This window comes from Deinococcus sp., assembly GCF_018260555.1.
GTDB lineage: Bacteria > Deinococcota > Deinococci > Deinococcales > Deinococcaceae > Deinococcus.
This window is the reverse complement of the sequence record NZ_JAGLBB010000016.1, coordinates 1-47,611: the sequence shown is the minus strand read 5'-3', so window position 1 is coordinate 47,611 and position 47,611 is coordinate 1. Positions and strand designations below refer to the sequence as shown.

Here is a 47,611-nt window from a genome sequence, read left to right as displayed (position 1 = left end):
CTTTTGACACGTCCGGGGATAGGCCCCGGACGCTCCCATTTCAGTGGTGTCGGGCATAGTTCCAGCCAACTACCCGCTCATCCAGGCCTTAGCATTCCTGACCTCAGCTGCCCGGCACCTGGCGTCCGGGCACCTGGCGTTCCGGGCAACTGGCGTTCCGGTCCTAACTGCCCGGAAATCAGCGCCGCGCGGTCTTGCAGCCGGTCAGCAGCGTTTTGGTGTTCGTGGTGCTGTTGCCGGTAAAGGCACTCAGGGTCGCCTCGCCGTGATGCTCCCACCACTCCAGACCCCCGCGTGCGCTCGCCGGGCCGCTCAGGCCAGCGTAGCGCGAGCCGCTCGCGCTGATCGCCTCGGCCAGCCCGAAGCGCTGCCCGTTCCAGTCGAGCATGGCGAACATGGGATCCTGACCGAACTGCACGTAGTACACGTTGATTTTCTTGCCAGCGTCACAGGTGTACCGGAACACGCGGTATTTCACCTGCACGGGCGACGCATCGGCCGCCGCCACCGACCCCAGCATGACGCTTCCTGCTACCAAACCAGCCCACCACGAACGAAGATTCATGCCCATACCCTAGAAGCCCGGTATGAAAAGAGCCTGAGCGGCGCGTCAGACGGATTCTGCGATATGGAGCCGTAGGCGGCGCTTTTCCGACTGTGGCGGAATGGAGCGGAGTCTCCCACCGTATGATCGCAGCATGTCACGTGAACGCAGGCCGCGCCCACATGCCGCCGGTCGGCTCCTGATCGGCCTTGGCGCCGCCCTGATCGCCGCCCTGCTCACCCCGCGCGAGTGGCTACCGGAAGCCCGAACGCTGAGCGCCTGGGTCACCTTCTGCGTGACGGTGATGGCGCAGCTGTGGCCCGTCATGATGACGGCCGGACCCGAACGCACCCGCCAGCTCGCCACGCGCGAGGACGACACGCGCGCTGTCGCGGCGACCATCACCCTCTTCACCGCCGTCATCAGCCTGGTCGGCGTGATCTTCCTGCTGTCGGCCGCGCACGATCAGCCCCGCCTCCAGGAAATCCTTCTCACGGGCCTCGCGGTCCTGACCGTCGCCGCCTCGTGGCTGCTCGTGCAGACCGAGTACACCCTTCATTACGCCCGGAACTACTACCGGAACGGCCGCGGCGTCCAGTTCCTGCAAGACGACACCACCCTTCAGGAGCCCACCTACTGGGACTTCGCGTACCTCAGTGTCACCATCGGCATGACGTACCAGGTCAGCGACACCAACCTCAACACCCGCAGCATGCGCCGCCTTCTACTTGGGCACGCCCTGCTCTCTTTTGTGTTCGGCACCGTCATCATTGCCATCACGATCAACGGCGTGGCCGGACTGACCCAGTAATACGGACTTCGCTCCACTGCGCCACAGTCGGAAAAGCACCGCCTGCGGCTCCATACCACGAAACCCGTGTCCTGTTCCTACTCGCATCCGCTCGGATTGATTCAGAACGGCACCGATTCAATCGGAATAATACGGACTCGGGTTGACTGGTTGTCGCAAACCGCTCAACCCGAGCGGGATTTTGGGGGCGGCGTTGGCGACCCGGGGCTGGTCCTGATTGTGAACGAATAGACCGGGGAGGGGGGCAGGGCGCCGGCCACCGCCCGCCCCGCCTGGGCGGGCGCGGCCTTGCACCCCCCTTCAGCCCAGGCGAGCCAGGGCGCGGGCGGCGAGGATGTCCACGAGGTGCGCGCGGTACTCGGCGCTGGCGAAACGGTCGCCGAGCAGGTCGCCCGACTCGACGAGGCCGGTGGGGGCCGGGGCGCCCCGCTTCACGGCGTCTTCTAGCGCGGGGAGGCGGTGGGCGCGTTCGGCCGCGCCGGTGTACGCGGCGCGGACCTCGCCGCTGGCGTGGCGGGCGACGGCCAGACCGACGATGGCGTAGTGGCTGGCGGGGTGCCGGAACTTCTCGTACGCCGAGGCCTGGATGGTGGCGGGCACGCGGATGTGCGTCAGGAGTTCACCGGCCCTGACGGCACTTTCGAACATCCCGACGAACATGTCGTCGGCGTGGACGGTGCGCTCGCCGCTGGGCCCACGGATGACGAATTCCACGCCCAGGGCCAGCGCAGCGGCGGGGTAGTCGGCGCTGGGGTCAGCGTGCGCCAGACTGCCGCCGATGGTGCCCCGGTTCCGGACCATCGGGTCCCCGACCCACCCGGCCACCTCGGGGAACAGGGGCAGGTCGCTGCGCAGCACCTCGGCGTGCGTGGTCATGGCGCCCACCACGTACCAGTCGCCTTCGCGGGTGATGCCTTTCATTTCCTGAACGCCCCAGATGTCCAGCAGGGCGGGCGGCTGCGCCAGCCGGAGTTTCATGGCGGGCAGCAGGCTGTGCCCCCCGGCAATGAGTTTCAGGTCGGGGTTCGCGGCGAGCGCGGCGATGGCCTGATCGACGCTGTCGGCTTTCTGGTACTCGAAACTGGCTGGATACATGAATCCCTCCGGGGTGGGGGTTGATGGGTATGGGGTAAGGCTTGCTGGTTGATGGAGAATGGACGGTCTGTTCTACCGACCATCAACCTTCACCCAGCAGCGGTTCAGTCGTCGGCGGCCTGCGGCTGGCTGCGGGCGTCGCGGATGACTTTCCAGACTTTCTCGGCGGTGTAGGGCATGTCGAGGTGTGAGACGCCGCACTCGTGCCACAGGGCGTCCATGACGGCGTTGGCGACGGCGGCGGTGCTGGCGATGGTGCCGGCCTCGCCGATACCCTTGACGCCCAGGGGGTTGTGGGGGCTGGGGGTGACGGTGTGCCCGAGCTGGAAGGTGGGTACGTCGTCGGCGCGGGGCATGGCGTACTCCATGTACGTGCCGGCCAGCAGGTTTCCGTCCTCGTCGTACGCGGCGTCTTCCAGCAGCGCCTGACCCATGCCCTGCGTGATGCCGCCGTGCACCTGTCCCTCGACGATCAGGGGGTTGATCAGGGGGCCGCAGTCGTCGATGCAGCCGTAGTTGCGAAGTTTCACGTGGCCGGTCTCCGTGTCGATCTCGACGACGGCGATGTGCGTGCCGAAGGGGTACACGAAGTTCTTGGGGTCGTAGAAGGCGGTGGCTTCCAGGCCGGGTTCGAGGTCCTCGGGGTAGTTGTGGGCCAGGTGGGCCATCAGGGAGATGTCGGAGAAGGACCGGCTCTTCTCGGGCGCGCCCTTGATGCGGAACACGCCGCTTTCATGCTCGACGTCGTCCACGCTGGCTTCCAGGAGGTGCGCGGCGATCTTCTTCATCTTGGTGGTGATCTTTTGCAGGGCGACTTTCAGGGCGCTGCCGCCCACCGCCGCGCTGCGGCTGCCGTAGGTGCCCCAGCCGTAGGGCATGCGGCCAGTGTCACCGTGAATCAGTTCGATGTCCTCGATGGGAATCTGGAGTTCGTCGGCGGCGATCTGCGGGAACGCGGTCTCGTGGCCCTGCCCGTGGCTGTGGCTGCCGGTGAACAGCTCGACCTTCCCGGTGGGGTGCACGCGCACGAGGCTCGATTCCCACTGTCCGGCCTGCGCGCCGAGCTGCCCGACGAGGGCGCTGGGGGCCAGTCCGCACGCTTCCAGGAACGAGATCAGGCCGACGCCCAGGATCTTGCCCTGGCCTTTCATGCGGGCCTGTTCCTCGCGCAGGGCCGGGTAGTTCATCATGGTCATGGCCCGGTCGAGGGCCGGTTCGTAGTTGCCACTGTCGTACACCAGCGCGACGGGCGTCTGGTACGGGAACTCGTCGGGCCCTATGAAGTTCTTGCGGCGCAGTTCGGCGGGGTCCATGTTCAGTTCGTGCGCGGCGATGTCCACGATCCGCTCGACGAGGTACGTGGCCTCGGGGCGGCCCGCGCCACGGTAGGCGTCGACGGGCACGGTGTTCGTCATGACGCCCGTGACCCTGGCGTGAATGGCGGGCATCTTGTACACGCCGTTCAGCAGCGTGGCGTACAGGTAGGTGGGCACGGCGGGCGCGAACAGCGTCTGGTACGCGCCGAGGTTCGCCAGGGTGTTCACACGGAAGCCCAGGATCAGGCCGTCGTCGCTCAGGGCGAGTTCCGCCTCGGTTTCGTGGTCGCGGCCCTGCACGTCACTTACGAAAGCCTCGCTGCGCCGGGCGGTCCATTTGACGGGGCGGCCCAGTAACCGCGTGGCGAGCAGCACGATGACCTCTTCCTGGTACTGGAAGATCTTCGTGCCAAAACCGCCGCCCACGTCGGGACTGATCACGCGCAGCTTGTGTTCGGGGATGCTCATCACGAACGCCGCGAGAATCAGGCGGTGAATGTGGGGGTTCTGGCTGGTGGTGTACAGCAGGTACTCGCCGCTGGCGGGCGTGAACTGCGCGAGACTGCTGCGCGGCTCGATGGGGTTGGCGATCAATCGGTGGTTCTTGAGTTTCACGCCCACCCGGCGGGGCGCGGCCTTGAAGGCCTCGTTGGTGGCGGCCTCGTCTCCGATCTCGAAGTTGAAGGCCACGTTGCCCGGCACGTCGTCATGCACCAGGGGCGCGCCCTCCTCTAGAGCGGCGCTGGCGGTCGAGACGGCGGGCAGCGCCTCGTAGTCGACTTCCAGGGCGGCGGCAGCGTCCTCGGCCTGCGCGCGCGTCTCGGCGATCACGACGGCCACGATGTCGCCCACGTGATTGGCTTCAGCGAGCGCGATGGCGGGGTGCGCGGGGGTTTTCAGGTCCGGCAGCAGCCACCCGACCGGGATGCTGCCCAGCCCGGCGTCCTTGACGTCCTGTCCGCTCAGCACGTGCACCACGCCGGGCAGGCCCGTCACGGATTCCTTGTTGACGCCGCTGATCTTCGCGTGCGCGTAGGGACTGCGGACCATCGCGGCGTGCAGCGCGCCGGGAATCACGATGTCGTCGGTGTACCGGCCGGTGCCCGTGATGAAACGCGGGTCTTCCTTGCGCTTGAGGGCCTGCCCGAAGTACTTCTCGGTCTTGGTGTCCGTCTTGGTGTCGGTCATGGGGTGGGACCTCCCTGGAGGGGGTGATGCGCTGATGGGTAGGGCGGGAGCGGGTCTCAGGGTTCAGGAGGCCGGGGGGTGCGGCGTTCCGGGTGTTCGGCGGGGGGGGCAGGGACGGACCGCCGTGACCGCCTGAACGCCGCTCAATCGTCGGCGGCCTGAGTTGCGCCGCCCTGCATGGCGCTGGCGGCGTGCTGCACGGCACGGACGATGTTGTGGTAGCCGGTGCAGCGGCAGTAGTTGCCTTCGAGGTGGTGACGGATCTGGTCCTCGGTGGGGTTGGGGGTGTGCTTGAGTAGTTCGGCGGAGCTCATGATCATGCCGGGCGTGCAGAACCCGCATTGCAGGCCGTGCTCTTCCCAGAAGCCGGTCTGGAGGGGGTGCAGGTCGGCGACGGTGCCGATGCCCTCGATGGTGGTGACGTTCATCCCGTCGGCCTGCACGGCCAGCAGGGTGCAGCTTTTCACGGCGTCGCCGTTCAGGTGCACGGTGCACGCGCCGCACTGGCTGGTGTCGCAGCCCACGTGCGTGCCGGTCAGGGCGAGTTCCTCGCGGATGAAGTGGACGAGGAGCGTTCGGGGTTCCACGTCGCGGGTGTAGGACTTGCCGTTCACGTTCACGGTGACGTTCATGCGTGCCTCCCTCGGGGACCTGGGGTCCGGTCGAGCTGGTGCGTTACGGCGGGGTGCCTGCCGGTACCTGCCGCGCGCCCGGCGAACGCCGGGACAGACGCCGGCAGGGCCCGGGGAGCCGACGCCGGAACTGAGTTGTGTGACCGGTCTTATTCAAACACACCCAAGGTTGGAAAAGGGTGTCGGCCCGGCAGTGCCAGCCACGGGCGCCAGCGGGAGCGGGGGGCGGGCGGCGCGTGGTACGTTGGCAGGGTCAAGCAAGTAAGTATCACCGGGGGCGGCGCGGGCCGCCGGGGCCGGGTGACGGGATTCCTTTCCGGAGGGTTCCGGTCTGCCGGGTCGGCTGCGCGCGCTGTCCCTGAAAGCCGGGGGCCTGGGCGGTGCGTGTTCTGCCGCTTCCCGTAGGCGCCGGGTGATTGTGTGCAGGGTGAGTGGGCGCAGGTGCAGAACGGGAGGGTATCGGGGCGGCATGAACGAGCGACTCGTACTGGAAAGGCAGCGGCGCGTCATGGCCTGGAACCGTTTCGTGGGGCGCGGCGGTGGCGCGGGCGTGAGCCGCGCAGAAGGGGACGTGCCGGCGGGCGTGCTGGCCTCCTGGGGCCGGTCGGCGCTGACGGTCTCGCCGGACCGCGTGACGGCCCCCATGTCCGATCAGGGCCCGGCGTGGACGGGATCGCCGCTGGAATTCGCCACTCGGTCCCTGCGGTCCGAACTGGGCATCCTGGCGCAGGACGGGGACCTGATGGTCGCGCTGGCCGACACGCGCGGGCAACTGCTCTGGACGGCCGGGGGTTCGCGCATGCAGCGGCTGGGCCGCGCGCTGAACTTCGTGCCCGGCGGTCACTGGGACGAGAGCAGCGTGGGCACCAACGCACTGGCGCTGGCGCTGCGGGAACGCCGGGCGGTGCGGGTGTTCGCCGCCGAACATTACGTGCAGGCCGTGCATGACTGGGTGTGTTACTGCGCGCCGCTGAGGGACGCGCGCGGGTCGTTGCTGGGTGTGCTGAACCTGAGTACCGTGTGGCACCAGAGTACGCCGCTGGGCCTGGCGAGCGCGCAGCACTACGCGCAGCGGATTGAGGAGCAACTGGCGCACCAGGACGCACCGCCGGGTGTGCAGGTGCGGCTGTGCGGGGTGCCCAGCGTGCACCTGGCGGGCCGTAGCCTGCACCTGACGCCCCGGCAACTGGAACTGCTGACCGTGCTGGCGCTGCACCCGGACGGCCTGACGCTGGACGCCCTGCACGCGCACATGTACGGGGACGCGCCGATCAGTTCCAGCACCCTTAAGTCCGAGGTCAGTACCCTGCGGGGCCTGCTGGGCGGGCAGATCGCGTCGCGGCCGTACCGGCTGAGCGTGGCGGTGGATCTGGACCTGCTGCGCCTGGAGCGCCGGCTGCTGCGCGGTGACGTGAACGGCGCCCTGGACCTGTTCGACGCGCCGCCGCTGCCGGTCAGCGAGTCGCCGCTGCTGTCGTACTGGCGCTCGTACCTGGACGGGGCGCTGCGCCGGGCGGTGTGCGGCGGGCGCGACCCGGCCCTGCTGTGGCGCTACGCCGCCCGCTTCGATGATCTGGAGGTCCTGGCACTGCTGGAGTCGCTGCTGGACCCGCGAGATCCCCGGCGGGAGGTGGTGCGGGCGCGGCACGCGGCGCTGCTGCGCGAAGAGTGACGCGCGCCTGCCAGGCCGGGGGCCATCTTCGGGTAGAGTGGCGCGGCACAGAGTTGGTTCTGGAGGTCCTGGTGGACGCGCTGGCCGCACGGCGCGGACGGCATCCCTTCACGCAGTGATGAGGGTATGGGTCATGACTGTCTGCGTTCGTGTAGGATGTACACTGTTGCCGATTCGGAAGCGAGTGATTCCGATGGCGATTGCGGGGGAGTCGGCTGACCGCCCACGGAACTCGTGAATTCGTTCACAGGAGATAGACATGAAGACCCTCATCCTCGGTGCTGGTTACTCCGGCCTTGCTGTCGCCACCAAAATGAAGCCCGCGCCCGGACTCGAAGCGCTGATGGTCGAGCAAAACGCCTACCACACCTTCGAAACTCGCCTTCACGAGGCCGCCGCGCACAACACCCGCGTCACCCTGCCCCTGGCCCCCCTGCTGCGCGGCACCGGCGTGAACCTTGAACAGGCCCAGGTCGAAAGCGTGAACCTCGACGACCGTGAAGTCACCCTCAAGGACGGCCGCGTCCTCACCTACGACACCCTGGTCGTCGGCCTGGGCAGCGTTACCAACTTCTACCGCATTCCCGGCCTGGCCGAGAACGCCGCCGAACTCAAGCAGCTCAGCGACGCCGACGAGATCTACAACTTCGTCAACCGCGCCTACACCACCGAGTACCAGGGCAACCGCGACATTGTCGTGGGCGGCGCGGGCCTGACCGGCGTGGAACTCGTCACGGAACTCGCGCAGCGCGCCCAGCTGCTCAGCAAGGAACGCGGCCTGCCCCCCGTCAACATCTACCTCGTCGAGGCCGGGCCCAAGATCCTCCCGATCCTGGACGACGCCCTGCGCGCCAAAGCCCAGAACACCCTCGAGGAGTACGGCATTCACATCCTCGTCGGGCACCGCCTGATGCAGGCCACCGCCGACAGCGTCACCGTGCAGACCGCCGAGGGCGAGCAGAAAGTCATCGGGGCGGGCAAGATCATCTGGACCGGCGGCATCCAGGCCCGCGACATCGTCAAGGGCGAGAAACTGGAAAAAGGCCCCGGCGGCCGCATCGCCGTGGACGACAAACTGCGCGCCAAGGGCTACGACGACGTGTTCATCATCGGTGACATGGGCCTCGCCCTGAACCAGGAAGGCAAACCCGTTCCCACCACTGCCCAGCACGCCGGGCAGCAGGGACGCCTGACCGGCAAGAACATCATGCGACTGGTGCGCGGCGAGGAACTCGAATCGTATGAGCCCACCACCCTGGGTGAATTCGTCAGCCTGGGCGGCCTGATGGCTGTCGGCTGGATGAAACTCCCCTGGAACCAGAAGCTCGCCATCACCGGCGGCATCGCCCACGTCATGAAACGCGCCAGTGAATGGCGCTGGCGCGCCAGCATCGACTGATACGGATTCCGATTGATTCGGAAGTACACCGAATCAATCCGAGCCGATGCGAGTAGAAACAGCATACGGATTGGGCGACATGGAGCCGCAGGCGGCGCTTTTCCGACTGTGGTGGAATGGAGCGCAATGCGTATGAGTACCACCCACCCCCCTGTCCCCCGAACCCGCGTGGTTTCGGGGGCTTTTCATGGTGTGTCCAGCCAGGGAAACCCCCACGGATCGGCCGCGCAACATGCGCCGACCGTGGCGCATCCGGGGCATTCGAGGTTGAAGGTCATCACCAGGCCGGGCCGCGCCCAGGCGGTGAACGGGGGGAGGGGATCGCCGTGGACGAAGTCGGTGGGGTCGGGCCATTCCATGCAGGCAGGGGACGGCGCGGCGCGCGGGGTTCTATGCTGGGCGCATGAAACGTTTCGTGATGATGGCGGCGGTCCTCGGTTCGGCCCTGGTGGGCGCGGCGCACGCGGCGACGGTGGCCGAGGTGAAGAAGAAAGGCGTACTGGTGCTGGGCACGGACCCCACATTCGCGCCGTTCGAGTTCAAGGGTCCGGACGGTCAGATTCAGGGATTCGAGATCGATCTGGCGCGGGCCGTGGCGAAGGATCTGGGTGTGCGGCTGGAGATTCGCGCGGTGGGGTTCGGGGCGCTGATGCCGCAGGCGGTCACGTCGGGCCGGGTGGACATGGCCATCAGTGCGATCACGATCACGCCCGAGCGGGCGAAGGTCGTGTCGTTCAGCCAGCCGTACTACCGGTCGGCGCAAGTGTTTATCGTGCGGGGCGGAAATCCCGGCAAGTTCGCGTGGCCCGCAAGCGTGAAGGGGAAGGTGATCGGCGTGCAGGCGAACACGACCGGGCAGTTCGTGGCGACCGACCTGCTGAAACCCAAGGGCGCGACCCTGAAGGTCTACGACGATTTCGCAGCGGGACTGGCCGACGTGCGCGCCGGGCGCATCGCGGCGCTGGTGGGGGACGCGCCAACCGTGGACGACCTGAACAGGCGTCTGCCGGGGCAGTTCGGCCGCGCCGGGAAGGACCTGGCCGCCGAGGATTACGGCATGGTGTTCAGGAAGGGCAGTGATCTGGCCGCCGCTGCCAACACGACCCTGGCCCGCCTGAAAGCCAGCGGAGAGTACCAGAAGCTGCTGAACACGTGGATCGTGCAGAAGTAGAAGTAACCGTGCAGAAGTATCAGGGGCTGCGGGTCAGTGGCTGCTGCTGAGAACGGCGACACTGCCGAGGATCAGGGCGACGCCGGCCCAGCCGGTAGGAGTCAGGCGCACCCCTTCAATGCGGCGGCTGAGCAGCGCAGTCGTGACGATGCCCAGGCCGCCCCACGCGGCGTAGGCGACCGCGACGGGCATGTGCCGCACGGCTGCGCCCAGCAGCGTGAAGGCCAGCAGGATCAGGGAAATGGCAGCCAGTCCCGGCAGTTTGTGCCGGAATCCGTCGGATTTTTTAAGCAGAATGTTCGCGAGCACGTCGAGCGTGACCGCGCCCAGGATCAGAAGGGTGGCGGCCAGGTTCATGCGCTGACCTGCGGGGCGTGGCTGGCGCTGGAACTGACCCTGGCAACGGGCCTGGGGCGGGTGACAGGGCTGCTGTCAGGGCTGCTGACAGGGCGGGAATCTGGGCGTGTGCCGCGGTGCAGCAGGGCCGCGCCGACACCCAGGGCGAGCATGGCGACCAACTGGGCGGGGCGCAGGTGCTCGCCGAGGATCAGGGCGCCCAGACCGGTGATCAGGATCAGTCCGGCGGCCTCCCAGACGGCGAAGGCCACAGCGACCGGAATCTGCCGGAACGCACGGGATAGCAGCACGTACGAGGCGGCCAGCAGGCCGTACGTGAGTATCAGTTCCAGGCCGGGGCTGGCGGCGCTGGTGAAGACCTTAAGGCTAAGAGTGCCCGTGACTTCCAGGGCAATGGCGGAGAGAAGCGCAGTCCAGGCGCGCATGGGGTTACACCGTTCCTTCCCCGCGTGGGCGGGGTGAGCTGAAGGCAGCAGGCCGGGCCGCGCGGGTGGCAGCCGGGAGAGCAGGGAGAACACGCCGCCTCGTGTGGGGCGGTGCGTGTTAGTCGGCCTTCGGGGCTCCGGGGGGCGGGCGGTCCAGACGGACATTGAGTTGTGCGGCGGAGCTCGTATTCGTCCAGGTGATGGACATGGTGTTTCACTCTTCCTGAGGCACCCGCCGGGGCGGGTGGGGCCTCGTCCGCCGCGGTGGTACGCGGCAGGGGCCCGGTTGAAGAGCAGGTCACGTTGACCCGCTGGTAGGCAGTATACCCGTCTGGTGTCAGGCGACCGTCTGCTCCGGCACGGTGCGTGGTTGCGGAGCACCCGGGAGGTATGGAGGCGGGGCGGCCGGGGAGGCATGGATGGTGGGGCGGCCGTGTGCGTGTAACTGGTCGCGGCGGGGCTATTCTCGGGGGCGTGAAGGTGTTCAGGGTGGTGTTCCGTCGCGGAACTGGTCGCCTGTCCCGTGCGGGGCGGGGTGGGTATTGAACGAGTTGCTGACGGGGTTCCGGACGGTGCTGTCCGGGGAGTATCCGCGCCTGCTGCTGTCCGGGCTGGGCCTGACCCTGGCCGTCAGCGTGTGCGCGCTGCTGGTCTCGGTGGTGGTAGGGACGCTGCTGGGGACGGTGAGGGTGCTGCGCGTGCCCGTGCTGGGCGCGCTGGGGAACGCGTACGTGGAGGTCGTGCGCGGCATTCCTCTGATCGTGCTGCTGTCGGTGGTGTACTACGGCCTTCCGGCGCTGGGCGTGACGCTGGAGGGGTTCCCGGCGGCGGTACTGGCGCTGGGGCTGTACTCGGCGGCGTACACCAGTGAGATCGTGCGCGGTGGGCTGGGCAGCGTGCCGGAAGGGCAGTCGCAGGCGGCACGCAGTCTGGGCCTGACGCGCGTGCAGGCGCTGCGCTTCGTGGTGTTGCCGCAGGCGTGGCGGGTGGCGCTGCCTGCGCTGGGGAACGAGTTCATCAGCCTGATTCTGGGCAGCAGCCTGGCGAGCGTCGTGACCCTGCAGGAACTGTTCAGTCAGGGTCGGTACATCACGAACGCCACGTACCGGCAGTTCGAGGTGTACGCCGTGCTGGCGCTGGTGTACTTCCTGCTGACCTTTGCCCTGACGCGGCTGGTGCGCCTGATGGAACGCCGCCTGAGCCGGGGCGTGACCCTGCCGGACCGCCGCGTCCTCTGAGCGGCCCCATGGTCAGGCCGGGCGGTCCTGCGCGTCAGCCCAGGCGGTCACGGCGCGGCCCTGGTAGTTGGCCAGTCCGGGGCGGGCGCGGTCAATGCTGCGCCTGAAGCGGTCGTCGGCCACCCACATCTGCGCCAGTCCGCGCATCATGGTGGGCGAGGCGTCGTAGTACGCGCCGCTGATGTGCGCCCGGTGCCGCGCCGCGACGGCGCTCGCCCGCGCGTTGGTGGGGGGCACGCCCGCGTCCATCAGGGCCACGTAGTCGGCGGTGATGGCGTCCATCTCGGCCCGGATGCGTTGCCAGTCGGCCTGCGTGTAAGGGGCGGTGCGGGCGGCGCTCTGGCGGTAGGCTTCGGTGTCGCCCCAGCGTTCCTTCACCTCGGTCTCGTACGGCGCGGGGTCGAACCCGTCGAAGGCGGCTTTGATGTCCTCGTTGTTCATGATGGTCTCCTCTGCCCTGCCGTTCAGGGCGTCCAGGCGGGCCTGTACCTGCCGCAGCGTGTGCTGGGTGCGGCGCAGATCCGCCCGCAGCTGCGTGGCCTGTGCGTGCAGGGCCCCGCGTTCCTGTTCCGGCGGGGCGTCCAGTACGTCTGCCACCCGTGACAGGGGCAGGCCCAGCGCCCGCCACGTCAGGACCCGCCGCAGCCGCGTCAGGTCGCCTGGCGTGTACAGGCGGTAATTTCCGTCGCTACGCCCGGCGGGGCGCAGCAGCCCGATCTGATCGTAGTGGTGCAGGGTGCGCACGCTGACGCCGGTCAGGGCGCTGACCTCGCCCACCGTCCAGCGCGGGCCGGTCTGGTCGGTGGGTGTGGGGTGCGTGGGGCCGTTCAGGTGGATCACCTCCCTTCTGCTGTGGGCAGCGTACGGCCTGCCGCTGCGTGAGGGTCAAGGGGGTGCGTGCGGGGTGGGGGCGCGCCGTGGCAGACTGCGCGGCGATGACTGCCTCTGCCCCCCGGTCTGCATTCTGGCCGCCGTTCTGGCGGGGCTTCCGGGCGCTGCTGCCGCTGTGGCCGGGCATGGTGCCGTTCGCGGTGGCGTACGCCGTGACCGCGCGGGCCGGGGGCCTGAGCGTCTGGGAGACGCAACTGATGAGCGCCACGGTATTCGCGGGGGCCAGTCAGTTCGCGGCGGCCGGGCAGTTCGTGGGGGGCGGCCTGCCGACCGTGGCGGGCGCGCTGGGCCTGGTGGCGACCACGTTCCTGCTGAACGCACGGCACGTGCTGTACGGCCTGAGCCTGTCGCGCTCGCTGCCGCTGCCGTGGGGCCAGCGTCTCGTGGCGGCGCAGTTCCTGACGGACGAGGCGTACGGCGTGACGGTCGTGGCGGGGCCGCGTGATCCGGGCGGCCTGAGTGCCGCGTTCCTGCTGGGCGCGGAACTCAGTCTGTATGCCGTGTGGAACGTCTCGACGCTGCTGGGGGCGCTGGCGGGCGCCGCGCTGCCGGAGCCGCAGGCGCTGGGGGTGGGCGTGATCTTCCCACTGGCGTTCCTGGGGCTACTGGTGCCGCTGTTGGTAGACCGCGTGACGCTGCTGGTGGCGGTGGTGTCGGGCGTGGGGGCGTGGCTGCTGGGGCGGGCGCTGCCGGGCGGACTGGTGATCGGGCTGGCCGGGGTGGGCGGCGCGGCGCTGGGCGCCTGGATCACCACGCGCCGTGCCAGGAGCCGGGCGTGAGCGGCTGGCTGGTGATCGGGCTGATGTGGGCGGTCACGTACCCGGCGCGGCTGCTGGGCCTGAGCCTGGGCCGCCTGAACCTGCCGCCGTTCTGGCTGGCCTTCCTGCGCTTCGTGCCGGTCAGCGTGTTCGCGGCGCTGGTCGTGCCGGACGTGCTGGGTAGCCCCGAGTGGCCCCGGCGGATCGTGGCGGCGCTCTCGGGCGGCCTGCTGATGTGGCGCAGCCGCAACCTCGCGCTGGGCATTCTGGGGGGCTTCGCGGCGTACTGGGCGGCCCGGCTGGCGGGCCTGTGAGGGCCTTCAGCCGGTTCGGGCACGCGTTGGCGCGTCGGCGCGCTATGCTGGGCAACGCATGACGGGTCAGGTGGGCAGGGTCAAGGTCATTGATGGCAAGTACGAGGTTCTCCGGGAACTCTCGACCCAGGGCATGGTGACCCTCTCCGAGGTGCGCGCCGCCGAGGGCGTCACCCGGCACGTCGCATGGTTCGCCGTGACGACTCCCGCCGACCGGCAGGTGTTCCACGCGTACCGCACCGCGCTGCGCGCCCTGGAACCCGCCGGACTGACGGACGTGGTCGCCCGCCCCGGCGCGTACTACGCAGTCTGGAAGCCCGTCGCCGGGCAGCCGCTCGCGGCGCTGCTGGAACAGAAGGTTCGCCCCCAGGAGACCGTGGACGCCCTGAACGCGACGGCCGACAGGCTGGCCGCGCAGGGCTACGCGCTGGACGACGCCGACCTGGTCACCGACAACCATCAGGTGAGCGTGGCGTACCTGCGACCCCTCACGCTGCCGCGCACCCCCGAGGATATCGCCGCGCGCAACGCCCAGACGCTCGCCCCGCTGAAGGCCGGACGGGTGCGCCGCCGCCGCGAACCCGGCGCGTGGCTGAGTTTCGTTCCGGGACTGCTGCTGCTGGGCGGCGCGGCGTACCTGGGCGCGCAGGCCGTACAGATCTACCTGAACCCCCCTTTGCGCGAGGTCGTGTCCGTCACCGGCCAGGAAGCCAAGGTGGCCGCCAGGAGCCTCACGGGCGCCGGGTTCCGGGTGGAGTACACGCAGGGACAGGCGGGTGGGCGCGCCATCGGCAGCATCATCCGGCAGGACCCGGCGGGCGGCACCACCCTGCCGCGCGGGCGTCTGGTAATCCTGACCGTCAACAATCCCCCCGCCATCGAGATTCCGGCGCTGGAGGAAATGAACCTCGGACAGGCCCGCGACGCCCTGAAAGACCGCGCCATGCTGGTCGGGAAGGTCATGAAGATCGACGGCACACTCTCGAACACCCCGAAAGGCCGCGTGATCGCGCAGTTGCCCGAAGCCGGTTCCAGCGCCCAGCGCGGCCAGTCGGTGCAGCTGCTGATCAGCACCGGGATCAGCGCCAAGGAAACGTGGCTGCCAAACCTGACGGGCCTGACCTTCGAACAGGCGCGGGCGCACGCGCGGGCCGCCGGACTGGTCGTGACCTCCGTGGAACGCCAGCCCAGCGAGCAACCCGAGAACACCGTGCTGGAGCAGACGCCCGCTCCGTACGTGCGGGTGGACGTGGGCAGCCCCGTGACACTGGCGGTGGCCTCGGCGCGGTACAGCGCCCCCAGCCGCCCGGCCGGGAACCTCCCGCTCCCGCCCGCGTACGTGCCGCCCCCGCCCGAGCAGCCCGAAGCACCGCAGAATACGGCTCCCGTCACGCCGGACGCGGTGCCTGACACGCCCAACACAGGCACTGGCACGGAAACTGGTACGGGCACGGAAACTGGTATAGGCACAGAAACTGGTAGTGGCACAGAAACTGGTACTGGCACGCCGACACCGGAGCCGGTCCAGCCGACCACGCCCGACACGCCGCAGATCGTGCCGACCGAACCTCAGACCCGTTCGGTGAACTTCGAGTACGTGTTCCCCGGCGACCTGCCCCCCGGGACGTACACGGTGGTCGTGCGTGACGATGATGGGGAGCGGCAGATCATGCCGCCCACGGCCGCCGCGAACCTCGCCAACCGCCGCGCGAACAGTTCCGAGGCAGCCGTGGTGCGCGGCAACGCCGTGTTCGTCATCCGCCGCGACGGCGTGGATTACGCCACGGTCGCGCCCTGAACCACGTGACACGCTGACCATTGATGATCTACCTCGACTACGCCGCCACGCACCCCATGACGCCCGAAGCGCTCGCTGCGTACGCGCAGGCGGCGGCGCTGCCCGGCAACCCGGCCAGCGTGCACGCCGCCGGTCAGGCCGCCCGCGAACGCCTGGAAGAAGGGCGTGCCCGCGTGGCGGCCGCCCTGCGCACCGATCCGCGCACCCTGATCGCTAACAGCGGCGGCACCGAGGGTGACAACCACGTGCTGCTAAGCGTCACCCGCGCGTGGCAGGACGCGCACGGCCGCCCCGGGCACCTGATCACCACGCCCACCGAACACTCGGCGGTTCTGGCCCCGGCACGCGCCCTGGCCGCGCAGGGCTGGCAGGTCACGTTCCTGACGCCCGACCGGTACGGGCAGTACGACCCGGCCGAATTGGCGGACGCGCTGCGGGATGACACGGCGCTGGTGTCCATTCACCACGCCAACAACGAACTGGGGTGCGTGCAGGACACGCCGGCTCTGTGCGCGCTGGCCGCCGCGCGGGGCGTGCCCTCCCACACGGACGCCGTGCAGGCACCGGGCGTCCTGCCGGTCGACCTGGGCGCCTGGGGGGTCACGTTCGCCACGTTCAGCGCGCACAAGTGGGGCGGGCCACGCGGCGTGGGCTTCCTGTACGTGCAGCGCGGCACGCACCTGAACGCTGTCACCCTCGGCGGCGGTCAGGAAGGCGGCACCCGCCCCGGCACGCAGGACACCGCCGGGGTGTACGCGGCCGGCGTGGCCCTCACGCACGCCGAGCAGACCAGAGAGGCCACGCACGCCCACCTGAGTACCCTGCGCGCCCGGTTCGAGGCGGGCGTGCAGAGCATCCCGGACCTGCGACTGAACCACCCCCCGCACGGCAGCCCCAAGGTCGCCAGCGTCACCCTGCCCGGCACGGACGGCGAGGCCCTACTGATGAACCTCGACATGCTGGGCGTGGCCGCCAGCGCCGGCAGTGCGTGCAGCGCCGGGACCATGCAACCCAGCCACGTCCTGAGCGCCGTGGGCCTGAACGAACCCGACGCCCGCTCCACCCTGCGCTTCTCCTTCGGGGCCGCCACCACCGAGCAGGACGTGGACGCCGCCGTGCACGCGCTGGCACAAGCCGCCGCCTGGAGCCGCGCCTAGAGCGGGAACAGCGCACGCCGACTCCCGGCAAGCAGGAAGGCCAGACCCCACTTCAGGGTCTGGCCTTCTCTCATGGGGTTACTCGAACTGTGCCAGCACAGCTTCCAGACGCTCCTTCTGCGCGCCGAAGTCGGTCACGCGGCGCTTCTCCTCTTCAATCACCTCGGCGGGGGCACGGGCGACGAAGCCGACGTTTCCGAGTTTGTTCTGCGCCTGAGTGATCTGTTTGTCCAGTTCGGTCAGGCGTTTTTTCTGCTTGCCCAGCCAGTCGGCGATGTCCACGGTGCCTTCCAGGGGCGCGCGGAGGGTGACGCCCTGCTCCACGGCGCTCAGGGTGCGGCCTTCCAGGGTGGTGAGGGTCACGCGGGCGATGCTCTCGACTACGCGGGCGTTCTCCAGCACGGTGCGGGCAAGGTCACCCTCGACGGCCATGTTCAGGCGTTCCTGGGGGGCCATGCCGAGTTCGTTCTTGAGGTTGCGCGCGGCGGCGACGGCGGCGCGCAGGGCGTCGAAGGCGCGGGTGGCCTCGGCGTCGTGCAGGGCGGCGTCGGGTTCCGGCCAGGTGTGCACGGCCAGCTGTCGGCGGTGGCCGAGCGCGGCGTAGAGCTCGCTGGTGATGAACGGCATGATCGGGTGCAGCATCTTCAGGATGTGCTCCAGCGTGGCTTTCAGCGTGACCAGGGTGGTCAGTTTGCCTTCGGCGAGGGCGGGTTTGGCGGCCTCGATGTACCAGTCGCAGAATTCATCCCAGGTGAACGAGTACAGCGTGCGGGTGGCCGCGCCGATATCAAAGGCGTCCAGTTGCGTGCTCACCTCGGCCGTCACGGCGTTCAGGCGCGACAGGATCCAGCGGTCCGCGAGACTCAGGTCCGCGCGCGCGCGCAGCATGCCCAGGGCGTCGCGGCTGCGGACGGGTTCGCCTACTGTTTCGTCCAGGGCGCTCTGCACGTAGCGGATCAGGTCGGTGTCGCCTTCCGCGCCGCTGGTTTCCAGGTTGGGGAGGGCTTCACCGAGGCGCAGCAGGGCGAAGCGGGCGGCGTTCCAGAGTTTGTTCGCGAAGTGGCGGCCCTGCTCGAAACGGCGCGGGTCGTGGCGGATGTCCTGCCCGCCGGTCGAGAGGTAAGCGAACGCGAAGCGGCTGGCGTCCACGCCGTACTGGTCGAACAGGTTGAGCGGGTCGATACCGTTGCCTTTGCTTTTGGACATCTTCTGGCCCGCCGCGTCCAGATACAGGCCGTGCAGCATGACCGTGCTGAACGGGGCCTGCCCGGTCAGGCCATAGGCGGCCATCTGCATGCGGGCCACCCAGAAGAACAGAATGTCGTAGCCGGTCACGAGAACCTGGGTCGGGTAGAACCGGCGGAAGTCCTCGCTGTCCGTGTCGGGCCAGCCGAGGGTGGAGAACGGCCAGAGGTTGCTGGAAAACCACGTGTCGAACACGTCGGGGTCGCGCCGCAGGTTCAGGTGCGCGTAGCGGGGGTCCTGGTCGCAGTCCAGGTCGGGATTGGCGGGGTCCGGCACGTAGATGTTGCCCTGCTCGTCGTACCACGCGGGAATCTGGTGGCCCCACCACAGCTGGCGGCTGATGTTCCAGTCGCGGATGTTCTCCAGCCAGTCGCGGTTGACCTTGCCGTAGCGCTCGGGCACCAGCGTCATGTCACCGTGTTCCAGGCCGGTCAGGACCTGCTCGGCAAAGGGCTTGGTCTTCACGTACCATTGCTCGCTGATGATCGGTTCGACCGGGACCTTGGTGCGTTCGCTCAGGCCGATGGCGGTCTCGTGATCCTTCTGTTCGATCAGGTCGCCGCTCTCGGTCAGGGCCTTGACGACGGCCTTGCGCGCCGCGAAGCGTTCCAGGCCCCGGAAGGCTCCCGGAACAAGGTCGTCGGAGGTCAGGTTGCCGTGCAGGTCAATCACGCTGGGCCGCGCCAGACCGTGGCGTTCCCCGACCTCGAAGTCGGTGGGGTCGTGCGCGGGCGTGATCTTCAGGGCGCCCACCCCGAACTCCATCTCGACCGCCTCATCGGCAATGATCGGCACCCAGCGGTCGGTCAGGGGAATGCGGGCCTCCTGCCCGATCAGATGCGCGAAGCGGGGGTCGGCGGGGTGAACGGCAATCGCCTGATCCGCGAAGATCGTCTCGGGCCGCACGGTGGCGATGCGAATCTCGCCGGGCTCGCCGTTGCTGGCCGCCGCCCGCGAGTCACGCAGCTTGTACGACAGGGTGGTCATCTTGCCCTTGCGGACCTCGCGGTCGATTTCGAGTTCCGAGAGGGTGGTCTGCGCCGCCACGTCCCAGTTCACGATCCGCTCGCCCCGGTACGCCAGGCCGTCGTGGTACAGCCGCACGAACTGATGGCGCACGGCGCGGCTCAGGCCGCCGTCCATGGTGAAGCGCTCACGGGTCCAGTCGGCGCTGACGCCCAGCCGCGCGAGCTGGTTCAGGATCATCCCGCCGGACTCGGCCTTCCAGTCCCAGACGCGCCTCAGGAACTCCTCGCGGCCCAGGTCGTGGCGGCTCACGCCCTGATCGCGCAGTTGCCGCTCCACGACCACCTGCGTGCTGATGCCCGCGTGATCCATGCCCGGCAGATACAGCGCCTCGAACCCCGCCATGCGCTTGTAACGGATCAGCGTGTCGATCAGGGTGTTATCCAGCGCGTGCCCCAGGTGCAGGTTTCCCGTCACGTTGGGCGGCGGGATCACGATGGTGAACGGCGGTTTGCCGCTCGTCGCGTCCGCGCGGAACGGCTCGCTGCGCCACTTGGCGGCCCAGGCGGGCTCGATGGCCTGCGGATCAAAGGCGCGGGCCAGCGTACCCGCGTCGTTCTCGGGCGTCTGATCCGGGGCGGCGTTCAGATCAGGGGTGGTGTCGGGTGTGTGGTCAGTCATGCGCGGATCTCCTTGAAACGGGGGCAATCAGAACGGGGCAGTGGGGCAGCGGGGCGGCGGGCCAGGGGCGAGTCGGCAGTCAATTCGGTAGGATGACAGATTACGGACCATCCGCGTGGGCAGACGATGGGGCGGGGTGCAGGGCCGCGCACACCCACGGCAGGGCGGCGTCCATCTCCCAGTCCAGCGCAGGCGCGTGCAGCAGGGCCCAGCGGAACGCGAACCGCTCGCCGTCCGCGTCGCACTCCCAGGTGTGGGGCAGGTCGTGAGGGGCGCGGAACAGGAACGCGTGGCAGACCTGCCGCGTAAACCGCTGCGGCAGTTGTGCCTCCCACAGGTATGAGGTCAGGTACTCCGGGCCAGTGAGATTCAGGCCGGATTCCTCGCGCAGTTCACGCAGGGCGGCCTGCTCTGGCATCTCGCCGGGTTCCACGCCGCCCGCCGGGAGTTGCACGCCGCTGTCGTCCGGCACGTGATCGAACACCAGCAATTCCGGGCTGGCCTCGCCGCGCACCACGAAGCACACGACCTTCTCGCGCAGGCCGCGCGCGGCGGCGTCGGCGCGGGCAACTGGCTGGGTTGGGTAGAACGTGACCATACGAACGAGCACCTCCGGTGGGAACGAGGCGGCGGGAATCAAGAAAACGTCCCGTCCGCCGGGCCTCTGCTGAACAGGCCTCCTGCGGACGAGACGTCACGTGACCGTCCCGCGGTACCACCGCTCTTCCCCGCTGTGGGCGGGGCGCTCGTCGCGCTGTGTCGGGCGCACCCGGGCGGATCTACTCTCTCCCGGCGCGGGGGATTTCTGCCGACCTGCTCGCGGGCGACGTTCGCCGGGTGCCTCCCGCACCGCCCTCTCAGTCTCGGGGCGGGCTTCCTGTGGGTGCGTTCCGCGGGTACTCTTCCCGGTCACTGCCCCCGCAGTATAGGGCGGGCGGGGGGGGATCAGCGCATCTGCCAGAGGGCGCACGTCCCGCACGGCCCAGGTGGGCCGCATGATGGGCCGATGCCGGAATCGAGTGACCCTGCGGCCCTGCGCCCGTTCACGCTGTACCCCCGGGCGGTGCGGGACGTGCGCGGCGATCACCTGCTGCCCCTGAATGTCCTGCGGGAGCTTCACCCGGACGTGTATGCCCGTGAGGCCGCCAAGTACGTGGGCCGCGAGGCCTTGATGCAGGAGCGCGTGGGGCGGCTGGACTGCCTGTGGAACGACGTGCTGTTCTTCTCCCCCGTGCATCCGGGGCCACTGCTGGACGCCGTGCGCGCCACTGGACGCGAGGTGCCGCCTGTCCGGTTCTGGACGTTGAGCGCGGCTGATCTGGACCCGGCGCAGGCCTGCGTGCATCTGCCCCGGCCCTGGCCGGGTGGGGTGAAGCCGGAACATGACCCGGCCGACGAGCGGCCCCTGGACGCCCGGACGCTGCGGGCCGTCAGCGTGCCCCCGGCCGGGACGCTGGCGCGCCTGCATGCCCTTCCAGCCGGCGCGCCGCTGATCCTGGATGGACGTGCCGCACGTGCTGTACCGGGGGTCCGTGCCACTGGCGTCGCTCGGTGAACTGCGCGCCTGACGCTCAGGTGCCAGTGGGCAGCGGGGTGTCCTCGGGGCCTGGTTCCACGACTTCGTAGCGGTACAGCAGGGGTTTTTTCAGCAGGCCGCGCGGGACGCTGACGGTCGCGTGGCGGTATGGGACGCCCGTGACGACCGTGCCGGGCGCAAATTCCTGCGTGTGCGTGCCGACCTGCGCGGCCCGGTCGCCCAGGTTCAGGTGGCCGACCGCGCGTTCCAGCACGTCGTAGGGGTGTTCGATCAGCACCGTCAGTTTCACGGGTTGTCCGGCGAGGCTGCGCAGGGGGTTGGCGGCGCTGCTGAAGGTGGTGCGGACCGGTTCGGCCACGCGTTCGCGGGTGACTTTCAGGCTCAGGGCGTACTCGCCGACCGGAAAGATCACCTCGCGGATCAGGGTGACGCCGTCACCTTCGGCCTCGCGGAAGGCGGCCAGGAGGGACTCGCGGCGGTTGCGCAGCAGCGTGACAGGGGTGGCGTTGCCGCGCCCCATGGGGAAGTCGCCGCGCGTGATGAACCGTTCGGCGTGCAGCAGGGTTTCTTCACGGGTGCGGAAGGTGCGCTGCATGACGCTCTGGTGCGGCTGCCAGTGTCCGGCCGAGTTGCGTTCGAGCCAGTCGGCCCACAGTTCAAAGTAATCCTGGAAGCGCCAGCTGGGGTGGGCGGGTAGCGCCGGGCTCTGCTCGGCGCGGCCGTATTCGGTGCGGGCGTCACGGCCGGCGCCTTCTCGGTCCGGGGTGTCGCCTCTGCTGTTCGTTCGCGTAATCGCGCTCATTCGTCCTCCGCTGCGCCCATCATGCCTGACGGGAGGTCACTTTTGTTCAGCGCGTGACCCGCTCGGCAACAGCCGCCCGGGCCGGTCGGTCGGTCGGGGCCGCCGCGCGGCGGCACATGTGGCGTCCCTGTCGGCGCGCACCGGTTTCCTGACGGCCGATCAGGTCAGTGAGCCAGCAGGAAGGGCCGCAGGGTGTCCCGGGGGCGCGCGGGGATGCGGGGCGCGTTCCAGATCAGTGGGTGCGGGCGGGCGTAGGGCACAGCTCCGGCAGGTGTGGGGGGCCGGGACGTGCGACCATCGGGCCATGAGTGATGCTGCCCGGATGAATGACGCGTTCGAAACGCTGCTGTCGTTGTGTGCCGCCGACGCCCTGGGCGCGGCGACGGAATTCAAGTCTCCGGCGTCCATTCGCGCGCAGTACGGCGAGCGGATCCGGGGCTACCAGCCGGGCAGCGTGTTCGGGTTCGCGCCGGGCGAGGCGACCGATGACAGTCAGATGGTGGCCGCGACCCTGCTGGGGTACCGCGCAGCCGGGGCGGGCGCGCCGGGGGGAGTGGCGCACCCGGCGGTGCTGTCGGCGCTGCGGGACTGGCTGGCGGCCGCGCCGCCGGACGTGGGCGGCCTGACGCGCCGGGCGCTACAGATCACCCTGCGTCAGCCGGAGCGGCTGGACGGCGGGGCGCTGGCGTGGCAGGAGAGCGGGCTGAACGGCGCGGGGAACGGCGGCCTGATGAGAATCGCGGCCCCGTTCCTGGCCGGGTTCCGCGGAGAGGCGCTGGCGCGCGAGTCGGCGGTGGTGACGGCCCTCACGCACGCCGATCCGCGCTGCGTGCACGCCTCGGTGTTCCTGACAGCTTTCATGGAGGCCCTGGCAGGCAGTGACTACGAGGCGGCGGCGGACACGGCCCTGCGCGTCACAGAGGGGTTCGATGCACGCCTGGCGCTGGTGGAGGCTGGGGTGCTGGGGGTGGATTCGCAGGCGGCCCACGCGGCGTTCCGCGAGCGGGACCGGGCCGCGCGGGGCGAGGTGCGCTCGCGGGTGCGCGCGGGACTGACCGGGCACGTGACCTCGCAGAGCGGCTTCGTTCTGGACACCCTGGAAGCGGCCGTGGCGCACGCACGCGGCGCGGACTGGCTGGAGTGCGTGGAACCGGCCGCGCTGCTGGGCGACGACAGCGACACGGTCGCGTGCGTGGTGGGCGCCCTGATCGGCGCGCGGGGCCTGCGCGTTCCGCCGCAGCTGCGCCCCGCGCTGCGGCTGGGGCACTCCTGGCCCGGCTGGGAGCGGGACTGGCCATGCGTGGACCACCTGGGCGCGCTGCTCCCCTGACCTTCCGCCTCGCCCGCCCCCCTGGTCAGAAGTGGGGCGGGTGGTGTACACTGGCAGGGTTGCCCGCTACGCACACCCACCGGTCGGTGGTGACAGACGTGGCGGCGGAGGCACCCATGCAGAAAGAAATTCACCCGAAAGCCGTTCCTTGCAAAATCATCTACCAGGGTAAGGTCATCATGGAAACCCTGAGCACCAAACCCGAGATCCACGTGGATGTCTGGAGCGGCGTGCACCCCTTCTGGACCGGCGAGGAGCGCTTCCTGGACACCGAAGGCCGCGTTGACAAGTTCAACAAGCGCTTCGGCGACAGCTACCGCACCAAGCGGAAGTAAGCCCCCCCGCTCAGTCTGCGCCCCCGACCCCCGTGTCCGGGGGCGTTCTGCTGCCCTACAGGCCGCCTTAGCCGCTGTCCAGGCAGGATTCACAGCAATGCTCTATGCTCGCGGGCGTGTTGAAGTCCCCCTATCACGGCGGTCACCTGGAAGTCATCGTCGGACCGATGTTCAGTGGCAAGAGCGAGGAATTGATCCGCCGCCTGACCCGCTCGGTGATCGCGCGGCAGAACGTGCAGGTGTTCAAACCCGCCCTGGACGACCGGTACCACGATTCCGCCGTGGCCAGTCACGCGGGGCGCAGCGTCCGCGCGGTGGCGGTGCGCGGCGCAGCCGAGATCCGCGCGCACCTGAGCGGCGAGGGCACGCTGCTTTCGTCGGGCAGCGCGGACCTGCCGGACGTGATCGGGATTGACGAGGTGCAGTTCATGGACCCGGCGCTGGTACCGCTGGTGCTGGAACTGGCGGATGCGGGCGTGCGCGTGATCCTGGCGGGCCTGGACCTGGATTTCCGGGCCGAGCCCTTCGGTTTCATACCCGAACTGCTGGCCCGCGCCGAGAGCGTCGAGAAACTCACGGCCATCTGCACCGTGTGCGGCGCGCCCGCTACCCGCTCGCAACGCCTGATCGGCGGGCAGCCTGCCCGGTTCGACGATCCGGTCGTGCTGGTGGGTGCGCAGGAAAGTTACGAGGCGCGCTGCCGGGTGCATCACGTGGTCCGGCCGCCGTCCGGAACCGCCTGATACGGACGCCGGTGGACACGTCTGCAACAGCCAATACGGACTCCGCTCCATACCGCGAAGGGGCGTCTGCTGTTCCCACCCGCTTCCGCTCCGATGGATTCAGAACTGTCCCGGATCAATCGGAATCTGTAGGACCTTACAAATGGTATCCGCTTATCACAGACGTTCGGGTAAGCTGAACGGGACGGGTTCACGTCAGGTCTCCCGAGCAGGTCTGTCCAGCCAGATCACGGTCACGCGGCCCCTGCTGTCTGGGTCCGATACGGACTGCCGTCTGTTGCGTTCACACCCCGCCAACACACCGGGTGGTGAGCTCCACGCCTCAGATCCTCCGCACTCCTGTTTGCTGGGTTCCTGTTCGTTGGGGGCCGCCAGTCTCCGAATCCGTCCGGGCTTGAAAGCTTACCCGCAGCATTCAACCAGAGTCCGTACGATTTCCGTGGTCCACTTTCCTCCTTCTCTGTCCGGGCTGTTGTGCGCCTGAACCCGCTCACAAGCCGACCGCCTGGGGTTTTCCTTGTTCAAGTTCTTGCGCCGCTCCGCTCCCACCGTGCCCGAACCGGTCTCCTGGCACGCCGGGCAGGGCCGCATGTTCATGACCCTGGTCTGGCTGGCCTGCCTGGCCTGCGGGGCCGCGCTGATCTCGCAGGCTCCCCACTTCGATCCGCTGGACGTGTGGGCACTCCCGCTGCTGTCTCTGATCATGCTGAGCCTGCAACTGCTGCTGAGTGCCGGGCAACTCACCCTTCAGACCGCCGTGACGGGCGCTTTTGCCGGAACGGCCGCGTACGTGCTACTGGCCCTGAATCACCAGTTCAACGTGATGCCCCGCACGTCCTGGACGCTGATGGAGAACACCTACTGGTTCGCGGTGCTGTACGCGGCCGCGTTCCTGGTGTTTCCACCCCGTCAGGCAACCCGACTGGCCGCCGCGATCCTGATCCTGTCGGTGCTGATCTGCACCTACCACCTGCTGTTCACGGTTTCCCCGCTGACGCGCACGCACCTGACGGGCGCCTCCGTGCAGTTCCTGCTGGTAGGCGGGGTCATGACAGTCATACAGGCGACGCTGGGCGTGCAGCGCATGCGGCTGCTGGAGTCGCACACCGCCGCCTACACGGACACCCTGACCGGACTGGCCAACCGCCGCGCGGCCGAGGAGCGCCTGAGTGCCCTGACCCGCCAGGGTGAGACGTACACGCTGGTGCTGTTCGACCTGGATCACTTCAAACGTGTCAACGACATGCACGGGCATGCCACGGGCGATCTGGTGCTGCGCGGCGTGGCGCAGGTGGCGCTGGGTCACCTGCCACAGGGCGGGGCGGCGGCCCGCTGGGGCGGCGAGGAGTTCCTGCTGATCCTGCCCGAGCAGCGTGACCGGCACGTGCGGTCGCTGCTGGACGCCATGCGCCTGGAGCTGCGGCACCAGCGGCACGGGAACGTGAGTGGCGTGACCGCCTGCTTCGGCGTGGCGACCGCGCATGCGGGCGAGGACCCGGAGCGGGTGCTGGAGCGCGCCGACGCGGCCATGTACACCGCGAAACAGAAGGGACGCAACGACGTGCACCTGGCCGATCTGCGCCGCACGCAGATGGGCTGAGCGGGGGTCACGGAGCAGCGGCCGGGCAGCGGCGCTTGATGTGGAATTTTTTCATGCGCGCTGCACTATCATGATCCGCATGGCGTATACCATTCTCGTCGCAGACGACGAACCGGCCATCCGGACCATGCTGGAGGTCATTCTGTCGGCGGACGGGCACGATATCGTGGCTGTTTCTGATGGCAAGACGGCCCTGGATTATCTGCGTGAACACACCCCGGACGCGATGCTGCTCGACGTGAAGATGCCGCACATGGACGGTTTCGAGATCTGCTCGCGCGTCAAGCGCATCAAGCGGCTGCGCGATACGCCCGTGCTGCTCCTGACAGGCTTCGACGACGATCAGACGCGTGACCACGCCAAACTGGTCGGTGCGGACGACATCGTGTACAAGCCCCTGTCGGGTAAGAACCTGCGCGGCCGCGTGAATCAGCTGATCGAGGCCCGGCGCCGTTGAGCCCCTTTTCTTCCGGCCGGGTCCGGCTGTCGGCCGGGCCTTCACTCATGGCCGACGCCGATCCTCACGCCCCTCAGGGCCGCGCCCTGACGTTCTCCCGGTGACCTCATGATCTTTCTCGGACGTTTCCTTAAATTCCTGACTTCGTTCGTGCTGGCGGCCCTGGTCGCTGGTGTGGGCGTCGCGGCCACCTACGGCCTGAAATGGACCCGTGAACTGCCGGACTACCGCGAGCTGGACAACCTGACCCGCTCGCTGGGAGCCGAAACGAAGGTGTTCGCGCGGGACAACACGCCGCTGGGCAGCCTGATTCCGCGTGTGGGCGATCAGGCGATCAGCCGCACCATCGTCACCCTGAACGAGATCAGTCCGTTCATGATGGCGGCGCTCATCAGTAACGAGGACCGCCGTTTCTTCGAGCACTACGGCCTGGACCCCTACGGTCTGGGGCGGCAGTTCCAGCGTGCCGCGCGCGGCGACAGCGTGCAGGGCGGCAGCACCCTGACCAACCAGCTCATCAAGAACACCCTGCTGCTCGACGAGTACCAGCAGGCGCGCACGGCGGACCGCAAATTCAAGGAATGGATGCTGAGCGTGCAGGTCGAGCGGTTCTTTACCAAGGAAGAGATTCTTCAGAATTACCTGAACGCCATCTACTGGGGGGACGGGGGGCCGGTCGAACTGTACGGCATCTACTCGGCTGCCCAGGCGTACTTCCGGACCACGCCGAAGAACCTGACCCTGGCGCAGAGCGCGTACCTGACCGTGCTGGTCCCCAGGGCCGGACGGTACTTCGATTACAAGGCGACCCGCCCGCTGATGCGCGTCCTGCTGACCCGCATGGTCGAGGACCACTGGATCACGCAGGCGCAGATGGACGCCGCCTGGAAGGAAAAGCTGCAACCGCGCGGCTGGCAGGTCACGTATGACGCGTCTGGGGCCGTCACCAGTGCCAAGCTGGTAGACCGCACGCAAAAGGAACTGAAGGCCGTGACGACCGTGCGCGCCCCGCACTTCATGCGGCAGGTGGAAAACGAACTCGTGCGCCGTTTCGGGCGCGAGAAGGTATACGGTTCCGGCGGCCTGCGCGTGTACACCACGCTGGACCCCAAAGCGCAGAACGCCGTGGAGACCGCCAGCCGCGAGGCGAGCGGCCTGCCGCCCGGCGCGACCCTGGCCGCCACGATTCTCAACCCCTACACCGGCGAGGTGCTGGGCATGATCGGGCAGAAGTTGCAGGGCAGCAAGCCGCCGGCCGACTGGAACAACGCCGCGCAGGGACAGCGGCAGATCGGTTCGACCATCAAGCCATTGCTGTACACCACGGCCCTGTCGACCGGGCTGGACCAGACGCACCGCGAGGAGGACCGGCCCATCACCTTCCCGTGCGTCGGCTGCAAGGATGGCGTGTACGCCCCGCAGAACTTCGAGGGAGCCACCACGTACCGGAACATGACCATCCGCGAGGCGCTGGACCGTTCGCTGAACCTCGTGACAGTGCGACTGGCCGACCGGATCGGCCTGCAGACGTTCTTCAGCAAGCTCCGCGAACTGGATGTCGCTCCGAACGACGGAACCGGACTGGCCGCTGCGCTGGGCGCCGTGGAAACCACGCCCATTAAGATGGCGGCCGCGTACGCGCCCTTCGTGAACGGCGGCCTGTACCGCGCGCCCCGCTACCTGAGCAAGGTCACGACCGCTCGTGGCGAGATCCTGTACGACGCCAGCAGTGAACCCGTGCAGCCCAGCCGGGTCTGGACGCCGCAGATCGCGTGGCTGGGCCTGGACATGATCCGCGGCGTCGTGAACGACCTGACGGCCGCACAGGGTGGACTGGCCGAACGCGCCAAGTTCGGCGAGTGGCCGGTCGCCGGAAAGACCGGCACCAGTAACGGGCCCAAGGACTTCTGGTTCGTGGGGACCACCCCGCTGTACACCGGGTCCGTGTGGGTGGGCCGTCAGCAGGGCGGCGAGATGCCCACGTACTACTTCTCGGGGTACGTGAACGCCCCGATCTGGCGGCGCATGATGGAACTCGCGCACGCCGGTCAACCGGTGCGTCAGTTCAGCGAACCACCGGGCATTCAGTACGTGGCCGCCCCCGACCCCCAGGTCTTGCCGGGCGTCAAGATCGCCATGCTGGACCCGCAGTACCGGGACGCGGCGAACACCGACCTTCAGACCGACGTGCCCGCCCCGGTGCAGTACCGCGAGACGGACCTGGCGACCGGCAGCGACCCGCGCACCGCGATGGTCAGCCTGGACCGCGTCACCAACCGACTGGCGACCGAGTTCACGCCCCCTGAGAACATCGTGCAGCGCCGCATCGAGATCGATGCCCTGCCCGCCTACGCGCCGGACCCCGCGCCCGCCCCGCTGAAAGACGAGAAGGCCGACCCGGACGCGCTGAAGGCCGCAGGGGTGCAGGGCGGCGCTCCAGTCAGCATTCCATCAGTGACCACCCCGAAAACGCCGCTGGAACCGGGCACGGACCCGAAAACGGCCCCCGCACCCGGGACCGTGCAGCCCGCCACGCCGTAACGCGGGGATCACCAGCTCCCATGAAGGTCCGCCCCACGGTTCGCCGTGGGCCTTCTCATGGGTCCGTCACGCGCCGGTCGTGCTGGGCGGCGCATGATGACGGTCATGAACCGGATTGCAGTTGCCGCTCCCCCGCCTGAACCGGTTGTGCCCATCCTTTGGTTTTCGCACACCAGTGCACCGGAGTCGGTATGAGACTGCGGCGCGCCCCGTTCATGTCGCTGCTGCTGGCGCTGGGCGTCTCGTCTGCCGACGCCCGCGTGCGCCTGGGCGAGGTGCTGCCCGCCCACCCATGGGCGCCAGCCGCGCGTGAAGTGGTGGTCGTGTACAGCCATGACTGCGGCGACCTGGGGCCGCTGTGGCAGGCGGTGCTGGACAGCGGCCTGCCCGTACGGGCCGTGAACGCCGAGGACGTGAGCTCGCCCGCGCCGGGCGGCCTGAGCGCGTGGCAGGGCGAGGCGGCCACCCGCTTCTCGCGCGAGCTGAAGCTCAGCGCTTACCCGACGGTGCTGCTGGTACACGAGGGACGGATTCTGAACGCCTGGGAAGGCGATTTTGGTGGCATGCTGGAGTGATACGGACTGCCGCTGCATTCCACCACAGTCGGAAAAGCGCCGCCTGCGGCTCCATGTTGCGCAATCCGGATGCTGGTCCTACTCGCATCCGCTCGGATTGATCCGGGACTGCACCGAATCAATTCGGGTCCTTATGACAGGAACATCCGTCCAGGCCGCTGCGTCTCGGTATTAAGTACGTTGAAGCTCACATGGCGCCATGCCGGGAAAGCACCGGAACCTCTCCATTCCCGCTCCAACGTACTTTCCTTCTGCTCCGCGCTCCGCGCGGTTTATCGACAAGATAAACGCAGTGTACTTAAAGCCGCTTGAACCGGTCGGCACCACTGATCAGTCGAGTACGGGCACGCCCCGAGCTGCGAGAGCCTGCGCGAAGGCGCGCGGGTCGGCGGGCGTCAGGTAGTACGGTGTGCCGCCCCGCTCGACAATCAGGCCGCCGCGCGTGTTCGACGCGATGGCCTGCACGCTGCGGTAGGCGGGGCCGGTGAAAGTGTAGTTGCCGCTGTAGTAGCCGGGCAGGCCCACACCGCCCACCTTCAGGCCCAGCCCGCCGTCGGTGCGGCGCACGCGCAGTTCCCGGTACGGCCACTCGAACGTTCCGGAAAAGCGGCTGACGCGCAGGCCCGTGTCGGTCAGGGTGTATGCCAGTCGGCGCGGAACCTGCGCGAACAGCGCCCCCAGCCCCACGCCCAGCAGGGTGAAGGCGATCTTCCCGCCGAGCGGGAGGGGTCGCCCGGTCTGCACATCGTCCGGGAGCCAGGTGGGTAGAATGAGCATCAGGGGCACCAGCCACACCAGCGCCCGGAACCAGATGGGCGAAACGGCAGGGGCGACCGGAACGGCAGTGTTCATACCGTCCGGTACGCGCCTACCCCGCGCGGGGTTTCCGGTTGCCCTCACCCGGACTGCCTGCCGCGCGGCCCTGCCAGACCTGCGCGACGGCTTCCTCGACGCTTTTCACGCCGTCTGGGTGCCCGTCCAGGCCGGGCGGGACGATCAGGCGGGTGTACCCGGCCCGGCGGGCTTCCTCGGCGCGGCGGATCGAGCCGGTCGTGGAGCGCACCTCGCCCGCCAGTCCGACCTCGCCGAACACGGCCACGTTGCCGGGCAGGGCGCGGCCCACCACGGCGCTGTAGATCGCCAGGGCAATGGCGAGGTCCAGGCCCGGATCGGGGACTTTCAGGCCGCCCGCGAGGTTCACGTACACATCCAGGCCACCCAGCGTCAGGTCCAGGCGGCGCTCCAGCACGGCCAGTACCACGTCCACGCGGCGCGGGTCAAGACCGACCACGACCCGGCGGGCGTTCGGGTACGGGGTCTTGCTCGCCAGCGCCTGCACTTCCAGCAGCATGGGCCGCTGTCCATCGATGGTGGCGGCCACGACGCTGCCCGGCACGTCCAGAGGCCGCTCGGCCAGGAACGCAGCCGAGGGATTCTCGACGGCGATCAGGCCCTCGCCACGCATCTCGAACACGCCCAGTTCACCGGCCTGCCCGAAGCGGTTCTTGACCGAGCGCAGCAGCCGGAACGATCCGACCGTCTCCAGGAACACGGTGGTGTCCACGATGTGCTCCATGACTTTCGGACCGGCGACCGTGCCGTCCTTCGTCACGTGCCCGACCAGGACGGTGGCGGTGCCGGTTTCCTTGGCGGCGCGGGTCAGCAGCGCGGTGCCGTCGCGGACCTGCGCCACGCCGCCGGGTGCGCCCTCGCCTTCCACGGTCACGGTCTGGATGGAATCCACGATGCACAGCGCGGGTTTGTGCTCGCTCATCAGCGCGGCCACATGCTCGGCGCGGGTATCGCGCGTGAGTTGAATGTCCGCGCCGCCTTCCAGGGCCACGCCCAGCCGGTCGGCGCGCAACCGGATCTGCTCCAGGGATTCCTCGCCGGCCACGTACAGCACGGTGCCGCCCAGTTTCGCCACGCGGTCCGCGACCTGTAGCAGCAGGGTACTCTTGCCGATGCCGGGTTCGCCGCCGATCAACGTGACGCCCCCGGCCACCAGACCGCCGCCCAGCACGCGGTCCAGTTCCGGGATGCCGCTGGACGTGCGGGGTTCCTCACGGCGGCCCACAGTGGACAGCGCCGTGAGTTTCCCGCCCACCACGCCGCCGTACGCGCCTCCGCGCGAGCCGGTCGCGGCGGCCGGGACTTCCTCCTCGAACGAGTTCCATGCCTGGCAGTTCGGGCAGCGGCCCAGCGGTTTGGCGCTGGTGTACCCACAACTGCCGCAGACGTACTGGGTGCGGACTCTAGCCACGCGCGCCGGGGCGACCGTCGGCACGCCAGTACATGCCGTCCTCTGTGGCGAGGTAATCGCTGTCCACCAGTTCGGTCAGCAGGAAGCTGGGGTCCTCCAGGGTGCTGTGGTCGGCCAGCACCTGCTCGATCTGCCCCTGGTCGTAGGACACGCCGGGCTCGAACAGGCCGGTCAGGTAGTCGAGGATGGCCAGCTGGTGCGCGCGGCGGCGGTCGCTGGGCCACCCGGTGACGCGGCCCTGTTCATCCTGAAAATCGGAAATACTTTTCGTCATGACCGCCATGCTAACCGCCCGGAGCGGTCCCGAGCGTAACGCGGGTCAGCCTGCGCGTCCGTCCGGCCGCGCCGGGAAAGCCAGACGGAAGGCGAGACCCGGTCAACAGCGGCCAGGAAGGGACCCGCAGAAGGCCAGAAGGACCGGGCAGGCAGATAGAAAAGGACGCCTGATACGGACTGCCGCTCCACTGCGCCACAGTCGGAAAAGCGCCGCCTGCGGCTTTATACCGCCCAATCCGTCTGCTATTCCCACTCGCATCCGCTCGGATTGATTCGGAATTGTAGCGAATCAACCGGAATCCGTATGACAAAACGAACATCCAGTACAGGCTCCGGTTGGGCTGGCAACAACCATCCAAGCGGAGCCTGTATCAGAACACTACATCGCAGAGTCCACACCTTGTTCCCGCTCGCATCCGCTCGAATTGATTCGGAATTGCACCGAAGCAACGGGAATCCGTATCAGGCCAGGATCTGGCGGGAGGCGGCTTCCTCACCCTTCTCGAACTGAAGGCCGCCGTCGCCCAGCACGACGCGCAGTTCCTCGCCGTGGTTGGCCATGAGTTCCAGGGCCAGGGGGTCCTCGATCTCCTCGCGGACCAGGGTGCGCAGCTGCCGACTGCTGCCGACGGCGTGCTTGGGGCTGCGGGCCTTGAGTTTCGTGACCAGCCACGCGGCGATGGCCGGGTCGAACGTGACGCGCAGCTCGCGGCTGGCGAGTTCCTCGGTCATCTCGCCCATGAGTTGCTGCGCGACGCGCACGAGTTCTTCCTCGCCCAGGCTCTTGAAGCGGATGACCTCGTCGAGGCGGTCCAGGAATTCTGGCGTGAAGATGTTGCGCAGCGGGGCGTTGCTGTCCGGCGTGACCGGGCTGAAGCCCACGGTGGGCGTCACGTTGAAGCCCGTGTTGCTGGTCATGATCAGGATGGTGCGCCGGAAGTCCACGGTGCGGCCCAGCCCGTCGGTCAGGCGGCCGTCGTCGAGCACCTGAAGGAAGGTGTTGTACACGTCCGGGTGGGCCTTTTCGATCTCGTCGAGCAGAATCACGCTGAACGGTTGGCGGCGCACCGCTTCGGTCAGGCGGCCGCCCTGCTCGTAGCCCACGTACCCGGGGGGCGACCCGATCAGTTTGCTGACCGAGTGGCTCTCCTGGAATTCGCTCATGTCCATGCGGATCAGGCTGCGTTCGCTGCCGAACAGGCTGCGGGCCAGCGCCTTGGCCAGATGGGTCTTGCCGACCCCGCTGGGCCCCACGAACAGGAAGCTCGCGGCGACGCGGGTGCGGCCGCCCAGGCCCACGCGGGCGCGGCGCAGCGCACTGGACAGCGCGCGGATGGCGTCCGGCTGGCCGTACACCTGGTCTCTCAGGGTCCCTTCCAGGTCACCGAGTTGCGCGGCCGTCTCCTCGGAGTAGATGCCGCCCATGGAATTGATGACGCTCTCGATGTCCTCGCGCGTCACGTACGGTTCACCGTCCTCGGTTTCCGCGACGGGCAGGCCCACACTCATGTTCAGGCGCACGCGGCTGGCGGCCTCGTCGATCAGGTCGATGGCCTTGTCCGGGAAGTTCCGGCCCGGCAGGCTGCGCTCACCGATGCGAACGGCGAGTTCCAGCGCCGCTTCCGGGATCTGCACGCCGTGGTGCTCCTCGTACTTGGGTTTCAGGCCGCGCAGGATCTGCAACGTCTCGGCGGGACTGGGTTCCAGCACGATCACCGGCTGGAAGCGGCGCTCGAGGGCGGCGTCCTTCTCGATGTACCGGTGGTACTCGCCGGTGGTGGTCGCGCCGATCACCTGAATCTCACCGCGGCTGAGGGCGGGCTTGAGGATGTTCGCGGCGTCCAGTGTGCCCTCGGCTCCGCCCGCCCCGACCAGCGTGTGCAGTTCGTCGATGAAGGCCATGACCTTGGCGTTGCGCAGTTCCTCGATGATCTGCCGCAGGCGTTCCTCGAACTCTCCCCGGTACTTCGTTCCCGCCACGACGCCGCTCAGGTCCAGGCTCACGAGGCGCACGTCATGCAGGTTCGGTGGGGTGCGCTTCTCGTGAATGGCAAGCGCCAGACCCTCCACGATGGCGGTCTTCCCGACACCCGGATCGCCGATCAGGACGGGGTTGTTCTTGGTGCGGCGGGTCAGGATCTGCGTGACGCGGCGAATTTCCTCGCTGCGGCCGATCACGGGGTCGAGCTTCCCCTCACGCGCCCACCTGGTCAGGTCGCGGCCGTACTCGTCCAGGAAGGGCGTGGCGACCGGCTTGGCCGGTTTGCTGGCCGTGCCCTCGCCCTGCGCCAGGATGCGCCAGCGGATGGTATCCACGTCCTTGGTGAGTTCCTGAAGGATGCGGAAGGCCACGCCGTCACCCTCGCGGATGATGCCCAGCAGGATGTGCTCGGTACTGGTCACCTGCGCGCCCAGGCTGCGGGCCTCGCTGGACGCCAGTTCCATGACGCGCCGGGCGCGGGGCGTGATGCTGGGCGCGTCATTCAGGCGGTTGCCCTCGCCACGGCCGATGATTTCCTCCACGCGGCGGCGCAGGCCGTCGAGCGAAGCACCGAATTCTCCGAGAATGCTGGCGGCAGTACCGCCCTCGCGCATCAGGCCCAGGAGCAGGTGTTCCGGGCCGACCATCGCGTGACCCAGGCGGTTGCCTTCCTCGCGGGCGTAATGGAACACGAGTCGGGCGCGGTCGTCGTATCTGTTCATGGGTGACCCCCAGGGGCGGGAAGCGCTACCATCACGGGCCCGTCACGGACAGGCCGGGAAACGCTGAAACAGCGGCGCTGGGTGAACGACTGAATCGGGAACAACGAACTGCCGAAACTGGCCAGAACGCTCGGTGCCTGGTGGACAGCCTGAGTGTAGACTACGCGCCCCACCCACCGTCCGGCAGGTGAAACCTTACGATCTGAGCAGCGAAGCGGCACCCACCCACTGTAGCGAGCAGGTCAGCCTGGCATTCTGACCACGTCTGCACGCACGCTGGCACCCACGGCACCCACCGCGCGCCCCGCGTTACCCTGCGCGCATGAGTGATCCCACCCGCGAGCCCACCCCGACAGACGCGCCGGTCCTGACTCCCGCCCCGGAAACGCCACGCCACGCCCGTGACGTGATCTTCGGCTCGCAACAGGGCCGCATTCAGGAACGCCTGAACGACCTGGACCCCGACCTGGGCCGGTACATTCAGGAGTTCGCGTACGACACCGTGTACGACCGGCCGGGTCTGGACCTGAAAAGCAAGGAGCTGATCGCCTGCGCCCTGCTCGTCTCGCTGGGCAGTCCCCCGGAGCTGCGCACCCATATTCGCGGCGCCATGAACGCCGGAGCCACTGAAGCAGAGGTCCGCGGCGCCCTTATGATGTGCGTTCCGTACCTGGGCTTCCCACGCACCGTGGCGGCGTTCGAGGTGCTCAGGCAGCACCTGAACCGCTGACCCACACAACAGACACCGGCCCCCACAGGGAGGGCCGGTCAGCAGGTGGCGCAGCTTAGAAGGCGGCGCGGCTCAGAAGGCGGCGTGGCTCAGAAGGTGACGCGGCTCAGAAGGTGGCTTTGATGCCCACGCGGGCCTTGAAGTTGGTGCCGGGGCGCACGAAGCGGCCATCGTTGTAGGAGTAGTCGGCGTCGCTGGTGGGGTAGTTGAAGGTGGTGGTGGTGCCAGCGTTGGTCGCATCGACGTTGATGGCGCTCTTGAAGAAGTGATCGACGCCCAGGTCGCCCACGAGGCTGATGTTGCCGCTCAGAGCGTAGCTGGCCATGACGCCGGCACCGATCCCGAAGGAGTTGCTGCTGTAGGCGGTCGAACTGGTGGCGTTGGCCGTTTCAGTGGCGCGGAACATGCCGTAGCGGCCACCGGCGTACAGGGTCGTATCGACACCCGGGGCGACCTCGCCGAGGCTGTAGGTGCCGTCCAGGGAGATGACGGTCTGGCTCCCACTTTCGGTGAAGCCGTCTTTCGTCTTGCGGTCAGCGAAGGTGGTGCCCAGCGCGTCCTTGCTGCTGTCGTTGATGGCGTCGGCGGAGCGCGCCACGGCCACTCCGGCTTTCACGCCGACCGGACCCACGACATTGGGGGCGTGGACGAAGGCTTCGCCGCTCAGGCCACCGGCGTAACCGCCGGTCAGGCCAAGTTCGACGCCGCGCAGGGACTGCGCGCCGGCCGTGGCAGTGCTGGCAGCGATGGCGAGGAGGGTGACGGACATCAGGTTCTTCATGAGAGTAGGTTCGTCTGCCAGCATGAGAAGGTTCCTTGAAACAGTTGACTGGAATTTAAGGTGAGGCCGTTTTTAAAGCCAACCACTTGATGACCTGAAGGTCGCGTAAAGGCGGTGTGGACATCTCCAGGCTCAGGGGTACGCCTGACTTGTGCTCGCTCAGGTCGAAAGGCGCTATGAACTGGTCAGCCGGAGTCCGTATAATTGATGACCTGTACGCTGGGCTGCTGCGGGCGGGGTAGTGGGCTAGGCTGGGGGTCGTTTCCCGGTGCTCCTGGGCTCTGGCCGGCGCGGCAGATTCCCGCCGTGCCGGCTGGTGACTGTCCGGGCCGGGTCTTCCCTGGGCTGGAAGGCTCTGCTAAACTTGAACCAAGTACAATTTGTCGGGACGGGTGAGCCAGCCGCCCCCTGTCCTGACACGCGCACCAGACCCCTGGAGGACCCATGAATATCCTGACCCTCGTAAGACAAGTTCCCGACGCCGAAGCCCGCGTCAAGATCAGCGGCCAGAACGTTGACCTCGAAGGGGCCACCCTGGTCATCGACGGCATGGATGAGTACGGCGTGGAAGAAGCCCTGCGCCTGCGCGAGAGCGGCGCGCCGGTCGAACAGATCATCGCGCTGGCCGTCGGCCCCAAGAAAGTCGAGGACGCCCTGCGCACCTCGCTCGCCATGGGCGTGGACCGCGCCATTCACATCGAAACCGACGAGAAGTTCGACGCGGTGACCCTGAGCCGCGTCGTGGCGCAGGTCGCGCAGGCCGAGAACGTCTCGCTGATCCTGGTGGGCGGACAGGAAGCCGACTGGGACTCCCAGGCACTAGGAGCCGCCAGCGCCGAACGCCTCGGCTGGCCCCAGCTCACCTGGACGAACGAACTGAAGATCGACGGCGACACCATCACCGGTCGCCACGACGTGGACGACGGCAACGAGAGCTTCAGCGCTCCCCTTCCCGCCGTGGTCACCACGCAGCAGGGCCTGAACGAGCCCCGCTACCCCACCCTGCCGAACATCATGAAAGCCAAGAAGAAGGAACTCCGCAAGGAAGACCCCGCCGCGTACAACCTGAGTGGCAAGGTCCGCATGGTCGGCGCTGAAATTCAGACCCGCGCCCGCCGCAACACCATGATCGACGGCAAGGACCCCCAGGCCGCCGCCCAGCAACTGCTGGAACTGCTTCGGAACGAAGCGAAGGTGATCGCATGATTCTGATCGTCGCTGAACACACCGCCGGGAAACTGGCGAAATCCACCCTGGAAATGGTCACCGCCGCGCGGGAGTCCGGACGCGAAGGCCCCGTGACGCTGCTTGTACTGGGCCAGAACGTCGCCGCTGTGGCTGCCGAGGCCGCCGCCGTGGCCGATCAGGTGCTCGTGGCCGACCTGCCCGCGCTCGCCGCGTACAACGCCGAAGTCTGGGCGGCCGCCACCACGCAGATCGCGCAGGAAGGCGAGGCGTCGGTCGTCATGATCGGCGGCAGCCGCTCCGGGCGCGAGTACGCCCCCAGGGTCGCCGTGAAACTCGACGCGCCGTACCTTGAAGACGCTATCAAGCTGAGCAGCAACGGCGCGGCCTTGCAGGCACAGCGGTACACCTTCCTGGCCCGCGTGACCGAAACCGTGGAGGCCGACGGCACGGTCGTCGTGACCGTCAAGCCCGGCTCGTTCGCGCCCGCCGCGCCTGCCGCCACCCCTGGCGAGCAGTACGACGTGGAACTCGACCTGCCCGCCCCCCGCGTGCAGGTGACTGGCCGCAGCGTCGAGAAGAGCAGCCGCGTCGCCCTGACCGAAGCCGACGTGATCGTCACGGGTGGGCGCGGCGTGGGCAACCCCGAGAACTTCGCCCGCTACGTCGAGGGTCTCGCTGACAACATTGGCGCTGGCGTCGGTGCCACGCGCGCCGTCGTGGACGCCGGCTGGCGCCCCTACGCCGAGCAGGTCGGCCAGACCGGCAAGACCGTGCAACCCAAGGCCTACATCGCCCTGGGCGTCAGCGGCGCCGTGCAGCACCTGAGCGGCATGGGCAAGAGCAAGAACATCATCGCCATCAACAAGGACGCTGAAGCCCCGATCTTCAAGGTCGCGGACTACGGCATCGTGGGCGACATCAACGAGATCGTCCCCGCGCTGATCGAAGCCAGCCGCAAGTAAACGGGACTGGGTGGGGGTCGGGGTTTAACCTCGGCCCCCACTTCCCAGGGCTCCATGAAAGGCCCGCCGACGTTAATTGCGTCGGCGGGCCTCTTGCTAGCCTCATACGGATTCCGTTCCATACCGCCCAATCCGTGTGGTGTTCCTACTTGCCTCCGCTGGGATTGATCCGGAACTGCACCGAATCAATCGCAATCTGTATCATACGGATTCCGCTAAATTCCACCACAGTCGGAAAAGCGCCGCCTGTGGCTCCATACCGCGAAACCCGTCTGCTATTCCTACTCGCGTCCGCTCGGATTGATTCAGAACTGCACCGAATCAATCGGAATCCGTATCAGATGCTGCGGGGTCGGCCCCAGGCGAGCAGCCCGGTGATCAGGATAAAGGCCGTCATGCTCAGCACCGGAATGGTGATGACGGTGTTCAGGGCGGCCAGGGCGCCACTGCCCCACACAGGCCAGGGCACGTCGCAGGCGACGGTGGTGGCGTCGGCGGTGCACGCTTTCAGGACGGGAATCACGCCCCAGTCCTCGAAGTTCTGGATCAGGGCGATGATCAGTCCGGCGGCGGCGAGTGGCAGGGCGTACAGGCGGGCACCGAGGTCGCCGCGCAGTGCGCCGATGCCCAGAATGACAGCCAGGGGGTACATGCAGATGCGCTGATACCAGCACAGCACGCACGGTTTGAATCCCAGGATGTTGCTGAAATACAGGCTCCCCAGCGTGGCGATCAGCGCGATCACCCACGCGGCGTACAGGCGGTTGTCGCGGCTCACGGCTTACTTGCTGGCAGCGTCAATGGCGGCGCTGACGTCGGCCAGCAGGTAACTGCTCTCGCCGCTGCCGTTCCGGACTTCCTTGCCGTTCACGAACACGGTGGGCGTGTGGTTCACGCCTGCGTCCGCGACCTGCTTCTCGTCGGCGTCCACGCGGGCGGCGGTGGCGTCGGTATCCAGGCAGGTGGCGAACTTCGCCTGGTCGAGCCCCTCGACGTTCCCGGCCAGGTCCTTGAGGCGGGTCTTGGTGGCCCAGACTGCACTCTCGCTGCCCTGCGCGCGGAACAGGATGGTCTTGAACCGGCCGAAGGCGTCGTTGCCGCCCTGGTCGTACACGCACTTGGCGGCCTGCGCAGCGAGTTTGCTGTCGTCGGTGGGCAGGCGGGCGTTTTCGGCCAGGAAAGGCCACACCACGGAGTACAGCTTCGCCTTGCCAGTCTCGATGTACTTGGTGTTCAGTTCGGGCGCGATGGTTTCCTCGAAGGTCTTGCAGACGGGGCACTTGAAGTCCTCGACGACAACCACGCTGACCGGCGCGTCGGCCTGACCCGCAAAGGGTTGTCCGGTCAGGTCGAAGGTGCCGTTCAGGCCCGCGCCGGGAGCGGGTTTACCGCGAACGGCGACCAGGGCGAGGGCGATCAGGGCCACGGCAATCAGGGTGCCGATCACGAGAATGGTGCGGTTGGAGTTACTGTTCATCTGCCCTGAAGTGTAACGCGAGTGCGTGAGGGACCGCAGGCCATGTCATACGGACTGCGGTTGATTCGGTGCAGTTTCGGTTGGGTGCAAGCGGATGTGAGGAGAAACAGCCGACGGTGGCGCAGTGGAGCGCAGTCCGTCTCTGGCCGCCCGGTGACCGGAGCCACGGCGCAAAAGAGCAGAAACGCCGCTCCTGGTTAAGGGAAGCGGCGCGCAGGCAGTACAGGAACGGTCAGGCAGGCATGCCTTCCGGCGGACGGGCGCGGCGGCGGGCGCGCAGGAACAGTCCCGCCAGTTGCCGCGCGGCGCTGATGCCCAGCGCGATCAGCATGGCGGTCAGGGCGGTGCGCAGGAATTCGGGGTTGGCGGGCAGCGTCATCTGCGGGTCGAGTTTGGCCCCAAAGCGGCCCACGGCGATCAGCACGCCCGCGAATAACACCCCGGCGAACGGCAGGACGAACAGTCCGCCCGAGTGCTTGAGCAGCAGCGTGCCCGCCAGGGCCCCGCCGACCAGCGGCAGGATGATCAGCCACTCGGCGGGCGGCTGCACCGGACTGAAGTACCCCAGGCCCCCCAGGACCAACCCGCCGTACCCGAACCAGCCGCCGAACTCGTCGGCCAGTAGGGTCAGCAGTACCCAGGTCAGCAGGCGCACGGGCCACTCGCCTGGCGTCCACTGGAAGTACGCCAGGGTCAGCAGGCACACGGCGCCTCCCAGCAGTTTCAGCCCCTTGACGGCTGTGCCCGGCGGCGGATCGTCCTGCGGAGCCGGGCGGGCCTGGCGTGGGCCTGCCAGACGCGACCCCGGCGCGGAAGCACCGGGAACGGTGGCGGGGGCGGGGGTGGGATGCTGCCCAGCCTGATCGGCCTGAACCGGCGTTTCAGGGCTCAGACCCTGGGGATCCGTGGGGCGGGTGTCGGGTGGGGTGGGGTCGGGCGGCTGCGTCATGCGCTTTCTTTCTTAGCACGAGTCTTGCGGGCGGGGGCCGCGCCGACCAGTTCCGGCTCCTCGGCCGCCGCGGGTTTCTTCGCGGGCCGACCAGCCTTTTTCGGGCCTGTTTCCTTGCGCGCGGGCGCGGCGGCCGGGGCGGGCTTGCGGGTGGCGGCCACGATCCCGGGGACGCGGCGCAGGTACTCGCCGGTGTGGCTTGTCGGGTGCGCGGCCATCTCCTCGGGCGTGCCGGTGCCGACCACGGTGCCGCCGCGCACGCCGCCTTCGGGGCCCAGGTCGATGATGTGGTCGGCGGTCTTCATGACGTCCAGGCTGTGCTCGATGATGACCAGGGTGTTTCCGCCTTCGACGAGGCGTTGCAGGACTTCCATGAGTTTGCGGACATCCTCGAAGTGCAACCCCGTGGTGGGTTCGTCGAGGATGTAGATGGTCTTGCCGGTGGCGCGCTTGCTGAGTTCGCTGGCGAGCTTGATGCGCTGCGCCTCGCCGCCGGACAGGGTGGTGCTGGGTTGCCCGATCTTCATGTAGCCCAGGCCCACGTCGCACAGCAGGGTCATCTTGCGTTCGATGGCGGGGATCGCCTCGAAGAACCGCTGGGCATCCTCGACGGTCAGGTCGAGCACGTCGGCGATGGTTTTGCCGTTGTACTTGACTTCCAGCGTTTCGCGGTTGTAGCGCGCGCCCTTGCAGACCTCGCACGGCACGTAGATGTCCGGCAGGAAGTTCATCTCGATCTTCATGACCCCGTCGCCCTTGCAGTGCTCGCAGCGGCCGCCCTTGACGTTAAAGGAGAACCGCCCGGCCTGATAACCGCGCCGCCGGGCCTCGGGCGTGCGGGTGAACAGGTCGCGGATCTCGGTGAACACGCCGGTGTACGTGGCGGGGTTGCTGCGTGGCGTGCGCCCGATGGCACTCTGGTCGATCTCGATGACCTTGTCCAGGTGCTCCATACCCTCGATGCGATCAAAGCGGCCAGGGGTGGTCTTCGCGCCGTTCAGTTCGCGGGCCAGCGTGGCGTGCAGGATGTCGTGGATGAGGGTGCTTTTGCCGCTGCCGCTGGGGCCGGTCACGACGGTCATGGTCCCCAGCGGAATCTCGATGGAGACGTTCTGGAGGTTGTGTTCGCGCGCCCCGATGATCTTCAACTGTTTGCCGTTGCCCCGGCGGCGGCTCTGCGGCACCTCGATCTTCAGTTCGCCGCGCAGGTACTTGCCGGTCAGGCTGTCCGGGTTGTCCCGCACCTGCTGCGGCGTGCCGACCGCGACGACCTGACCGCCGTGCACGCCCGCACCCGGGCCCATGTCCACGAGGTAATCGGCGTCCATCATGGTGTCCTCGTCGTGCTCCACGACGATCAGGGTGTTGCCGAGGTCGCGCAGGTGCTTGAGGGTACCGATCAACCGGTGGTTGTCTTTAGGGTGCAGGCCGATGCTGGGTTCGTCCAGCACGTACAGCACGCCGGTCAGTCCACTGCCGACCTGCGTGGCCAGCCGGATACGCTGCGCCTCGCCGCCCGACAGGGTGTTCGCGGTGCGGTCCAGGCTCAGGTAATCCAGGCCCACGTCCACCAGGAATTTCAGGCGGGTGCGGATGGCCCGCAGGATCGGGGCGGCCACCGCCGTGCCGAAATCGTTCAGGACGTACTCGTAACGGCTGGGCGTGTGCGCGCGCGCCGTGCCGCCCAGGTGTCCTGTCAGGAAGGGCATGATGGCCGCGTGGTCCAGACCGCCGCCCTGCAACCGGTCGAAGAACAGGTCGGCGTCCAGCACGCTCATGCCGCTCGCCTGACTGATGTTCAGGCCGCCCACGCGCACGGCGAGAATCTCGGGTTTATAGCGCGTGCCGCCGCAGGTGGGGCACGGCTGGAGTTCCATCATCTCCTCGAGTTTCTCGCGCATGAACTCTGATTCCGTGTCGGCGTAGCGGCGTTCCAGGTTGGGAATCACACCCTCGAACTCGGTCATGAACCGCATGGTTTCCTTGCCGGCGCGGCGGTACACGACCTCGAAGGGTGCGCCCGGCCCTTTCAGGACGGCGTCTTTGGCCTGGCTGGGCAGCTCACGCCAGGGGGTCTTCACGCTGAACTCCAGGTGCTCGGCCAGCGCCTGCAACTTGTCCCAGTAGTAGATGCCGCCGCCCGTGCCCTTCTTGCTCCAGGGCAGGATGGCGCCCTCGGCGATGGAGAGCTTGTCATCGATGATCTGATCCGGACTGAACTCACGTTTGCTGCCCAGGCCCGCGCAGTCCCCGCACGCCCCGTACGGCGAGTTGAAACTGAACGAGCGGGGTTCGAGTTCCTCCAGGACGCTGCCGTGCTCGGGGCAGGCGAACTTCTCGGAGTACAACTCCTCGTGCGGCCCGCCGTCCTGCCCGGCATCGGGCATCAGGACGCGCAGCAGGCCCTCGCCCCGGCGCAACCCCAGTTCCACGCTCTCCGCGATGCGGCTGCGGTCGCCTTCACGCAGGGTCACGCGGTCAATGACCACGTCCACGTCGTGCTTCTCGAACTTCTCCAGCTTCAGCTTCTCGGCTTCCTCCAGCTCGTACAGCGTGCCGTCCACCCGCACGCGCGCAAAACCCTCGCGGCGCAGGTCCGCGAACAGCTTGCGGTACTCGCCCTTGCGCCCGCGCACGACGGGTGCCAGCAGGATGGCGCGCCTGTCCGCGAAGCCCGAGAGCAGGCGGTCCGTGATCTCGCTCGGGCTCTGCTTCTCGATCTTGCGGCCACAGACCGGGCAGTACGGGGTGCCCACGCGGGCGTACAGCAACCGCAGGTAATCGTGGATTTCGGTCACGGTGCCCACCGTGCTGCGCGGGTTGTGACTGGTGGTTTTCTGGTCGATGGAGATGGCCGGCGACAGGCCCGTGATGCTCTCCACGTCCGGTTTCTCCATCAGGCCCAGGAACTGGCGGGCGTACGCGCTGAGGGACTCCACGTAACGGCGCTGACCCTCGGCATAGATGGTGTCGAAGGCCAGAGTGCTCTTACCACTGCCGGACACTCCCGTGATCACCACGAACTGATCGCGCGGCAGTTCCACCGTGATGTCCTTGAGGTTATGTTCCTTGGCGCCCTTCACGATCAGATTGTTCTGCAAGGTGGGTTCTCCCTGAAAAGTGCGGCCAGCACGGCAGGAATCAGACGTAGACCGGGCCGCAGGGGGTTACGTTGAACGCGTAAGGCGCTGCCTCCGCTTCGGAAACGAGACAGTCTAGCAGCTCAGGGCACCACGCGAACATGGGGCGATTCCTCATACGGAATCCGTATCATTCGGCGCCCCTCGAAACCGATCAGGCTTTGCGCAGCAGGACGCTCTTGAGGTACAGGCTCTCCGGCACGCTGAGCAGATGCGGGTGATCGGCGGGCTGATAGGTCACCTCGAGAACCTCGGCATCGGTGTCGGCCTCGGCGGCAGCGACCCTGGCGGCGTCGAGCAGGTCATCCACGCGGATGTAATGCGCGCAGGTGCTGATCATCAGGTGCCCGCCGCCCTCCAGCATGCGCAGGGCGCTGGCAGCCCCGTCCGTGAAGATGCGTTTGGCGCGCGGGACATCTTCCCGCCTCTTGGCGAGGGTAGGCGGGTCGAGCACGATGGCCGAGAAGGTTCGCCTGTCCTTTTCCAGTGCGGCAAGTGCTTCCAGGGCGTCGCCCCAGCGCACGCCAACCTGAACGCCGTTCCCCCGCGCCGCCTGTTCCAGGGCGGCCAGGGCGACGTTGTCCTTGTCGATGGCGGTGGCTTTCGCGCCGGCCTTCGCGGCGTGCAGGCTGAAGCCCCCGGTGTACGAGTACACGTCCAGGAAGCCCGCGCCGGGCCGGACCAGCGAGGCCATCAGGCGGCGGTTGTCGCGCTGATCGAGGAAAAAGCCGGTCTTCTGGGCGTCCATGGGCGCAAAGTGCAGGCGCAGGTCGTCCTCGAAGAACTCCACACGCCCCGGCACGTCGCCCCAGAGGGTGCCGGTCACGAGCTCCAGGCCCTCGCGGCGGCGTTCGCCGGTGTCGCTGCGCTCGAAGGCGCTGGCGGCGCGCGTCTCGTCCTTGAGGGCTTTGACGATCAGGTCGCGGTGGCGTTCCACGCCCGCGTTGCGTAGCTGCACGCTCAGCACGGACCCGAACTGATCGGCGATCACGCCGGGCAGACCGTCGGCCTCGGCGTGCAGGACGCGCATGGCGTCGGTATTCACAATGCGGCCCTTGCGGCGCGCCAGGGCGGCCTTCACGCGGGCACGGTAGAATTTCAGGTCGATGTCCTCGTCCTGCCAGGTCAGCAAGCGCAGCGGCGTTCCCCCCTGCGGGTTGAAGTACCCGCGCGCGATCAGGCGGGTGCTGCCCTCGGCGCGGACGTTCACGACCTCGCCCGGCTGAATGCCGTCGTCGGCGTGGGCGATATCGCCACTGTGCCCGAAGGGGTAGCGGCCCGTGATGCGGCGCACCGCCTGGGCTTGAAGGGTGACGGTGGGGGACTTCTTCACCGCAGCAGCGTAGCAAACACGCGAACGGAGCGCCGGAGACCGGCCCTTACTGGCGCCCGGCTACCCGGCATGAAGCGTGGCCGCTGCCCTGCTCGACTCTTGCTGTCCTCGCTGCCTCTCTTCCCGACTGCCCGTCTGCGGAATCATACGGTCTGCGGTTGATTCGCTGCAGTTCTGAAGCAATCCGAGCGGACGCGAATAGGACCAGCGTACGGATTGGACGGTATGGAGCCAGAGGCGGCGCTTTTCCGCCTGTGGCTCAGGGGAGCGGATTCCGTATCAGGCAGGCCGCTCTAGCGGGACCAGCGTTTCATGAGGGTCACGAGGCGTTCGGGCGTCACGTTGCGGTACTCGATCTCGTTCACTCGGACGAGCGGGGCGTCCTCGGGCGCCACGGAGTCCCCGCAGTGCTTGAGGGTCAGTTCGACATTTCCGTCAGCCGTGACCATGCCGGGGCTGATGCGCAGCGCCGCCCAGACAGCGTCGAGCAGATCCTCGCGTTGATCGATGGTCAGGTGTTCGGTGCAGATTTCCAGGCGGGTAACGGGCACAGTGGTGATCTCCTTCGGGCGCGGTCATCCTAGCGGATCAAGGGCCGTCCCGGCGCTTCCTGGTCCGACATGACCGTCAACGCAAGCAGGAAACCAGCCGTCCACCCCGCTGCACGGCGGGGTAGTCAGGGCACCTCCTGGAAGCGGCGGTCACCGGATCATTCCGGACCCGCTTTAGCGGATGGTCGCGCCGTCCAGGAACACGGCCAGCAGCGCCCGTCCCATGCCCTGCGGGTCGTTGGACGGCGCACCCGTCACCAGTGGGTACGTGAGCGCCAGGAAGGCCCGCGCCAGCATCCCCGGGACCACGTCCGCGCGCAACTCTCCCCGCGCGGCCGCCAGCTCGAACAACTCCGACAGCCCACCGATCCACACCCGGCGGTACTCGCGCTCGAACGCGGCGCGCCGCTCGGCACTCACGTGCCGTAACTCGCCCGCCAGTTGCAGGCCGACCCGCTGTTCGGGCGCGCTGGCCAGCAACTCGTACACCAGCGTATCGAGTTGCAAGCGAATGCCCACCTGCGCGTTCGCGGCCGCCACCAGCCGCGCCAGTCCCGCCAGGGTGCCCTCCAGCATCGCCAGGAACAGCGCCTCCTTATCGGCGTAATGGTGGTACAGGGCGGGCTTGGTCACGCCCACGGCCTCCGCGACCTCGCGCATGCTCACGCCGTGGTACCCGCTCTGCACGAACAGGCGCGCCGCCTCCTGCTGAATGCGGGTGCGGGTCGTATCGGGCAGGGCGGCAGGAGCAGACACAGGAGGAACCGTCATCACCACCCATGATACCCTCGCACGCCCTGATACGGCTTGCGTCTGTTTCGCTCGGATTCAAGGGTCTTTGCGGTCCCCTGAACCCGGAGTTCGTCTGACAGCCCCTGGCAGCCCCCTGACAGCCCCGCCGTATGGTGGAAGGCGAGCAGTCACCCCCGCTCCCCCGTCCCCCACCTGCCCACAGGAGTCGTCATGCGTTCATTCATGTTGCCCGCCGCTCTGCTCTCGCTGTCCCTCGCCGCGTGCTCCCAGACGGCCGCACCCACCGCAACGCTCGGTACCAGCGATTACGCCTCGCGCCCCGAGTTGCAGGATGCCGGTAGCCAGGCCATCCTCGCGCGTTACGGCAACGACCCGGAGCTCCTTGCCGCGCTGCGCGAAGCGTACGGCGAAACACCCCGCGTCCTGACCCTGCCCGCCGCTCCCAGCCTCAGCGGCCTGGACCTGACCAGCGACCGCCTCGCGTACGTGAAACGCACCGGGTGGGGCAGCGTGGGGAACTACAATACCCAGTACGCTGCGTACAACGGCACCAGCCTCCCCTACCCCGGCCTGGACTGGACGCGCGACGGTTGCAGCGCCCCCGACGGCCTGGGCCTGGGCTACCGCGAGGATTTCCGGCCCGCCTGCAACGTGCATGACTTCGGGTACCGCAACCTGAAAGTCTACGGACGCACCGACGCCAACCGCAAAACGACCGACGAGGCCTTCTACACCAACATGAAAGCCATCTGCAACGCCAAGAGCTGGATCAAGCAGCCCGCCTGCTACAGCGCTGCCTACGCCTACTACCAGGGCGTGCGCGTGGGCGGCAGCGACAGCTTCTAACGCAGGTCTTGGGGGGCGGGAAGTGGGGCGCGGTCGGCACCCACTCCCCGCCCCCGCTCCTGTAGCCTCCGGGGCAACAGT

44 protein-coding genes are annotated in these 47,611 nt (G+C 68.1%); 21 read left to right on the top strand and 23 right to left on the bottom strand.

Annotated features, from left to right (window positions below; all coding sequences use genetic code 11):
* Positions 1 to 178: 178 nt before the first annotated feature.
* Entirely contained in the window at positions 179 to 520 is a 342-nt protein-coding gene (locus QZ271_RS05055) for an MliC family protein (RefSeq protein WP_291429591.1), read from the bottom strand.
* A 178-nt stretch (positions 521 to 698) separates the two neighbouring features.
* Between QZ271_RS05055 and QZ271_RS05050 the strand changes: the two genes are divergently transcribed.
* Positions 699 to 1,355 (top strand): DUF1345 domain-containing protein, encoded by a 657-nt coding sequence (locus tag QZ271_RS05050; RefSeq protein ID WP_291429589.1) that lies wholly within the window; start codon positions 699 to 701, stop codon positions 1,353 to 1,355.
* Positions 1,356 to 1,655: 300 nt separating this feature from the next.
* On the opposite strand, the gene QZ271_RS05045 is transcribed toward QZ271_RS05050, so the two are convergent.
* From QZ271_RS05045 to QZ271_RS05035, 3 genes are all read right to left on the bottom strand, one after another.
* Complete coding sequence (locus tag QZ271_RS05045) at positions 1,656 to 2,450, bottom strand: xanthine dehydrogenase family protein subunit M (RefSeq protein ID WP_291429587.1); 795 nt, start codon at positions 2,448 to 2,450, stop codon at positions 1,656 to 1,658.
* Between the two features lie 104 nt (positions 2,451 to 2,554).
* Positions 2,555 to 4,954 (bottom strand): molybdopterin cofactor-binding domain-containing protein, encoded by a 2,400-nt coding sequence (locus tag QZ271_RS05040; RefSeq protein ID WP_291429585.1) that lies wholly within the window; start codon positions 4,952 to 4,954, stop codon positions 2,555 to 2,557.
* A gap of 143 nt (positions 4,955 to 5,097) precedes the next feature.
* Positions 5,098 to 5,586: a (2Fe-2S)-binding protein gene (locus QZ271_RS05035; RefSeq protein WP_291429583.1), complete on the bottom strand. Its 489-nt coding sequence runs from the start codon at positions 5,584 to 5,586 to the stop codon at positions 5,098 to 5,100.
* Between the two features lie 469 nt (positions 5,587 to 6,055).
* Here QZ271_RS05035 and QZ271_RS05030 point away from each other — a divergent pair, with 469 nt between their 5' ends.
* Both QZ271_RS05030 and QZ271_RS05025 read left to right on the top strand, forming a co-directional pair.
* Entirely contained in the window at positions 6,056 to 7,258 is a 1,203-nt protein-coding gene (locus QZ271_RS05030) for a helix-turn-helix domain-containing protein (RefSeq protein WP_291429581.1), read from the top strand.
* Between the two features lie 259 nt (positions 7,259 to 7,517).
* The gene (locus tag QZ271_RS05025) at positions 7,518 to 8,657 is read left to right on the top strand and encodes an NAD(P)/FAD-dependent oxidoreductase (protein WP_291429579.1); all 1,140 of its coding nucleotides are present in this window, start codon (positions 7,518 to 7,520) and stop codon (positions 8,655 to 8,657) included.
* 185 nt (positions 8,658 to 8,842) lie between these two features.
* Here the strand turns inward: QZ271_RS05025 and QZ271_RS05020 are convergent, their stop codons facing one another.
* Positions 8,843 to 9,016 (bottom strand): hypothetical protein, encoded by a 174-nt coding sequence (locus QZ271_RS05020; RefSeq protein WP_291429577.1) that lies wholly within the window; start codon positions 9,014 to 9,016, stop codon positions 8,843 to 8,845.
* Between the two features lie 44 nt (positions 9,017 to 9,060).
* On the opposite strand from QZ271_RS05020, the gene QZ271_RS05015 reads away from it, so the two are divergent.
* A complete protein-coding gene (locus QZ271_RS05015; protein ID WP_291429575.1) occupies positions 9,061 to 9,828 on the top strand; it encodes an ABC transporter substrate-binding protein in 768 nt (255 codons plus the stop codon).
* 33 nt (positions 9,829 to 9,861) lie between these two features.
* On the opposite strand, the gene QZ271_RS05010 is transcribed toward QZ271_RS05015, so the two are convergent.
* The gene (locus QZ271_RS05010; protein WP_291429573.1) at positions 9,862 to 10,185 is read right to left on the bottom strand and encodes an SMR family transporter; all 324 of its coding nucleotides are present in this window, start codon (positions 10,183 to 10,185) and stop codon (positions 9,862 to 9,864) included.
* Positions 10,182 to 10,610 (bottom strand): SMR family transporter, encoded by a 429-nt coding sequence (locus QZ271_RS05005; protein WP_291429571.1) that lies wholly within the window; start codon positions 10,608 to 10,610, stop codon positions 10,182 to 10,184. Before QZ271_RS05005 ends, QZ271_RS05010 begins: the two co-directional genes overlap by 4 nt.
* Before the next feature lie 542 nt (positions 10,611 to 11,152).
* On the opposite strand from QZ271_RS05005, the gene QZ271_RS05000 reads away from it, so the two are divergent.
* On the top strand, positions 11,153 to 11,848 hold the full coding sequence (locus QZ271_RS05000) for an amino acid ABC transporter permease (protein ID WP_291429568.1): 696 nt from the start codon (positions 11,153 to 11,155) through the stop codon (positions 11,846 to 11,848).
* 12 nt (positions 11,849 to 11,860) lie between these two features.
* On the opposite strand, the gene QZ271_RS04995 is transcribed toward QZ271_RS05000, so the two are convergent.
* Entirely contained in the window at positions 11,861 to 12,688 is an 828-nt protein-coding gene (locus QZ271_RS04995; protein ID WP_291429567.1) for a MerR family transcriptional regulator, read from the bottom strand.
* 95 nt (positions 12,689 to 12,783) lie between these two features.
* On the opposite strand from QZ271_RS04995, the gene QZ271_RS04990 reads away from it, so the two are divergent.
* From QZ271_RS04990 to QZ271_RS04975, 4 genes are read left to right on the top strand one after another with little or no spacing between them, the layout of a single operon-like run.
* Entirely contained in the window at positions 12,784 to 13,518 is a 735-nt protein-coding gene (locus tag QZ271_RS04990) for an AzlC family ABC transporter permease (RefSeq protein ID WP_291429565.1), read from the top strand.
* Positions 13,515 to 13,811, top strand: a complete 297-nt coding sequence (locus QZ271_RS04985) for an AzlD domain-containing protein (RefSeq protein WP_291429563.1) — start codon at positions 13,515 to 13,517, stop codon at positions 13,809 to 13,811. Before QZ271_RS04990 ends, QZ271_RS04985 begins: the two co-directional genes overlap by 4 nt.
* A gap of 58 nt (positions 13,812 to 13,869) precedes the next feature.
* Positions 13,870 to 15,609 (top strand): PASTA domain-containing protein, encoded by a 1,740-nt coding sequence (locus QZ271_RS04980; RefSeq protein WP_291429561.1) that lies wholly within the window; start codon positions 13,870 to 13,872, stop codon positions 15,607 to 15,609.
* 23 nt (positions 15,610 to 15,632) lie between these two features.
* Entirely contained in the window at positions 15,633 to 16,766 is a 1,134-nt protein-coding gene (locus QZ271_RS04975; RefSeq protein WP_291429560.1) for a cysteine desulfurase family protein, read from the top strand.
* Between the two features lie 78 nt (positions 16,767 to 16,844).
* Here QZ271_RS04975 and QZ271_RS04970 read toward each other — a convergent pair whose 3' ends face one another.
* Entirely contained in the window at positions 16,845 to 19,658 is a 2,814-nt protein-coding gene (locus tag QZ271_RS04970) for a valine--tRNA ligase (RefSeq protein ID WP_291429558.1), read from the bottom strand.
* Between the two features lie 100 nt (positions 19,659 to 19,758).
* Positions 19,759 to 20,256, bottom strand: coding sequence for an NUDIX domain-containing protein (locus tag QZ271_RS04965; protein WP_291429556.1), 498 nt, complete (start codon positions 20,254 to 20,256; stop codon positions 19,759 to 19,761).
* 408 nt (positions 20,257 to 20,664) lie between these two features.
* On the opposite strand from QZ271_RS04965, the gene QZ271_RS04960 reads away from it, so the two are divergent.
* Positions 20,665 to 21,213: a hypothetical protein gene (locus QZ271_RS04960; RefSeq protein WP_291429554.1), complete on the top strand. Its 549-nt coding sequence runs from the start codon at positions 20,665 to 20,667 to the stop codon at positions 21,211 to 21,213.
* 16 nt (positions 21,214 to 21,229) lie between these two features.
* Here QZ271_RS04960 and QZ271_RS04955 read toward each other — a convergent pair whose 3' ends face one another.
* Positions 21,230 to 21,997 (bottom strand): hypothetical protein, encoded by a 768-nt coding sequence (locus tag QZ271_RS04955; protein ID WP_291429553.1) that lies wholly within the window; start codon positions 21,995 to 21,997, stop codon positions 21,230 to 21,232.
* A 304-nt stretch (positions 21,998 to 22,301) separates the two neighbouring features.
* Between QZ271_RS04955 and QZ271_RS04950 the strand changes: the two genes are divergently transcribed.
* The 7 genes from QZ271_RS04950 to QZ271_RS04920 all read left to right on the top strand — a co-directional run bounded on the left by QZ271_RS04950 (position 22,302) and on the right by QZ271_RS04920 (position 29,578).
* A complete protein-coding gene (locus tag QZ271_RS04950) occupies positions 22,302 to 23,327 on the top strand; it encodes an ADP-ribosylglycohydrolase family protein (protein WP_291429551.1) in 1,026 nt (341 codons plus the stop codon).
* 116 nt (positions 23,328 to 23,443) lie between these two features.
* On the top strand, positions 23,444 to 23,662 hold the full coding sequence (gene rpmE, locus QZ271_RS04945) for a 50S ribosomal protein L31 (RefSeq protein WP_273988816.1): 219 nt from the start codon (positions 23,444 to 23,446) through the stop codon (positions 23,660 to 23,662).
* A 116-nt stretch (positions 23,663 to 23,778) separates the two neighbouring features.
* A complete protein-coding gene (locus tag QZ271_RS04940) occupies positions 23,779 to 24,405 on the top strand; it encodes a thymidine kinase (protein ID WP_291429547.1) in 627 nt (208 codons plus the stop codon).
* Between the two features lie 550 nt (positions 24,406 to 24,955).
* Complete coding sequence (locus QZ271_RS04935; protein WP_291429544.1) at positions 24,956 to 26,005, top strand: diguanylate cyclase; 1,050 nt, start codon at positions 24,956 to 24,958, stop codon at positions 26,003 to 26,005.
* 70 nt (positions 26,006 to 26,075) lie between these two features.
* Complete coding sequence (locus tag QZ271_RS04930) at positions 26,076 to 26,462, top strand: response regulator (protein ID WP_291429543.1); 387 nt, start codon at positions 26,076 to 26,078, stop codon at positions 26,460 to 26,462.
* 108 nt (positions 26,463 to 26,570) lie between these two features.
* On the top strand, positions 26,571 to 29,003 hold the full coding sequence (locus tag QZ271_RS04925) for a transglycosylase domain-containing protein (RefSeq protein ID WP_291429542.1): 2,433 nt from the start codon (positions 26,571 to 26,573) through the stop codon (positions 29,001 to 29,003).
* Between the two features lie 191 nt (positions 29,004 to 29,194).
* The gene (locus QZ271_RS04920) at positions 29,195 to 29,578 is read left to right on the top strand and encodes a penicillin-binding protein (protein WP_291429539.1); all 384 of its coding nucleotides are present in this window, start codon (positions 29,195 to 29,197) and stop codon (positions 29,576 to 29,578) included.
* A gap of 330 nt (positions 29,579 to 29,908) precedes the next feature.
* On the opposite strand, the gene QZ271_RS04915 is transcribed toward QZ271_RS04920, so the two are convergent.
* The 4 genes from QZ271_RS04915 to QZ271_RS04900 form a co-directional block, all read right to left on the bottom strand.
* The gene (locus QZ271_RS04915) at positions 29,909 to 30,430 is read right to left on the bottom strand and encodes a PH domain-containing protein (protein WP_291429537.1); all 522 of its coding nucleotides are present in this window, start codon (positions 30,428 to 30,430) and stop codon (positions 29,909 to 29,911) included.
* 16 nt (positions 30,431 to 30,446) lie between these two features.
* Positions 30,447 to 31,841: a DNA repair protein RadA gene (gene radA, locus QZ271_RS04910; RefSeq protein WP_291429593.1), complete on the bottom strand. Its 1,395-nt coding sequence runs from the start codon at positions 31,839 to 31,841 to the stop codon at positions 30,447 to 30,449.
* On the bottom strand, positions 31,834 to 32,115 hold the full coding sequence (locus QZ271_RS04905; protein ID WP_291429535.1) for a DUF2087 domain-containing protein: 282 nt from the start codon (positions 32,113 to 32,115) through the stop codon (positions 31,834 to 31,836). Before QZ271_RS04905 ends, radA begins: the two co-directional genes overlap by 8 nt.
* A gap of 464 nt (positions 32,116 to 32,579) precedes the next feature.
* Positions 32,580 to 34,820 carry an ATP-dependent Clp protease ATP-binding subunit gene (locus QZ271_RS04900; RefSeq protein WP_291429533.1) on the bottom strand — a complete coding sequence of 747 codons (2,241 nt, stop codon included), beginning with the start codon at positions 34,818 to 34,820 and terminating at the stop codon, positions 32,580 to 32,582.
* A 322-nt stretch (positions 34,821 to 35,142) separates the two neighbouring features.
* Between QZ271_RS04900 and QZ271_RS04895 the strand changes: the two genes are divergently transcribed.
* Positions 35,143 to 35,550 carry a carboxymuconolactone decarboxylase family protein gene (locus QZ271_RS04895; protein WP_291429531.1) on the top strand — a complete coding sequence of 136 codons (408 nt, stop codon included), beginning with the start codon at positions 35,143 to 35,145 and terminating at the stop codon, positions 35,548 to 35,550.
* Positions 35,551 to 35,656: 106 nt separating this feature from the next.
* On the opposite strand, the gene QZ271_RS04890 is transcribed toward QZ271_RS04895, so the two are convergent.
* The gene (locus QZ271_RS04890; RefSeq protein WP_291429528.1) at positions 35,657 to 36,355 is read right to left on the bottom strand and encodes a hypothetical protein; all 699 of its coding nucleotides are present in this window, start codon (positions 36,353 to 36,355) and stop codon (positions 35,657 to 35,659) included.
* 420 nt (positions 36,356 to 36,775) lie between these two features.
* On the opposite strand from QZ271_RS04890, the gene QZ271_RS04885 reads away from it, so the two are divergent.
* Both QZ271_RS04885 and QZ271_RS04880 read left to right on the top strand, forming a co-directional pair.
* A complete protein-coding gene (locus tag QZ271_RS04885; RefSeq protein ID WP_291429526.1) occupies positions 36,776 to 37,537 on the top strand; it encodes an electron transfer flavoprotein subunit beta/FixA family protein in 762 nt (253 codons plus the stop codon).
* The gene (locus tag QZ271_RS04880; protein WP_291429524.1) at positions 37,534 to 38,481 is read left to right on the top strand and encodes an electron transfer flavoprotein subunit alpha/FixB family protein; all 948 of its coding nucleotides are present in this window, start codon (positions 37,534 to 37,536) and stop codon (positions 38,479 to 38,481) included. The genes QZ271_RS04885 and QZ271_RS04880 overlap by 4 nt, the downstream gene beginning before the upstream one ends.
* 337 nt (positions 38,482 to 38,818) lie before the next feature.
* On the opposite strand, the gene QZ271_RS04875 is transcribed toward QZ271_RS04880, so the two are convergent.
* The 7 genes from QZ271_RS04875 to QZ271_RS04845 form a co-directional block, all read right to left on the bottom strand.
* Positions 38,819 to 39,259, bottom strand: a complete 441-nt coding sequence (locus QZ271_RS04875) for a disulfide bond formation protein B (RefSeq protein ID WP_291429523.1) — start codon at positions 39,257 to 39,259, stop codon at positions 38,819 to 38,821.
* Positions 39,260 to 39,262: 3 nt separating this feature from the next.
* Positions 39,263 to 39,958, bottom strand: coding sequence for a DsbA family protein (locus tag QZ271_RS04870; RefSeq protein ID WP_291429522.1), 696 nt, complete (start codon positions 39,956 to 39,958; stop codon positions 39,263 to 39,265).
* Positions 39,959 to 40,190: 232 nt separating this feature from the next.
* A complete protein-coding gene (locus tag QZ271_RS04865; protein ID WP_291429520.1) occupies positions 40,191 to 40,907 on the bottom strand; it encodes a hypothetical protein in 717 nt (238 codons plus the stop codon).
* Entirely contained in the window at positions 40,904 to 44,008 is a 3,105-nt protein-coding gene (gene uvrA / locus QZ271_RS04860) for an excinuclease ABC subunit UvrA (RefSeq protein WP_291429519.1), read from the bottom strand. The genes QZ271_RS04865 and uvrA overlap by 4 nt, the downstream gene beginning before the upstream one ends.
* A gap of 193 nt (positions 44,009 to 44,201) precedes the next feature.
* Positions 44,202 to 45,380 (bottom strand): class I SAM-dependent rRNA methyltransferase, encoded by a 1,179-nt coding sequence (locus QZ271_RS04855; protein ID WP_291429517.1) that lies wholly within the window; start codon positions 45,378 to 45,380, stop codon positions 44,202 to 44,204.
* Between the two features lie 293 nt (positions 45,381 to 45,673).
* Positions 45,674 to 45,931 carry an NAD(P)H-dependent oxidoreductase subunit E gene (locus QZ271_RS04850; protein ID WP_291429515.1) on the bottom strand — a complete coding sequence of 86 codons (258 nt, stop codon included), beginning with the start codon at positions 45,929 to 45,931 and terminating at the stop codon, positions 45,674 to 45,676.
* Positions 45,932 to 46,105: 174 nt separating this feature from the next.
* On the bottom strand, positions 46,106 to 46,702 hold the full coding sequence (locus QZ271_RS04845; protein ID WP_291429514.1) for a TetR/AcrR family transcriptional regulator: 597 nt from the start codon (positions 46,700 to 46,702) through the stop codon (positions 46,106 to 46,108).
* A gap of 192 nt (positions 46,703 to 46,894) precedes the next feature.
* Between QZ271_RS04845 and QZ271_RS04840 the strand changes: the two genes are divergently transcribed.
* Positions 46,895 to 47,530 (top strand): phospholipase A2, encoded by a 636-nt coding sequence (locus QZ271_RS04840; protein WP_291429513.1) that lies wholly within the window; start codon positions 46,895 to 46,897, stop codon positions 47,528 to 47,530.
* Positions 47,531 to 47,611 lie beyond the last annotated feature (81 nt).

Excerpts from the sequence above, each read along its gene's own strand:
- QZ271_RS05055 (WP_291429591.1), bottom strand. The coding sequence starts at position 520 with ATGCTGGGGTCGGTGGCGGCGGCCGATGCGTCGCCCGTGCAGGTGAAA.
- QZ271_RS05050 (WP_291429589.1), top strand. The coding sequence starts at position 699 with ATGTCACGTGAACGCAGGCCGCGCCCACATGCCGCCGGTCGGCTCCTG.
- QZ271_RS05045 (WP_291429587.1), bottom strand. The coding sequence starts at position 2,450 with ATGTATCCAGCCAGTTTCGAGTACCAGAAAGCCGACAGCGTCGATCAG.
- QZ271_RS05040 (WP_291429585.1), bottom strand. The coding sequence starts at position 4,954 with ATGACCGACACCAAGACGGACACCAAGACCGAGAAGTACTTCGGGCAG.
- QZ271_RS05035 (WP_291429583.1), bottom strand. The coding sequence starts at position 5,586 with ATGAACGTCACCGTGAACGTGAACGGCAAGTCCTACACCCGCGACGTG.
- QZ271_RS05030 (WP_291429581.1), top strand. The coding sequence starts at position 6,056 with ATGAACGAGCGACTCGTACTGGAAAGGCAGCGGCGCGTCATGGCCTGG.
- QZ271_RS05025 (WP_291429579.1), top strand. The coding sequence starts at position 7,518 with ATGAAGACCCTCATCCTCGGTGCTGGTTACTCCGGCCTTGCTGTCGCC.
- QZ271_RS05020 (WP_291429577.1), bottom strand. The coding sequence starts at position 9,016 with ATGGAATGGCCCGACCCCACCGACTTCGTCCACGGCGATCCCCTCCCC.
- QZ271_RS05015 (WP_291429575.1), top strand. The coding sequence starts at position 9,061 with ATGAAACGTTTCGTGATGATGGCGGCGGTCCTCGGTTCGGCCCTGGTG.
- QZ271_RS05010 (WP_291429573.1), bottom strand. The coding sequence starts at position 10,185 with ATGAACCTGGCCGCCACCCTTCTGATCCTGGGCGCGGTCACGCTCGAC.
- QZ271_RS05005 (WP_291429571.1), bottom strand. The coding sequence starts at position 10,610 with ATGCGCGCCTGGACTGCGCTTCTCTCCGCCATTGCCCTGGAAGTCACG.
- QZ271_RS04990 (WP_291429565.1), top strand. The coding sequence starts at position 12,784 with ATGACTGCCTCTGCCCCCCGGTCTGCATTCTGGCCGCCGTTCTGGCGG.
- QZ271_RS04980 (WP_291429561.1), top strand. The coding sequence starts at position 13,870 with ATGACGGGTCAGGTGGGCAGGGTCAAGGTCATTGATGGCAAGTACGAG.
- QZ271_RS04975 (WP_291429560.1), top strand. The coding sequence starts at position 15,633 with ATGATCTACCTCGACTACGCCGCCACGCACCCCATGACGCCCGAAGCG.
- QZ271_RS04970 (WP_291429558.1), bottom strand. The coding sequence starts at position 19,658 with ATGACTGACCACACACCCGACACCACCCCTGATCTGAACGCCGCCCCG.
- QZ271_RS04965 (WP_291429556.1), bottom strand. The coding sequence starts at position 20,256 with ATGGTCACGTTCTACCCAACCCAGCCAGTTGCCCGCGCCGACGCCGCC.
- QZ271_RS04960 (WP_291429554.1), top strand. The coding sequence starts at position 20,665 with ATGCCGGAATCGAGTGACCCTGCGGCCCTGCGCCCGTTCACGCTGTAC.
- QZ271_RS04955 (WP_291429553.1), bottom strand. The coding sequence starts at position 21,997 with ATGAGCGCGATTACGCGAACGAACAGCAGAGGCGACACCCCGGACCGA.
- QZ271_RS04950 (WP_291429551.1), top strand. The coding sequence starts at position 22,302 with ATGAGTGATGCTGCCCGGATGAATGACGCGTTCGAAACGCTGCTGTCG.
- rpmE (WP_273988816.1), top strand. The coding sequence starts at position 23,444 with ATGCAGAAAGAAATTCACCCGAAAGCCGTTCCTTGCAAAATCATCTAC.
- QZ271_RS04930 (WP_291429543.1), top strand. The coding sequence starts at position 26,076 with ATGATCCGCATGGCGTATACCATTCTCGTCGCAGACGACGAACCGGCC.
- QZ271_RS04925 (WP_291429542.1), top strand. The coding sequence starts at position 26,571 with ATGATCTTTCTCGGACGTTTCCTTAAATTCCTGACTTCGTTCGTGCTG.
- QZ271_RS04920 (WP_291429539.1), top strand. The coding sequence starts at position 29,195 with ATGAGACTGCGGCGCGCCCCGTTCATGTCGCTGCTGCTGGCGCTGGGC.
- QZ271_RS04915 (WP_291429537.1), bottom strand. The coding sequence starts at position 30,430 with ATGAACACTGCCGTTCCGGTCGCCCCTGCCGTTTCGCCCATCTGGTTC.
- QZ271_RS04905 (WP_291429535.1), bottom strand. The coding sequence starts at position 32,115 with ATGACGAAAAGTATTTCCGATTTTCAGGATGAACAGGGCCGCGTCACC.
- QZ271_RS04900 (WP_291429533.1), bottom strand. The coding sequence starts at position 34,820 with ATGAACAGATACGACGACCGCGCCCGACTCGTGTTCCATTACGCCCGC.
- QZ271_RS04895 (WP_291429531.1), top strand. The coding sequence starts at position 35,143 with ATGAGTGATCCCACCCGCGAGCCCACCCCGACAGACGCGCCGGTCCTG.
- QZ271_RS04890 (WP_291429528.1), bottom strand. The coding sequence starts at position 36,355 with ATGCTGGCAGACGAACCTACTCTCATGAAGAACCTGATGTCCGTCACC.
- QZ271_RS04885 (WP_291429526.1), top strand. The coding sequence starts at position 36,776 with ATGAATATCCTGACCCTCGTAAGACAAGTTCCCGACGCCGAAGCCCGC.
- QZ271_RS04880 (WP_291429524.1), top strand. The coding sequence starts at position 37,534 with ATGATTCTGATCGTCGCTGAACACACCGCCGGGAAACTGGCGAAATCC.
- QZ271_RS04870 (WP_291429522.1), bottom strand. The coding sequence starts at position 39,958 with ATGAACAGTAACTCCAACCGCACCATTCTCGTGATCGGCACCCTGATT.
- QZ271_RS04865 (WP_291429520.1), bottom strand. The coding sequence starts at position 40,907 with ATGACGCAGCCGCCCGACCCCACCCCACCCGACACCCGCCCCACGGAT.
- QZ271_RS04845 (WP_291429514.1), bottom strand. The coding sequence starts at position 46,702 with ATGACGGTTCCTCCTGTGTCTGCTCCTGCCGCCCTGCCCGATACGACC.
- QZ271_RS04840 (WP_291429513.1), top strand. The coding sequence starts at position 46,895 with ATGCGTTCATTCATGTTGCCCGCCGCTCTGCTCTCGCTGTCCCTCGCC.